Origin of the sequence: Pseudomonas canadensis (genome assembly GCF_000503215.1) — a bacterium.
GTDB classification, from domain to species: Bacteria; Pseudomonadota; Gammaproteobacteria; order Pseudomonadales; family Pseudomonadaceae; genus Aquipseudomonas; species Aquipseudomonas canadensis.
The window spans coordinates 833,752-887,229 of the sequence record NZ_KI628539.1; the positions used below are offsets into that span (position 1 = coordinate 833,752).

The 53,478-nt window shown below is 59.8% G+C and carries 62 protein-coding genes and 2 tRNA genes (1 of these 64 only partly in view); 30 read left to right on the top strand and 34 right to left on the bottom strand.

The genetic code is table 11. The features are described from left to right. Positions 1 to 14 precede the first annotated feature (14 nt). From U367_RS0126740 to U367_RS0126760, 5 genes are all read right to left on the bottom strand, one after another. A complete protein-coding gene (locus tag U367_RS0126740; protein WP_028619315.1) occupies positions 15 to 440 on the bottom strand; it encodes a low affinity iron permease family protein in 426 nt (141 codons plus the stop codon). An 82-nt stretch (positions 441 to 522) separates the two neighbouring features. Beyond that, positions 523 to 1,023, bottom strand: a complete 501-nt coding sequence (locus tag U367_RS0126745) for a methylated-DNA--[protein]-cysteine S-methyltransferase (RefSeq protein ID WP_028619316.1) — start codon at positions 1,021 to 1,023, stop codon at positions 523 to 525. A gap of 79 nt (positions 1,024 to 1,102) precedes the next feature. Next, the gene (locus U367_RS0126750; RefSeq protein ID WP_028619317.1) at positions 1,103 to 1,423 is read right to left on the bottom strand and encodes a hypothetical protein; all 321 of its coding nucleotides are present in this window, start codon (positions 1,421 to 1,423) and stop codon (positions 1,103 to 1,105) included. Positions 1,424 to 1,425: 2 nt separating this feature from the next. Beyond that, positions 1,426 to 1,836, bottom strand: coding sequence for a type II toxin-antitoxin system HicB family antitoxin (locus U367_RS0126755; protein ID WP_028619318.1), 411 nt, complete (start codon positions 1,834 to 1,836; stop codon positions 1,426 to 1,428). A gap of 136 nt (positions 1,837 to 1,972) precedes the next feature. After that, positions 1,973 to 2,857: a LysR family transcriptional regulator gene (locus tag U367_RS0126760; RefSeq protein WP_028619319.1), complete on the bottom strand. Its 885-nt coding sequence runs from the start codon at positions 2,855 to 2,857 to the stop codon at positions 1,973 to 1,975. Between the two features lie 95 nt (positions 2,858 to 2,952). Between U367_RS0126760 and U367_RS0126765 the strand changes: the two genes are divergently transcribed. Beyond that, a complete protein-coding gene (locus U367_RS0126765; RefSeq protein ID WP_028619320.1) occupies positions 2,953 to 4,116 on the top strand; it encodes an MFS transporter in 1,164 nt (387 codons plus the stop codon). Continuing rightward, entirely contained in the window at positions 4,113 to 5,279 is a 1,167-nt protein-coding gene (locus U367_RS0126770) for an MFS transporter (RefSeq protein ID WP_028619321.1), read from the top strand. Before U367_RS0126765 ends, U367_RS0126770 begins: the two co-directional genes overlap by 4 nt. Here the strand turns inward: U367_RS0126770 and U367_RS0126775 are convergent. Both U367_RS0126775 and U367_RS0126780 read right to left on the bottom strand, forming a co-directional pair. Beyond that, positions 5,272 to 5,580, bottom strand: coding sequence for an addiction module antidote protein (locus U367_RS0126775; protein ID WP_016975142.1), 309 nt, complete (start codon positions 5,578 to 5,580; stop codon positions 5,272 to 5,274). The two genes, U367_RS0126770 and U367_RS0126775, sit on opposite strands and share 8 nt — an antisense overlap. 2 nt (positions 5,581 to 5,582) lie before the next feature. Continuing rightward, positions 5,583 to 5,876: a type II toxin-antitoxin system RelE/ParE family toxin gene (locus U367_RS0126780; RefSeq protein ID WP_028619322.1), complete on the bottom strand. Its 294-nt coding sequence runs from the start codon at positions 5,874 to 5,876 to the stop codon at positions 5,583 to 5,585. A 465-nt stretch (positions 5,877 to 6,341) separates the two neighbouring features. Here U367_RS0126780 and U367_RS0126785 point away from each other — a divergent pair, with 465 nt between their 5' ends. After that, entirely contained in the window at positions 6,342 to 6,581 is a 240-nt protein-coding gene (locus U367_RS0126785) for a DUF6124 family protein (RefSeq protein ID WP_028619323.1), read from the top strand. A gap of 78 nt (positions 6,582 to 6,659) precedes the next feature. On the opposite strand, the gene U367_RS0126790 is transcribed toward U367_RS0126785, so the two are convergent. The 7 genes from U367_RS0126790 to U367_RS0126820 form a co-directional block, all read right to left on the bottom strand. Beyond that, entirely contained in the window at positions 6,660 to 6,965 is a 306-nt protein-coding gene (locus tag U367_RS0126790) for a DUF6482 family protein (RefSeq protein ID WP_028619324.1), read from the bottom strand. Positions 6,966 to 6,988: 23 nt separating this feature from the next. Then, a complete protein-coding gene (locus U367_RS0126795) occupies positions 6,989 to 7,513 on the bottom strand; it encodes a DUF3833 domain-containing protein (protein ID WP_028619325.1) in 525 nt (174 codons plus the stop codon). A gap of 185 nt (positions 7,514 to 7,698) precedes the next feature. Continuing rightward, positions 7,699 to 7,772 (bottom strand) — tRNA-Gly (locus U367_RS0126800). 167 nt (positions 7,773 to 7,939) lie between these two features. Next, a complete protein-coding gene (locus U367_RS0126805) occupies positions 7,940 to 8,824 on the bottom strand; it encodes an alpha/beta fold hydrolase (protein WP_028619326.1) in 885 nt (294 codons plus the stop codon). Between the two features lie 304 nt (positions 8,825 to 9,128). Next, a complete protein-coding gene (locus U367_RS0126810) occupies positions 9,129 to 9,821 on the bottom strand; it encodes a pseudouridine synthase (RefSeq protein WP_028619327.1) in 693 nt (230 codons plus the stop codon). Continuing rightward, positions 9,821 to 10,033: a cysteine-rich CWC family protein gene (locus U367_RS0126815; RefSeq protein ID WP_028619328.1), complete on the bottom strand. Its 213-nt coding sequence runs from the start codon at positions 10,031 to 10,033 to the stop codon at positions 9,821 to 9,823. The genes U367_RS0126810 and U367_RS0126815 overlap by 1 nt, the downstream gene beginning before the upstream one ends. Positions 10,034 to 10,101: 68 nt before the next feature. Beyond that, on the bottom strand, positions 10,102 to 11,724 hold the full coding sequence (locus U367_RS0126820; RefSeq protein WP_028619329.1) for a methyl-accepting chemotaxis protein: 1,623 nt from the start codon (positions 11,722 to 11,724) through the stop codon (positions 10,102 to 10,104). A gap of 262 nt (positions 11,725 to 11,986) precedes the next feature. On the opposite strand from U367_RS0126820, the gene U367_RS0126825 reads away from it, so the two are divergent. Beyond that, a complete protein-coding gene (locus tag U367_RS0126825) occupies positions 11,987 to 12,349 on the top strand; it encodes a hypothetical protein (RefSeq protein WP_028619330.1) in 363 nt (120 codons plus the stop codon). 48 nt (positions 12,350 to 12,397) lie between these two features. On the opposite strand, the gene U367_RS0126830 is transcribed toward U367_RS0126825, so the two are convergent. Beyond that, positions 12,398 to 13,510 (bottom strand): enoyl-CoA hydratase/isomerase family protein, encoded by a 1,113-nt coding sequence (locus tag U367_RS0126830; RefSeq protein WP_028619331.1) that lies wholly within the window; start codon positions 13,508 to 13,510, stop codon positions 12,398 to 12,400. A 136-nt stretch (positions 13,511 to 13,646) separates the two neighbouring features. Here U367_RS0126830 and ung point away from each other — a divergent pair, with 136 nt between their 5' ends. Beyond that, positions 13,647 to 14,339 carry a uracil-DNA glycosylase gene (gene ung / locus U367_RS0126835; protein WP_010212240.1) on the top strand — a complete coding sequence of 231 codons (693 nt, stop codon included), beginning with the start codon at positions 13,647 to 13,649 and terminating at the stop codon, positions 14,337 to 14,339. A 15-nt stretch (positions 14,340 to 14,354) separates the two neighbouring features. On the opposite strand, the gene U367_RS0126840 is transcribed toward ung, so the two are convergent. The 6 genes from U367_RS0126840 to U367_RS0126865 form a co-directional block, all read right to left on the bottom strand. Then, entirely contained in the window at positions 14,355 to 15,290 is a 936-nt protein-coding gene (locus U367_RS0126840) for a beta-propeller fold lactonase family protein (RefSeq protein WP_028619332.1), read from the bottom strand. A gap of 120 nt (positions 15,291 to 15,410) precedes the next feature. Next, positions 15,411 to 16,439: an AbrB family transcriptional regulator gene (locus tag U367_RS0126845; RefSeq protein WP_028619333.1), complete on the bottom strand. Its 1,029-nt coding sequence runs from the start codon at positions 16,437 to 16,439 to the stop codon at positions 15,411 to 15,413. Continuing rightward, positions 16,432 to 17,946, bottom strand: a complete 1,515-nt coding sequence (locus U367_RS0126850; RefSeq protein WP_012722750.1) for a tripartite tricarboxylate transporter permease — start codon at positions 17,944 to 17,946, stop codon at positions 16,432 to 16,434. The genes U367_RS0126845 and U367_RS0126850 overlap by 8 nt, the downstream gene beginning before the upstream one ends. Before the next feature lies 1 nt (position 17,947). Beyond that, positions 17,948 to 18,406, bottom strand: coding sequence for a tripartite tricarboxylate transporter TctB family protein (locus U367_RS0126855; protein ID WP_028619334.1), 459 nt, complete (start codon positions 18,404 to 18,406; stop codon positions 17,948 to 17,950). Positions 18,407 to 18,465: 59 nt separating this feature from the next. Next, complete coding sequence (locus tag U367_RS0126860; protein ID WP_016975161.1) at positions 18,466 to 19,449, bottom strand: Bug family tripartite tricarboxylate transporter substrate binding protein; 984 nt, start codon at positions 19,447 to 19,449, stop codon at positions 18,466 to 18,468. 33 nt (positions 19,450 to 19,482) lie between these two features. Then, positions 19,483 to 20,775 carry an OprD family porin gene (locus U367_RS0126865; protein ID WP_028619335.1) on the bottom strand — a complete coding sequence of 431 codons (1,293 nt, stop codon included), beginning with the start codon at positions 20,773 to 20,775 and terminating at the stop codon, positions 19,483 to 19,485. A gap of 234 nt (positions 20,776 to 21,009) precedes the next feature. Here U367_RS0126865 and U367_RS0126875 point away from each other — a divergent pair, with 234 nt between their 5' ends. Continuing rightward, positions 21,010 to 21,681: a response regulator gene (locus tag U367_RS0126875; RefSeq protein WP_010212220.1), complete on the top strand. Its 672-nt coding sequence runs from the start codon at positions 21,010 to 21,012 to the stop codon at positions 21,679 to 21,681. Next, a complete protein-coding gene (locus tag U367_RS0126880; protein ID WP_028619336.1) occupies positions 21,674 to 23,059 on the top strand; it encodes a sensor histidine kinase in 1,386 nt (461 codons plus the stop codon). The genes U367_RS0126875 and U367_RS0126880 overlap by 8 nt, the downstream gene beginning before the upstream one ends. Here the strand turns inward: U367_RS0126880 and U367_RS0126885 are convergent, their stop codons facing one another. Together U367_RS0126885 and ygfZ are read right to left on the bottom strand one after the other, a co-directional pair. Further along, a complete protein-coding gene (locus U367_RS0126885) occupies positions 23,060 to 23,881 on the bottom strand; it encodes an HDOD domain-containing protein (RefSeq protein ID WP_028619337.1) in 822 nt (273 codons plus the stop codon). It lies immediately after the preceding gene. A gap of 36 nt (positions 23,882 to 23,917) precedes the next feature. Next, positions 23,918 to 24,859: a CAF17-like 4Fe-4S cluster assembly/insertion protein YgfZ gene (ygfZ, locus tag U367_RS0126890; RefSeq protein WP_028619338.1), complete on the bottom strand. Its 942-nt coding sequence runs from the start codon at positions 24,857 to 24,859 to the stop codon at positions 23,918 to 23,920. Between the two features lie 140 nt (positions 24,860 to 24,999). Here ygfZ and U367_RS0126895 point away from each other — a divergent pair, with 140 nt between their 5' ends. Both U367_RS0126895 and U367_RS0126900 read left to right on the top strand, forming a co-directional pair. Then, positions 25,000 to 25,254, top strand: coding sequence for an FAD assembly factor SdhE (locus tag U367_RS0126895; RefSeq protein WP_014717362.1), 255 nt, complete (start codon positions 25,000 to 25,002; stop codon positions 25,252 to 25,254). Next, complete coding sequence (locus U367_RS0126900) at positions 25,238 to 25,684, top strand: protein YgfX (protein ID WP_028619339.1); 447 nt, start codon at positions 25,238 to 25,240, stop codon at positions 25,682 to 25,684. Before U367_RS0126895 ends, U367_RS0126900 begins: the two co-directional genes overlap by 17 nt. Here the strand turns inward: U367_RS0126900 and nadB are convergent. Beyond that, complete coding sequence (nadB, locus tag U367_RS0126905; RefSeq protein WP_028619340.1) at positions 25,653 to 27,269, bottom strand: L-aspartate oxidase; 1,617 nt, start codon at positions 27,267 to 27,269, stop codon at positions 25,653 to 25,655. The two genes, U367_RS0126900 and nadB, sit on opposite strands and share 32 nt — an antisense overlap. 463 nt (positions 27,270 to 27,732) lie before the next feature. On the opposite strand from nadB, the gene rpoE reads away from it, so the two are divergent. The 4 genes from rpoE to U367_RS0126925 all read left to right on the top strand — a co-directional run bounded on the left by rpoE (position 27,733) and on the right by U367_RS0126925 (position 31,586). Beyond that, on the top strand, positions 27,733 to 28,314 hold the full coding sequence (gene rpoE / locus U367_RS0126910; RefSeq protein ID WP_003172477.1) for an RNA polymerase sigma factor RpoE: 582 nt from the start codon (positions 27,733 to 27,735) through the stop codon (positions 28,312 to 28,314). A 32-nt stretch (positions 28,315 to 28,346) separates the two neighbouring features. Further along, a complete protein-coding gene (locus U367_RS0126915) occupies positions 28,347 to 28,934 on the top strand; it encodes a sigma-E factor negative regulatory protein (protein WP_003172479.1) in 588 nt (195 codons plus the stop codon). Positions 28,935 to 28,949: 15 nt separating this feature from the next. Beyond that, a complete protein-coding gene (locus U367_RS0126920) occupies positions 28,950 to 29,912 on the top strand; it encodes a MucB/RseB C-terminal domain-containing protein (protein WP_028619341.1) in 963 nt (320 codons plus the stop codon). A 234-nt stretch (positions 29,913 to 30,146) separates the two neighbouring features. Then, positions 30,147 to 31,586 carry a DegQ family serine endoprotease gene (locus U367_RS0126925; protein ID WP_028619342.1) on the top strand — a complete coding sequence of 480 codons (1,440 nt, stop codon included), beginning with the start codon at positions 30,147 to 30,149 and terminating at the stop codon, positions 31,584 to 31,586. Between the two features lie 65 nt (positions 31,587 to 31,651). Here U367_RS0126925 and U367_RS0126930 read toward each other — a convergent pair whose 3' ends face one another. Beyond that, on the bottom strand, positions 31,652 to 33,085 hold the full coding sequence (locus U367_RS0126930; RefSeq protein ID WP_028619343.1) for a M48 family metalloprotease: 1,434 nt from the start codon (positions 33,083 to 33,085) through the stop codon (positions 31,652 to 31,654). Positions 33,086 to 33,179: 94 nt separating this feature from the next. On the opposite strand from U367_RS0126930, the gene U367_RS0126935 reads away from it, so the two are divergent. Together U367_RS0126935 and U367_RS0126940 are read left to right on the top strand one after the other, a co-directional pair. After that, positions 33,180 to 33,419 (top strand): sulfurtransferase TusA family protein, encoded by a 240-nt coding sequence (locus U367_RS0126935; RefSeq protein ID WP_028619344.1) that lies wholly within the window; start codon positions 33,180 to 33,182, stop codon positions 33,417 to 33,419. A 31-nt stretch (positions 33,420 to 33,450) separates the two neighbouring features. Next, on the top strand, positions 33,451 to 34,521 hold the full coding sequence (locus tag U367_RS0126940) for an AI-2E family transporter (protein WP_028619345.1): 1,071 nt from the start codon (positions 33,451 to 33,453) through the stop codon (positions 34,519 to 34,521). 115 nt (positions 34,522 to 34,636) lie between these two features. Here the strand turns inward: U367_RS0126940 and U367_RS0126945 are convergent, their stop codons facing one another. Then, a complete protein-coding gene (locus tag U367_RS0126945; RefSeq protein WP_025855402.1) occupies positions 34,637 to 35,110 on the bottom strand; it encodes a peroxiredoxin in 474 nt (157 codons plus the stop codon). Positions 35,111 to 35,120: 10 nt separating this feature from the next. Continuing rightward, positions 35,121 to 35,681 (bottom strand): glycine cleavage system protein R, encoded by a 561-nt coding sequence (locus U367_RS0126950; RefSeq protein ID WP_003172487.1) that lies wholly within the window; start codon positions 35,679 to 35,681, stop codon positions 35,121 to 35,123. Between the two features lie 273 nt (positions 35,682 to 35,954). On the opposite strand from U367_RS0126950, the gene dapA reads away from it, so the two are divergent. The 7 genes from dapA to hepT all read left to right on the top strand — a co-directional run bounded on the left by dapA (position 35,955) and on the right by hepT (position 40,600). Further along, positions 35,955 to 36,833, top strand: coding sequence for a 4-hydroxy-tetrahydrodipicolinate synthase (gene dapA / locus U367_RS0126955; protein WP_016975174.1), 879 nt, complete (start codon positions 35,955 to 35,957; stop codon positions 36,831 to 36,833). Between the two features lie 17 nt (positions 36,834 to 36,850). Beyond that, on the top strand, positions 36,851 to 37,966 hold the full coding sequence (bamC, locus tag U367_RS0126960) for an outer membrane protein assembly factor BamC (RefSeq protein ID WP_028619346.1): 1,116 nt from the start codon (positions 36,851 to 36,853) through the stop codon (positions 37,964 to 37,966). 4 nt (positions 37,967 to 37,970) lie between these two features. Further along, entirely contained in the window at positions 37,971 to 38,729 is a 759-nt protein-coding gene (locus U367_RS0126965) for an MBL fold metallo-hydrolase (RefSeq protein ID WP_028619347.1), read from the top strand. Between the two features lie 27 nt (positions 38,730 to 38,756). Beyond that, on the top strand, positions 38,757 to 39,470 hold the full coding sequence (gene purC / locus U367_RS0126970; protein WP_028619348.1) for a phosphoribosylaminoimidazolesuccinocarboxamide synthase: 714 nt from the start codon (positions 38,757 to 38,759) through the stop codon (positions 39,468 to 39,470). Between the two features lie 84 nt (positions 39,471 to 39,554). Continuing rightward, a tRNA-Ser gene (locus U367_RS0126975) sits at positions 39,555 to 39,644 on the top strand. Between the two features lie 121 nt (positions 39,645 to 39,765). Then, the gene (mntA, locus tag U367_RS0126980) at positions 39,766 to 40,161 is read left to right on the top strand and encodes a type VII toxin-antitoxin system MntA family adenylyltransferase antitoxin (RefSeq protein WP_028619349.1); all 396 of its coding nucleotides are present in this window, start codon (positions 39,766 to 39,768) and stop codon (positions 40,159 to 40,161) included. After that, complete coding sequence (gene hepT / locus U367_RS0126985) at positions 40,151 to 40,600, top strand: type VII toxin-antitoxin system HepT family RNase toxin (RefSeq protein ID WP_028619350.1); 450 nt, start codon at positions 40,151 to 40,153, stop codon at positions 40,598 to 40,600. The genes mntA and hepT overlap by 11 nt, the downstream gene beginning before the upstream one ends. A 58-nt stretch (positions 40,601 to 40,658) precedes the next feature. On the opposite strand, the gene U367_RS0126990 is transcribed toward hepT, so the two are convergent. Continuing rightward, a complete protein-coding gene (locus U367_RS0126990) occupies positions 40,659 to 41,885 on the bottom strand; it encodes an MFS transporter (protein ID WP_028619351.1) in 1,227 nt (408 codons plus the stop codon). A gap of 282 nt (positions 41,886 to 42,167) precedes the next feature. On the opposite strand from U367_RS0126990, the gene U367_RS0126995 reads away from it, so the two are divergent. Next, positions 42,168 to 42,416 carry a hypothetical protein gene (locus tag U367_RS0126995; protein WP_028619352.1) on the top strand — a complete coding sequence of 83 codons (249 nt, stop codon included), beginning with the start codon at positions 42,168 to 42,170 and terminating at the stop codon, positions 42,414 to 42,416. Positions 42,417 to 42,483: 67 nt separating this feature from the next. On the opposite strand, the gene U367_RS0127000 is transcribed toward U367_RS0126995, so the two are convergent. Next, positions 42,484 to 43,422: a LysR family transcriptional regulator gene (locus U367_RS0127000; protein ID WP_028619353.1), complete on the bottom strand. Its 939-nt coding sequence runs from the start codon at positions 43,420 to 43,422 to the stop codon at positions 42,484 to 42,486. A 158-nt stretch (positions 43,423 to 43,580) separates the two neighbouring features. Between U367_RS0127000 and U367_RS0127005 the strand changes: the two genes are divergently transcribed. From U367_RS0127005 to U367_RS0127015, 3 genes are all read left to right on the top strand, one after another. Next, positions 43,581 to 44,900: an MFS transporter gene (locus U367_RS0127005; protein WP_028619354.1), complete on the top strand. Its 1,320-nt coding sequence runs from the start codon at positions 43,581 to 43,583 to the stop codon at positions 44,898 to 44,900. A 13-nt stretch (positions 44,901 to 44,913) separates the two neighbouring features. After that, positions 44,914 to 46,143: a Zn-dependent hydrolase gene (locus tag U367_RS0127010; protein ID WP_028619355.1), complete on the top strand. Its 1,230-nt coding sequence runs from the start codon at positions 44,914 to 44,916 to the stop codon at positions 46,141 to 46,143. Between the two features lie 87 nt (positions 46,144 to 46,230). Continuing rightward, the gene (locus U367_RS0127015; RefSeq protein WP_028619356.1) at positions 46,231 to 47,259 is read left to right on the top strand and encodes a histone deacetylase family protein; all 1,029 of its coding nucleotides are present in this window, start codon (positions 46,231 to 46,233) and stop codon (positions 47,257 to 47,259) included. A 44-nt stretch (positions 47,260 to 47,303) separates the two neighbouring features. Here the strand turns inward: U367_RS0127015 and U367_RS0127020 are convergent, their stop codons facing one another. The 3 genes from U367_RS0127020 to U367_RS0127030 are packed head-to-tail and all read right to left on the bottom strand — an operon-like array spanning position 47,304 to position 48,940. Continuing rightward, positions 47,304 to 48,197: an SMP-30/gluconolactonase/LRE family protein gene (locus U367_RS0127020; protein WP_236639992.1), complete on the bottom strand. Its 894-nt coding sequence runs from the start codon at positions 48,195 to 48,197 to the stop codon at positions 47,304 to 47,306. Between the two features lie 3 nt (positions 48,198 to 48,200). Further along, positions 48,201 to 48,539, bottom strand: a complete 339-nt coding sequence (locus tag U367_RS0127025) for a type II toxin-antitoxin system RelE/ParE family toxin (RefSeq protein WP_028619358.1) — start codon at positions 48,537 to 48,539, stop codon at positions 48,201 to 48,203. Further along, complete coding sequence (locus U367_RS0127030) at positions 48,536 to 48,940, bottom strand: type II toxin-antitoxin system ParD family antitoxin (RefSeq protein ID WP_084651071.1); 405 nt, start codon at positions 48,938 to 48,940, stop codon at positions 48,536 to 48,538. Before U367_RS0127030 ends, U367_RS0127025 begins: the two co-directional genes overlap by 4 nt. 205 nt (positions 48,941 to 49,145) lie before the next feature. On the opposite strand from U367_RS0127030, the gene U367_RS0127035 reads away from it, so the two are divergent. After that, the gene (locus U367_RS0127035) at positions 49,146 to 50,048 is read left to right on the top strand and encodes a LysR family transcriptional regulator (protein ID WP_028619360.1); all 903 of its coding nucleotides are present in this window, start codon (positions 49,146 to 49,148) and stop codon (positions 50,046 to 50,048) included. On the opposite strand, the gene U367_RS0127040 is transcribed toward U367_RS0127035, so the two are convergent. Together U367_RS0127040 and tcuC are read right to left on the bottom strand one after the other, a co-directional pair. Further along, complete coding sequence (locus U367_RS0127040) at positions 50,040 to 50,798, bottom strand: substrate-binding domain-containing protein (protein WP_028619361.1); 759 nt, start codon at positions 50,796 to 50,798, stop codon at positions 50,040 to 50,042. The genes U367_RS0127035 and U367_RS0127040 overlap by 9 nt on opposite strands. Next, positions 50,798 to 52,102 carry an MFS transporter gene (tcuC, locus tag U367_RS0127045; protein ID WP_028619362.1) on the bottom strand — a complete coding sequence of 435 codons (1,305 nt, stop codon included), beginning with the start codon at positions 52,100 to 52,102 and terminating at the stop codon, positions 50,798 to 50,800. Before tcuC ends, U367_RS0127040 begins: the two co-directional genes overlap by 1 nt. A 92-nt stretch (positions 52,103 to 52,194) precedes the next feature. On the opposite strand from tcuC, the gene U367_RS1000000131995 reads away from it, so the two are divergent. From U367_RS1000000131995 to U367_RS0127060, 3 genes are all read left to right on the top strand, one after another. Beyond that, positions 52,195 to 52,443, top strand: a complete 249-nt coding sequence (locus tag U367_RS1000000131995) for a hypothetical protein (protein ID WP_152537938.1) — start codon at positions 52,195 to 52,197, stop codon at positions 52,441 to 52,443. A 119-nt stretch (positions 52,444 to 52,562) separates the two neighbouring features. Then, positions 52,563 to 53,285 (top strand): GntR family transcriptional regulator, encoded by a 723-nt coding sequence (locus tag U367_RS0127055; RefSeq protein WP_028619363.1) that lies wholly within the window; start codon positions 52,563 to 52,565, stop codon positions 53,283 to 53,285. Beyond that, positions 53,282 to 53,478, top strand: the 5' portion of a protein-coding gene (locus tag U367_RS0127060; RefSeq protein WP_028619364.1) for an SDR family oxidoreductase. 592 nt of this gene lie beyond the right edge of the window; the window shows 197 of its 789 coding nt (coding positions 1-197); it begins with the start codon at positions 53,282 to 53,284; its stop codon lies off the right edge, out of view. Before U367_RS0127055 ends, U367_RS0127060 begins: the two co-directional genes overlap by 4 nt.

Sequence of the window (53,478 nt, forward strand, 5' to 3'; positions counted from 1 at the left end):
CCAACCGCCGTTTTTTATGCCTGGTTCAAATCGGTCTTGGTCGGTGCCGCATCGTCGGCAGCATGACCGCAACTGCTATTCAGGCTCACCGTGCCCGCGTTGCCGATGCTGCGGTATTCCTGGCGCAGTTTCTCCAGCTCTTTGCGGTCCAGGCCGTCCAGGCTGAGCACGGCATTTTGTGCATCCTTGGACACACGCAGCAGTTCATCGATCTTGATATGCAGGATGTCGTTGTCGCGGTTCTGCGTGTTCTGGATCAGGAACACCATCAGGAAGGTGATGATGGTGGTCGAGGTGTTGATGATCAGTTGCCACGTGTCGTTGTAGTGGAAATACGGCCCGCTCAGGCTCCACGCCAGGATCAACGCCACTGCCGCGTAGAACGTGCGCGGGCTGCCGGCCCAACGGGACAGGGATTGGGAGACTGCGGAGAATTTCATGACCGTTTTCCTTGGAAGGGGGTGATGAAATAATGGACCGCAGGGATTCTTTGAAATTTCTTTTTACATTTGCTGAGGGCTTTCAGAACGCCAATTCAGCCTGGCCTGTACCTTCCAGCGCCAGCAAATACTGTTTGGCCTCCAACCCTCCTGCAAAGCCGGTCAGCCCACCTGACGCACCAATCACCCGATGGCACGGCGCAATGATCGAGATGGGGTTACGCCCATTGGCGGCACCCACTGCGCGTACCGCTTTCGGGTTGCCGATCTGCTGGGCGATCTGGCTGTAGCTGCGGGTTTCGCCGAAGGGAATCGTTAGCAGCGCCTGCCAGACTTGTTTCTGGAAGTCAGTGCCGGCGAAATCCAGTTCCAGCTCGAAATGGTTGCGGGTGCCGGCGAAATACTCCTGCAACTGGCGTTGGGTTTCCACCAGCACCGGGCTTTCAGGCGCTTCGTACAATTCACCCAGGCGTACACGGTTGGCGCGCTCGGTTTCCCACAGGATGGCGCTGAGTTTGCCGTCGCGTGCCACCAGGGTAAGTTGGCCGACCGGGGAGGGCATGAGTTTGTATTCGTAGGTCATGAGCGGGCTCCTGAAGGTGGGTGCAGTGGGAGTCTAGAGTGGAGCGCTGATCGGCAAACTACGTTTCTTGCGATCAAATTCAGCGCCGCCAGTAGAGCCACTCCGAGAACGCCGGATAAGCGAACAACCACGCGATGTAACCGAGGGCCATCAACACCGAGGGGGTCGATAGCAACACCGTTGAGAGGATATTGAGCAATGTGACCAGCACAGCCGTCACCTTTAGCCCCGTACTGGCGTACCGAACCGCGAACCAGACGCCATAGGCTGAAGTCGCAAGGGCTAATAGCACACCCATTCCACCCAGCCTCATCAACGAGATCATCAGCGGCAGGATCAGTACCAGGCCGATCACCTTGTAGGTGGGGTGTCTGGAGTGGCTGGGCTTGAGTAGTAGCATCGTTACCCTTCCTGTTGCAGCACTTTAAGCGCCGCCGACGCCAGAAACCCCGAGCGGCTTTTTTCTTCCGGATGATGCAGTACATATTCATCGATGCGGTTCAGCAGGTAGCCCGGCAGCGTGATGTTGAGCTTCTGCGCCTTGCCCAGATATTTGGTGACATCAATGTCCACCACCGCCCAGGTGCAGCCTGCGTACTGAGGGTTGGCTGCATGCAGGGTGACCTTCTGCGCACTGGGAATCGGTGCACCGTCTTCCGCCAGTATCTCGAAGTGCCCTTCGATGGCTTCGCGAGCCATGGCCATGGCGTCGTCCAGGTCGTCACCGGCGGAGTAGCAACCGGGAATATCCGGCACCTCCACGCCCCAGGCGTGATCCTCGTCGCCGCTTGAAATTGCAATCGGGTAAAGCATCATTGAACCCTCAAAAGGGTACTTACTATAACCACCAAAGCTTTGTAATCAACGCGACCGCATCCATTCATATTGAACGAATTTTCCGAAAGGAACGTACGAGGGCTCTTTCAAAACCCTTGATACGCTATCTAGGCTATATCACTCTATTTATTACGTTCATAAAGGCTTGGATCAATAAGTTGTGTTCTTGTTTTCGGGTAAGAACTAACAGTTGCGCACACGCATCCACTTCCGCCAGCGGCCTGTACGTCACACCTTTATTCATCAAACTCTGCGTACATGCCGGCACCAACGCCACACCTTGCCCGGCGGCCACCAGCGCAATGATCGACGTGATCTGCCGCCCGGTCGGGCCCGGGCACAAAGGCTGGCCATGATGCCGATAAAGCTGCTCGATGGACTGGTTGAGCCCCGATCCATAATCCGCCGGAAACAGAATCAACGGGTACGCGCTGAGCTGCGCCAGGTTGACGCTTGCCTGGCGGGCCAAAGGGCTCTCACTGGACACGGCGGCCACCAGCCTTTCTTCGCCCAGGGACAGCGCTTGCACCGCTTCGCCTTGCGGCAACAGGCGACTCAAGCCGATATCCAGCCGCCCATCCGCCACCTGTGCGCCGAGGCTGCCGGAGGCGCATTCCACGAGGGTCAACTGGACATCGGGGAAGCGCAGGGAAAAGGCCTGGATCGCCTGGCTGAACAGGTCCGACAGCGCGATCGAACTCACATACCCCAGCGTCAGTTGCCCCGCAGTGCCCGCCGCCAGTTTGCCGGCGATCACTTGCGCCAACTCAACCTGCTCCAGCACACCACGGGCATAGGGCAGGAACGAGCGGCCTTGCGCGGTGAGGGTGACCGTACGGCTGGTGCGATCGAACAGCTTGAAGCCCAACTCGGTCTCCAGCGCCGAGATCTGGCGGGTCAGCGGCGGCTGCGCCAGGTGCAGGCGAATGGCCGCGCGGCCGAAGTGCAATTCTTCGGCGACCGTCAGAAAGTAACGCAGCTTGCGTAGGTCGAGCATCCTGGTCCTTGGGTATCGATCGGTCTGAAATCGGTATTGGTTTTAGACCTGCCGGCCATTCTATAAAGACCTCACAAAATAAAACGAGAGGTTTCATGAAACCGCGCCTGCATTGTGCCCGTCTTGCCCTGTTCCTGTGTGGCTGCGCGGCGTTTCTCAACCTGTATGCCACCCAGAGCATTCTCCAGACGTTCGCCGCGCAGTTTCACATCAGCGCCAAGGCGGCGGGGTGGAGCATCACCGTGACGACCCTGGCGGTGGCGATCACTGCGCCTTTCGTCAGCCGGCTGACCGGGTGCTTTGAGCAACGCACGGTGATCAGCGCTGCGGCGTTGTTGCTGGCGGTGCCTGCGTTGATGACAGCCTATGCCGACAGCTTTGCCGAGGTGCTGGTGTGGCGCTTTGTGGAGGGCATGCTGATTCCGGTGGTGTTTGCTACCAGCGTGGCGTACATCGGCGACCGCTGGCGTGGCGGCACGGTCACGGAGGTCACCAGCCTTTATGTCGCCGGGACGGTGTTGGGTGGGTTTGCCGGGCGCTTCGTCACGGGTGTGATGACGGAGTACGTGGGCTGGCGCGAAGCCTTTGAGTTGATGGCGGTGCTAAGCCTGATGGTGGGTGGGTTTATACAGTTCCTTTTGCCGGTCAGCCGTGCGCGATCCGTGAGGGATGAAACTGCGTTTTCGGCGGTTTTTCGCAAGCCTTTATTGGCCGCCTACGCGGTAGGTTTTTGTGTGCTGTTTTCCCAGGTGGCGGCGTTTACCTACGCAGGTTTGTATCTCGGATTACCGCCGTTCAGCCTGGGGCCTGCGGCGCTGGGCACGCTGTACATGGTGTTCCTGCTGGCGCTGATCGTGATCCCCATCGCCGGCCGTCTCAGCAAGGCCCGGCCACATGCTGAACTGCTGAGCGTGGCTGCGGTGCTGGGTATTGCCGGCTCCGCGCTGACGCTGTTGCCCTCTTTGTGGTGCATCGTTGCAGGCCTTGCACTCAGCTCGACTGGCGTGTTCCTGGCCCAGGCGGCGGCCAACGCATTCACCACCGCGACCGCAGGTGACAACAAAGCAGGCGCCGTGGGCGTGTACCTCACCTGTTACTACCTGGGCGGCAGTTGCGGTGCGATTGTCCCTGCGTTGATCTGGGAGCGTTGGGGCTGGGCCGGGTGTGTGATGCTGATTATCGCCTTCCAGGTGTTGACCTTGTTGATCGCGCTCACTGGCTGGAAGCCCGTTAAACCTCAACTGATCGCGACGCCATGAACGACACCTCAAACCGCCGCCGTACCTTGATCGCCGGCTGCAGCGCCCATGCCGTGCATGATGGCCTTACCGATGTCATCTACGTGCTATTGCCGATCTGGCAAGCGCAGTTCGCGCTGTCCTACGCCCAGATCGGGCTGTTACGCGGTGCCTATTCCGGGATGATGGCAGTGTTCCAACTCATGGCCAGCCGTGCCGCGAAACGCTGGGGCCGGGTATCGATGCTGGTGGGCGGCACAGCACTTGCCGGTGCGGCTTATCTAATGGTGGGCCAAGCCACTGGATGGGTGATGTTGCTGCTGGCACTTCTGTTCGGTGGATTGGGCGCCAGCACCCAACACCCGCTGGCCTCCTCGATGATCAGCGACGCCTACGAGGACGGAGGCGGAATCAAGCAGGCACTGTCCCAGTACAACTTTTCCGGCGATATTGGCAAAACGCTGATTCCGGGCTTGATTGGGTTGCTGCTCACCGTCATCAGCTGGCGTGCCAGCGCGACGTTGCTGGGGTTGCTCGGCTTGGCAGCGGCGGGGTTGCTGTGGTGGTTGGTTCCTGCAAAAGCATCCGAATCCACCTCTACAAAAAGCGCAAAGCCTTTCAGCGGAAGTGGCTCCGTCACCGGCCTGCGCGCCTTGATTCTCACAGGCACCCTCGACAGCGCCGTACGCATGGGCTTTCTCACCTTCCTGCCCTTTCTGCTGCAAGCGAAAGGCGCGGGCACTGCCGGTATTGGCCTGGCCCTGACGCTGCTGTTTATCGGTGGCGCATTCGGCAAATTGCTCTGCGGCTATCTAGGGGCGCGCATCGGCATGATGAAAACCGTGTGGCTGACGGAAACCAGCACTGCGTTGCTGATCGTTGCCGCGGTGTATGTGCCGCTGGCCGGGTTGATGGCGATGCTGCCGTTGCTGGGCCTGGTGCTCAACGGTACGTCTTCGGTGCTATACGGCGCCGTGCCGGATCTGGCGGGCGCGGGGAAGCGGGAGCAGGCTTTTGCGATGTTCTACACCGGCACCATTGGGGGTGGTGCGCTGGCACCGGTGGTGTTCGGCGGGGTTGGGGATGCGCTGGGTGTGTCGGTGGCGGTGATGGTATTGGCGGGGGTGTTGCTGGTGACGTTGCCGTTGGCGTGGGTGGTGCGGCGGGGCTTCGAGCTCAAATAATCGAGCGGTCGACCGGATGTCCAGCCCGCGCAAATAGATCGATACCGAGGGAGTGGAGTACTTTGAGTACAGTTTCGAAGCGAGGTTTTGCGCCAGGGGCGAATGCCTTATAAAGGCTCTCACGACCCATGCCCGCTTCGGCAGCGATCTTTGTCATTCCTCGGGCTTTAGCCACGTAGCCGATGGCGCGAAGAAATTCTTGATTGTCGCCGTCGGCCAGAACCTGAGAGAGGTATTCACTGATGGCCTCGTCGCTGTCGAGCAGTTCGGCCATATCAAATGTCGTCAGCGTTTGTTTCATGATCAAACCTCTTTTACCAATTTTTTTGCTCTACGGATATCAGTGTCCTGGGAAGACTTGTCACCGCCTACCAGCAAGATGACGATCACCTTACCTCGCAAAGTGAAATAAATTCGATAACCCGAACCAACGTCTATCCGCATTTCTGAGATGCCGTTACCTAGTGTCTTGATATCGCCCAGGTTACCCATGCTGGCTCTTTCGATACGTCGACCTATTGCGATCTTTGCTCGTAGGTCGCGTACTTCTGAACGCCAGTTAATGAAGGCTTGGGTTTGCTGGATCAAATAGCTCACAGGACCTCGCGTGGCCTAACTGTATCCAAGTGGATACTTGTTGGCAATAGGAATGGCAGCTGGCAAAGGCTGGGGAGGATGCGTGGGGAGCGCTTCGGTTTCAAACGTTCTTGAAGGTTTTCCTGTTGCCAAAATTTGCAGTGGCAGTTTGGGGAGAGAGGCTGTATTCGAACCTTGCGGCATTGCCTACACAACCATCAGAATCGTCCGAGTTGTGCGTCTTGGGCGACCTCTTTAAGGTTCGTCTGCCGCTGCCCATCAGCGGTCGGGTTTAGTAGCCCGATAAAAAATTTCCTCGGCGTATGGCTGTCCTTGCAGTCAGGCATTTCAGTGCCTGAATCTATTGGTAGCTGTGCGCAGGGCGTCTTCGGGCGCGCCGGTTTTCGAGGAAATTTCCGGTCTACTAACCTGCGTACAGCTGCCACCCTAACCCTTGGGGTGGTGGTCCTTATCGAGGATCAACAGATGTGTAATGACTCATGTAATCCATCCGTAAAACTGTTCAGCGTCCGTCCCGAAGCCAACACCGAAGCACTGCTCGCCAACGCCTACGAAACCATCGCCGGTGCGGGAGCCATGACCAATGAGTTCGCCGAAACCCTGCCTTCCCAACAGCGCTACCTGGCCCTTGCGATCCAGCAAATGATCGAGTTGGGGCTGATGCTGGTGGAAGCGGCGCAGGACCGCGTGGATCAAGCCGCCTAAGTCACTTGGCGCACCGCATAGGCTTGCCTTCCCAGGCCGCCCATACCAAGGGGGAGGGGAGCCAACAAATTCCAGATGCTACAGGGACGAGGCCAGCGTAAACGGAATGCGCAATGCGCCGATCGGTCCTTCCCGCACACCGCACATTTCATCGTGCACACAGTGCTGCACCAGCACGCAGGGAAAGGGCGGAACCCGTTGCAACAGGCTGCGCAAATGCGTGGTGGAGCCGATGCGCAGCGGCTGGGCGTCATCGCCCTGCAGTGTCATCTCCGCGTTATCCAGCCTGACGCGCGCGATATAGAAGCCACCCTCCAGCGACAGCAACTCCAGCTCGCGAACTTCACCGTTCATGGCCAACTCAGTCAGCATTTGCAGGTTCATGTTTCACCCTCACTGCGGGTCATTCATTGGCGACGAAAGAACAGCGTGACTTGGCCCCATTCGACGCCGAACTTGGTCATGCTGGAGCGGTTGATCAAGGTGTCCTCGTCCATCAGATACATCCAGTCATCAAAGCTCACCTCGTAGACCGAACCGTCCACTGGCAGGTTGAGCCTGTAGCGCCAACGCAGCGCGTTACCGGCCACTTCGCCGATCGCCTCGCCGACCACATCACCCGCCCGCCCCCTCCAGCGCCCTGGGCCATCCGGTGTCAGCGTCCATACACGTTGTTGACGCGTGCCGTCGCTGTACAGAAAACGCTCGTCGAGAATCAAGGCGTTGCCCTCGCGCCGGCTGGCGATATCCACTTCAAAGCGCTTGGTGACCTCACCGGAACGCTTCTGGAAAATGCCCCAGGCCTTGACGGGCTTGCTGAAGAAACGCTCCAGGTCCAGATGCGGCTGCTGATCAACGTAGCGCTCGACGCCTACGTTGGCGCAACTGCTCAAACTCAACATCAATAACAATGAAACCAGTAGACGTGTCATTGCTCGGCTCCGTGATTGTGCGTCAGCACGTTCGAAGGATACTTGTACAAGAATATAGATTTGTACAGGTATTCCCGACCGATGATTGATGCGTCAAATCGCGGCCATAAAAAAACCGGTCATCAAGGACCGGTTTTTTATGCATCCCCCGTCAAACGCAACTTGACGCGAAACGAGAATTTGAGTGGAGCGGGTAGAGGGAATCGAACCCTCGTCGGAAGCTTGGGAAGCTACTGTTCTACCATTAAACTATACCCGCTCAGAGCGGCTGACTTTGTACCAGAAGTTCGCGGGGATTTGAAGTTTTTCTTCAAAAATGTGTGGGTTATGTGCCTTTGTAGGAGCTGGCTTGCCTGCGATGGCATTGCCTCGGTTTACCTGATACCCCGAGAGCCATCGCAGGCAAGCCAGCTCCTACACAAGCATTCAAATGGCAAAGGCATGCTGCGCCTGGCCTTGGTGATAGCGCAACCGGCTGACCTGCCGCTCCGGCTTCAAGAAGCCCACCACTGCATCCCGGCTGTCCCGGCACGCCGCCTTGTGCTCCATGTCCAGGAAATGCCCCGTCGCCTGAATCGTACTGAAGCTGCTGTTGGCCACATGCTGACCAAACAGCTTGGCATCCTGGGCGCTGGTGTATTCGTCCCATTCACCGTTGAGAAACAACACCGGAATGTCGATCTGCTTGGCCGCCTTGAGGTAGCACAAGCGATCGCTGTTCAGCACGTGGCTGATGTGAAAATGCATCTGCCCATACTCATGCTCGGCCAGGCTGCTCACGTGCTTGTAGTTGAAGCGCTTGAACAGTGACGGCAGGTGTTTGCCGATGGTGCTGTTGACGAGGTGGCCGACGCGGTCGCGGTCGAGGTTGCCGAGGTAGTCGACGCCGCGTTCCAGGTAGTCGCGCATCGGGGCGTTGATCACCGGGGAGAACGAACTGATCACGGCCTTCTCCACGCAGCGCGGGCGATGGGCGAGGGCAACCAGGGTGGCGGCGCCGCCCCAGGAAAAGGACAGTACGTGTTCGGCGGCGAAGTGATCGATGAGTTCCAGCAGGAGCTGGCCTTCGACTTCCTTCGTCAGCATTTGCTCGTGGCGGTTGTGGATTTTGGAGCGGCCAGCGTAGGGCTGGTCGTACAAAACCACATTGAATTGCGGGTACAGGCTTTTCACGGTTTGGGCGAAGGATGCCGTGGTGGCCATGGAGCCGTTGACCAGGATGATGGTCTTTGCAGCAGCGTCCGCGCGATAGAACTCCGTGTAAACCCGATACTGACCCTGTATATCCAACACAGCGATTTCTGGCCTCATGTCGTAAGACTCCTGGCAAGCGGGTAGGGCGCGCAGATCACTCTGCACGAGCTTTATGACAGGTAGGCATACGCCTGGAAAAGGAGGCCCATGTCGATCCAATGACGGCTGGCCGACGGCTGTTGTTATGGCGGGCTGTTTGCCGGGAAGGCCCGTTGATCAAGCGCGGGCGGGGCAAGGTGTTTCTTGGAGGTTATAGGCGACTCGCCGGTCATATTTGAACGGGTGATCCTGATTCAAGCAGCAGCGGTGCGACCCTGCAAGGCGCTGAGGCGGTTTTTTGCCATCACCGGCTGAACGGTCGTCAGACCTGTCGGATTTCGTCGTCAGTCAGCGCCCGATACTGGCCCGGCGCGAGGGCCACATCCAGCACCAAAGGGCCCATCCGCTCGCGATGCAGGCCGATCACCTTGTTATCAAAGTGCCCGAACATGCGTTTCACTTGGTGGTAGCGGCCTTCGACGATGCTCAGCCGTGCGGTGGTCGGCCCCAGTAATTCCAACTCGGCGGGTTGGGTGGTGAGGTCTTCGAATGCGAAGTACAGGCCCTGGGCAAAGGTCATCGCATACTCAGGGCCGATAGCCTGCTCGGTCTCCACAAGGTAGACCTTGGGCAGCTTGGTCTGTGGCTGCGTCAGTCGCCGCGACCACTGGCCGTCATTGGTGATCAGCATCAGACCGGTGGTGTTGAAATCCAGACGACCGGCAATGTGCAGCTCACCTTTGTCCGGCTCATCCAGTAAATCCAGCACGGTTGGGTGCTGCGGGTCTGCGGTGGCGCTTACGCAACCCTGGGGCTTGTGCAGCATGAAGTAGCGCGCCGGTTTGCCGGCCTGCAGCACTTCATCGTCAACGCACACACGGCTGAATTCCCGGACCTCATGATGAGGATCGCTGACCGCAACGCCATCCACCGACACACGCCGCTCTGCCAGCAACAGGCGCACTTGCTTGCGGTTGAAGCGCGGCAGGTTACTGAGGAGACGATCAACCCGCATTACGTTGGCTCAGCCCCGCGCAATTGCTGATCCACCTGGGCGCAGCGTGGGCACAGACAAGCCTGGTTGCGCAGCTCCGAGGGCAGGGCCTCAAGCACCGCTGGATCGATGGTGACGCTGAAGCACCAGCAGGCTTGGTCGGCTGTGCGCGGGTCGGCCAGCGTGCAGTCGTTGCGCGCGCCACAGGCGGGGCAGAGTGTTGGCGTGGTCATGGGCGGGTTCGGGCTGGATCGGGCAAGGTATGCCGTGCACGATACAGGTCCGACCCGGCCCAAGCTACTTAGAGCTGGAACTTGCTGACCAGTACGTTGAACGAAGTGGCCAAACGCGATAGGTCCTGGCTAGACGCATTGGTCTGGTGAGCACCGGCGGCCGTTTGGGTAGACAGGTCCTGGATGTTCAGCAGGTTGCGGTCCACTTCGCGGGCCACCTGGGCCTGCTCTTCTGAGGCGGACGCGATGACCAGGTTGCGCTCATTAATCTTCGCCACGCTGGCGGTGATCCGTTGCAGCGCTTCGCCAGCGTTTTGCGCCAGGGTCTGGGTGTCGTTGGCCCAAGTCAGGCTCTTGTTCATCGCCGCGACCGCATCATCGGCGCCGGTCTGGACGTCGCCAATCATCTTTTCAATATCGACGGTCGAGGTTTGAGTACGGTGGGCCAGCGCCCGCACTTCATCGGCGACCACTGCGAAGCCACGACCTTGCTCACCCGCACGAGCCGCCTCAATGGCCGCATTCAGGGCCAGCAGGTTGGTCTGGTCGGCGATCCCACGGATCACATCGATCACCTTGCCGATTTCCCGTACTTGCCCGGCAAGATCTGCAACCGACTGAGTGGAATCGTTGATCTCGCCTACCATCGAGCGCATCCCAGACACGGCCTGTTCCACTTGTTGGCGGCCGTCTTCGGCCTCGGTAGTCGCTTGGCGCGAAGCTTCTGAAGTCGACACGGCGTTGCTTGCCACTTCGTCCACGGCAGCGGTCATCTGGTTGACGGCGGTGGCGGCTTGTTGAATTTCATCATTCTGACGGGTCAGACCACGGCTGCTTTCATCGGTGACAGCGCTCAGCTCTTCGGCGGCCGAAGCGAGCTGGTCGGAGGCGTTGGCGATTTCCACTAGGGTGCCTTTCAAACCGCCCTGCATGTCCGACAGCGCCATCAGCAGTTGCCCGGCTTCGTCGGTGCGTTCGGTGGTAATGGCCTGGGTCAGGTCGCCTTTAGCAATGCGTTGTGCACTCTCTACTGCCTGCGCGATGGGCCGAGTGATCAAGCGGGTGATCAATACACCCACAATGATCGCAATCATGAACGCTAGAACAATGCCGCTGATCATCCAGGTCAACGCGCTGGCACGCAGCTCATCGGCGGCGATGGCGCCTTGCTTGATCTGGCGGTTATTGGACTCGATCATCACACGGATCAGTTCGCGCGCCTGGCGGAACAGTTCATTGTTTGTGGTATTCAACTGAGTGCGGGCCTGATCGACCTGGCCGCCGTCAAGCAATGCCATGATTCGTTCGGAGCTGCTGACATAGGTGGGCCAAATCTGGTCGAGCTTGTCTCCGGCTGCCCGTTCGTCATCTTCCAGCGGCGTCGCGCGATAGGTCGCGTAGGCGCTCTGGCTGCGCTTGAGTTCCTGGGCGATATCCTGGCGCACGCGCTCGCGGTCTTGTTGGGCCACGTTGCCGTTGGCCGCATCCATTAACCGATACAACCCGCGATTATGGGCGACCAGGCCATTGAGGGTGGCGGCCGTATTACTCACGGAGACAAGGTTGTTGGAGAACGTCAGCTCCAGTGCCGAAGAGAGGCGCACGACCCCTTTGATCCCCAACAGGCCGACTCCAAAGGTGATCAACGCACACAGTAAAAATGAAAGCAGCAGCTTAGTTGAGATTTTCATGGCTCGAATCCGGCGATAGTAGCGAAGGGCGCACGCTAAAGCCTCCCTGGCATGGTGCGATGTCATAGTGACATCATCGCAATTGAGAAAGTTGCGAGCCAGATAAATTTACTGAATCGATAAAGCTTGAACAGATGTATCAAGTCGTTACGGAAACGCACCAGATTCAGTTTTTGATGTCAGATATTTCGTCATTCGGTGAAAGCCGAGTGCCGCTCTCCAGCGTCGCTGGAGGTGCTCTTCCGCGGTCCAGGAGGCCGCCATGTATCGACGACTGCTGCTCAGCGCTTTACTCGGTCTGACCCTTTCCGCTTGCGTGCCCTATTACGATGGCGGCCAGAGCTACTACCGTTCCGAGGTCTACACCTCACCGGCACCGGTGTATTACTACGGTGGCGGCACGGCGTATCAGTACCGCCGTGATTACTACCCCGCACCGCGCTACTACGCGCCACAACCGCGCTACTACTCGGCCCCGCGTTATTACCAGCCGGCCCCGCGCTACTACGGGCCGCGTGCCGGTTACCGGCCGTATCCGAACCAGGGCTGGGGCGGTGATCGTTGGGGAAATGGGGGGCATGGACGCGGTTCCGACCATGGAGGTGGCCGCGGCGGTCACCGTTGACAGGCCAGTAATGCAAGCGGCGCATGAAGCGCCGCTTTTTTGTGGGCGTTAGTAATCCGACAGGTCCGCCAACGGATGGCGGCCTTCCCACGCCTTGTTGAAATGCGCCTGCACCACCGCCTCCGGGATCGTATTGATATCCGGCCAATGCCAATGCGGCGTCTGGTCCTTGTCGATCAACCGCGCGCGCACCCCTTCACTGAATTCCGGATGGCGGCAGCAGTTGAGGCTCATTGTGTATTCCATCTGGAACACCTGCGCCAGGGACAGGTGCCGGGCACGCTGAATCTGTTCCCACACCAAGTGGGCGGTCAGCGGGCAGCCTTCGCTCAACGTCTTGCCGGCACGGCTGAACAGGGGATCGGCATGCTCACGCAGTGGGCTCAAATTACGCCAGGCACACCGCACATCGCCCACGTCCAGCCATTCGTCGATTTGTGCCCGGCGCGGCAGCCACTGCGCTTCGGGTTGCTGGTCGACGGCTTCCTGGGACAGCGCCTTGAGAAGGCTGTTGAGCTGCATTTCTGTCTGTTCCTGCCAGTTCAGTTGCAGCAAACCATCGAGCAACTCGTCTTGCTGATCATCGCGCAGGAAGCGGTCGGCCAGGCCGAGGTCCAAAGCGTCGCGGCCGTTGATATGGGCGCCGGTAAGGCCGAGAAACAACCCCAGCTTGCCCGGCAGGCGCGACAGGAACCAACTGGCGCCGACGTCCGGGTACAGCCCGATGCTGATCTCCGGCATGGCCAACCGGCTGCTTGGCGTGACGATGCGCACTGCGGCGCTTTGCAACAGGCCCATGCCGCCCCCCAGCACGTAGCCGTGCCCCCAGCAGATCACCGGTTTGGGGTAAGTGTGCAGGCGGTAATCAAGACGGTATTCCGCCGCAAAAAATTGCGCCGCCAGGGCTGGCACCACGCCAGGCTGTTCCCGACAGGCCTGCGCCAGGCTGCGTACTTCACCCCCGGCGCAAAACGCCTTGGGGCCGTTGCCGCGCAGCAGTACGCAGTGGATGTTCGGATCCTTGGCCCAGGCTTCAAGGCGTTCGCCCAGGGCGAGGATCATCGGCAGGGAAAGGGCATTGAGGGATTTTTCAGCGTCGAGGCTGGCGATGCCGATGCGGGCACCGTCGCTGCCGGTCAGCTCTTCGAAGTGCAGGTTCATCGTGACCTCAATCGAGAAGGTGAAGGATGAGTATGATCGCTTCGTAGGAAAGCGCCGTTGGTGTGTCAGATCAATTGACAAGCGGGGTCGGCTTTCCTAGGGTTCGCCTCATTCTTTTTTACAAGACTATTCAACCATGACCGAAGACGACCGTATCAAACTCGAACCCAGCTGGAAACACGCCCTGCGGGATCAGTTCGAGCAGCCGTACATGGCCCAGTTGCGCGAGTTCCTGCGCCAGGAACATGCCGCCGGCAAAGAGATCTACCCGCCCGGCCCGCTGATTTTCAACGCACTCAATTCCACACCGTTGGACAAGGTCAAGGTCGTGATCCTCGGCCAGGACCCCTACCACGGCCCCGGCCAGGCCCACGGCCTGTGCTTTTCGGTGCAACCGGGCGTGCCAGCGCCGCCGTCGCTGGTCAATATCTATAAAGAGCTCAAGCGCGACCTTAACATCGACATCCCTAATCACGGCTACCTGCAAAGCTGGGCCGACCAGGGCGTGCTGATGCTCAACACCACCATGACCGTCGAGCGCGCCAATGCCAACGCCCATGCGGGCAAGGGCTGGCAGTTCTTTACCGACCGCATTATCGAGGTGGTCAGCGAGCACCAGCCGCATCTGGTGTTCCTGCTGTGGGGCGCCCATGCCCAGGGTAAGCAGAAGCTGATCGACGCGACCAAGCACCTGGTGTTGACGTCGGTGCACCCGTCGCCATTGTCGGCGTATCGCGGGTTCTTGGGGTGTGGGCATTTCAGCCGGACCAACAAGTTTCTTGAGCAGAATGGCGAGACGCCGATCGAGTGGCGGTTGCCGCCGGTTTGATACCCTAGCCCTGCCTTACAGCCGGACTTCTGCCACTGTTGAATTGCCGATATTTGCGACATATGCAATTCGGCCGGTGGGGGCCACAGCGATTCCACGTGGCTTGTCGAAACCAGGGATTATGCCAGTCACGGTTTGGGTACGAGTATCGATAATGCTGACTCGGTTGCCATCGGTTTCGGTGAGATAGGCTCGCTCCAGCATGGTGTGAAAAGCTATCTGAAAAGGGCCGAGCAGGCCGCGGAGAATCGAGCTTGCCTGTGCAGTGGCAGTATCCCCGATATACACCTCGCCACGGTCTCGGTAGGTGATGTAGACGCGAGCGGCGAAGCGAGCATGAGCGATGCTGGTGGGTTCTCCAGCAACCGTATTGGTTTGGAACACGACCCGGTTGGTGCCTAGGTTGATACTGGTCCAATCATCGGCTGTTGATGCCACATGTGAGCGGGCGTTTCCGGGGGCTACACAAATGTCTTTGGCATAACGCACGGCGGTGGCGATGATTCGCTCGTAGTTGGTGGTGTTGATCGCAACGACTTCGCAAGCGCCGTGGTCGGCGATGTACAGGCGCGCACCGGTGGAGTTCAACGCCATGCCATTGACGGTGGTGAATCCGCCGATTTGATTGATAACGGTGTTGCTTGAGGTGTCGATCACCGTAATGGGGGTATCGCTCGCCTGGCTGTTATCGCTGGCATAGAGTCGATGGGCTGACGGGTGCATGGCGAGCCAGATGGGCGAACCCACCCCGACAATCGTTGTAAGGACGCTCATGTTTGTGGTGTCGATGACCGTGATGCCTTGTGGGGGTGTGGCGCTGGCGACATAAAGCCGGCTTCCATCTCTGTTAAGTACAAGGCGATTAGGTGATCCCTGCACGGGAGTCGTGTTGATGATCGCAGCGGGTTCATCATTCTCGTCGTCCGCGACGGTAGGGGGGAGGGGCGTCATGTTGTAATCCTCAAGGGTTCAGTAGCACGATTGAGGATCACGGCGATGAGCTTGCCTAGCTGTGAGAGTTGACAGTTCCGACAAATGGCAGCGATCCGAAGTGAACCACTGCCACCCGGGTCAAGATTGCCGGTTCCAGCGCCTGAACAACGGCTCCGCCAGAAACAGTACAAACAACAATCGCATCACTTGCATGGCCGTCACCAACGGCACCGACAGTTGCAGGGTCTCGGCTGTAAGACTCATCTCGGCGATCCCGCCGGGCATCATGCCCAGGGTCAGCGAGCGCAGGTCCAGATGGGTCAACACACTCAGCCCTACCGCCGCCAAGGTTGCCAGCGCCATGGTCAAGGCCGTACCAATCAGGGTGCGGCCCATGAACGAGGGCGCGCGACGAAAGAATTGACGATTGAAGTGGCAACCTAGGCCGCTGCCGATCAACCATTGGCCAATCTGGCTGCCGCCGTCTGGCAGGCCGATATGCAAATCCCAAACGACGCTGGCCGTCGCACTCACCAGCAGCGGCCCGAACAACCACGGGTTTGGCTGACGCAACCGCTGCCAACCCCAGGCCACCAGCGCGCCTATCGGAAATAGCGCCAACAGCCAAGGCCAACTCACCGGCGCCGGATGAAACTGCGGCGTGCCGCCTTCCAGCAGATATTTGAAGATCGCCGGCACACACAGCACCACTACCAGCACTCGTAGACTCTGCCCCGCCGCGACACGGCTGAGCACCGCGCCATTGCGTGCGCCGAGGTTGACCATCTCACCGGAGCCGCCCGGCATGCTGGAGAAAAACGCGGTGGCGCGGTCTTCACCGCTGCGGCGCATCAGCCACACCCCGACGACGCTCGATAGGCTAGTGACCAGCGCACCGACGAAGATCAGCCCGAAGTGGCTCATCACCTGCTCAATCACCACCGGGGTGAAGTGCAGGCCAATCCCGATCCCCACTACCCATTGGCCGCATTTGCGCCCGCCGGGAATCTCCGCCAACTGCCACGGCGTGAGGCAGCGCACCAGGATAATCGCCAGCAACGAGCCGACCATGTACGGCAAAGGCCAGCCGACGAGGCTGGCCAGGTAACCGCCGGCCAGGCCGACCAGCGGTGTTCCCCACCAATGTTTAAAGGTGACCTCAGACATCGGCCACGGCACGACGCTGCAGGGCACGTTTGCGGTAGATGCGGATCAGCGGGAAGGCCAGCATCAGCGCCGTCAGTACCCACACGCCAAAGGTGATCGGGCTCGACCAGAGAATCTGCAGGTCACCGTTGGAGATCGACAGCGCACGGCGCAGGTTCTGCTCCATCAAACCGCCGAGGATAAAGCCGAGCAGTACCGGCGACAGCGGGAAGTCGAGCTTGCGCAGGATGTAGCCGAAGATGCCGATACCGACCATCAGGAACAGGTCGAAGGTGGTGGCGTGCACGGCATAAACACCAATCGCCGTGATGATGGCAATCACCGGCACCAGCGCCCAGTTCGGCACGGCGAGGATACGCGTGAAGATGCGGATCATCGGGATGTTGAGGATCACCAGCATGATGTTGGCGATGAACAACGAGGCGATCAGGCCCCAGACGATGTCGGGTTGCTGTTGGAACAGCAGCGGACCCGGGGTGATGTTGTACAGCGACAGCGCGCCGATCATCACCGCCGTGGTGCCCGAACCGGGTACGCCGAGGGTCAGCATGGGCACCAGGGCGCCGCAGGCGGACGCGCCGATGGCGGTTTCTGGAGCAGCGAGGCCGCGCATGTCGCCCTGGCCGAACTTGCCGCTGGCACCGGCCAGGCGTTTTTCGGTCATGTAGGCAACGGCCGAGGCCAAGGTCGCACCGGCACCTGGCAACACGCCCATGATGAAACCCAGCAAACCGCAGCGGATGTTGACGACAAAGACCGCGCCCGCTTCCTTGAGGTTGAACATCATGCGGCCCGTGGCTTTCACGGCTTCCTGGCCACGGTGGGTTTTTTCCAGCAGCAACAGGATCTCACTGATAGAGAACAGGCCCAGCACCAACACCACAAACTGGATGCCGTCGGTGAGGTGGATGTTGTCGCCGGTAAAGCGGTACACGCCGCTGTTCGCGTCGATGCCGACAGCCGACAGGAACAAGCCTATCAGCGCTGCAACAAAGGTCTTCAAGGGTTTGTCACCGGCCATGCCGCCGAGACAGACAATCGCAAACACCATCAGTACGAAATATTCCGCCGGCCCGAAGGCAATCGCCCATTTGGCCAGCAACGGCGCAAACAGCACCATGCCGCAGGTAGCGATAAACGCGCCGATGAACGAACTCCACGCCGACAACGACAGCGCTACACCGGCCAGGCCTTTGCGGGCCATCGGGTAGCCGTCGAGGGTGGTCATCACGGTGGAGGCTTCGCCCGGGATGTTCAGCAGAATCGAGCTGATGCGCCCGCCGTATTCGCAGCCCAGGTACACGGCTGCCAGCAGGATCAGCGCCGATTCCGGCGGCAGGCCCAGGGCGAACGCGATGGGGATCAACAGTGCCACGCCGTTGATCGGGCCAAGGCCCGGCAACAGGCCGACCACGGTGCCGATCAGGGTGCCGCACAGTGCGGTCACCAGGTTGTAAGGGGACAGTGCAACGCCGAAGCCCTGGCCCAAGTAGCCGAAAGTATCCATATCAGTTCTCCAGAACGTCGAGCAGGCCGAGGGGCAGCGGCACATCCATGGCTTTATCGAACAGCAGGTAAAGACCAATCGCCATCAGGCTGACGATCACCACACTCGGCAACCAGCGGCCGCCATACAGGCGCGCCATCGGAATGCCGATCAGCATGCTGCTGAGGATGAAACCCAGGGGTTCGAAGGTGCCGGCGAATACGATCAACAGGCCGACGCAGATGCCGATCTTGATCAGGGTTTCGCGGTCCAGCGCGGGTTCTTCTTCGGTGTGTTTGGTCGGCTGTGGGCGGAACAGCATGTAGATCAGCGCCAGGCTCATCAGCCCGAGCATCAGCAGCGGGTAGGCGCGAGGTCCTACCGGCTCGTAGGAAAACGATGCCTGGTACGGCCAGGCCATCAGTGCCAGGGCGGCACAGGCCAGCAATAGCACGGAGGCGAAAATGCGTTGTAAGAGCATGTTGAACTCCTGGGCCACGCCGCGTGTGCAACGGGCGTGACCGGGCAAAAGAGGGGCGATTACTGGATCAGGCCGAACTCTTTGGCCAGCACTTTGTAGTCAGCCACCTGTTTCTTCACGTAGGTGTCCAGCTCCGGGCCGGTCATGGCGAACGGGAACAGCTCGCGCTGGTCGCGCAGCTTGGCGAACTCTTCCGAGGCCAGCAGTTTGTCGAACGCTTCTTTCCACCAGGCGTAGTCGGCATCGCTGACTTTTGGCCCGAGGTAGAAACCACGCACCACCGGCCAGACGATGTCGTAGCCTTGCTCTTTGGCGGTCGGAATATTCTTCATTTCCGGCTCGTCCAGGCGCTGCTCGGAGAACACGGCCAGCAGGCGCATGTCACCGCTCAGGATGTGCGGCATGGAGTCGGAGATGTCGGTACTGCCCACCTGGATATGGCCACCCAGCAGAGCAGTGGCGATTTCGCCGCCGCCTTCCAGCGCCACGTAACGCAGTTCGCGCGGGTTGATCCCGGCGGCCTTGGCGATCAGCGCGGTTTGCATCCAGTCCTGACTGCCGACGGTGCCGCCGGAACCGATCACTACGCTGCCCGGATCTTTTTTCAGCGCTTTGACCAAATCGTCCAAGGTCTTGTAGGGCGAGTCGGCTTTCACTGCGATGGCCCCGTAGCTGGTGCCGACCGCTGCCAACCAACGCACGGCGCTTTCATCGAAGCGACCAAACTTGCCCTGGGCCAGGTTCAACAGCGAACCGCTGGACCAGGCTACCAGGGTGCCGGCATCGGCTGGACGCTGGGCGACCACGGCGTTGTAGGCCACTGCGCCGACGCCGCCTGGCATGTAGGTCACGCGCATCGGCTTGCTCAGCAGCTTCTCGTTGACCAGCGCGCTTTGCGCCAGTTTGCAGGTCAGGTCAAAACCACCGCCAGGCGAGGCCGGGGCGATGCATTCCGGACGCTTGGGCTCGTCGGCAGCCAGCAGTTGGCCGGCGAACAGCATGCAGCCGGCGGCGAGGGCCAATTTACGCAGTGAAGGGGTCATGGTTATCTCCATCTTTGTTGTTATGAGGGGGTACTACCAAAGTGCGACGCTATAGCTGACCAGCAAGCGCATTTCATCCGCATCACGGGCTGAGTAGTTGGAACGGTACGTGGCGTTACGCAGGCGCACGGCTACATCCTTGAACGTGCCGGTCTGCACTACGTACTTGATCTCGCTGTTGCGTTCCCACTCCTTGCCGGTCTCGCCGTTCTTGAGCTTGATGTTGTCACCCGACAGGTAACGGCTCATGAAGCTCAGGCCGGGAATCCCCAGCTTGGCGAAGTCGAAGTCGTAGCGCGCCTGCCAGGAACGCTCTTCGGCGCCGGCAAAGTCGTTGATCTGCACGAAGTTGACCAGGTACGGATCGCTGCCATCCACATACGGGAAGGCGCTGTCGCCGGACATGTGCTGGTAGCCGGCGCTGAGCTTGTGGCCATTGAGGGCATAGCTGAACAGGCCGTTGAGGGATTTATTGTCGATCTTGCCGCCGCGCGCGCTGCCGGTGTCATCGCTGATGGCCAGGCGCAGGTCGGTGCCGAAGGTGCCGGGGCCCATCGGGCGCGCAGCCACCAGGCCGAGGAAGTGCTGGCGGTACACGTCGTCGAGTTGGGCGAAGTGGTAGCTGCCGGTGATCTTGTCGGCGAATTTGTAGTCGGCGCCGCCAAAGTTGAAGTGCTTGCCGGTGGCGCCGCTGACGAAGCGGCTGTTCTTGTTGTTGAGGGCGATGTCTTCGTAGTTGGTGTCGTCGCGGTCCTTGGCTTTGTCCAGGCGGCCGCCGGTGAACACCAGGTTCTTGAATTCCTTGGACGTGATCAGGCCGCCATTGAAAGTCTGCGGCAGGATGCGGCCGTCATTGGGCTTGAGGATCGGCAGTTCAGGGATCAGCGAGCCGATCTTCAGCTCGGTGGCCGAGATCTTCACTTTGCCGGTCAGGCCCAGCTTGGAGTACTCGTCGGCGGCGCGGCCATCGTCATGCGTGGGCAGCAGGCCGGTGCCGGTGCGGTCAGGGCTGGAGTCGAGCTTGACCCCAAGCATGCCCAGCGCATCCACGCCAAAGCCGACGGTGCCGTCGGTGTAGCCCGACTGCAGGTTGAGCATGAAGCCCTGGGCCCACTCGTCGCGCTTGGATTGCTGGGCGCTGGTGCCATCGCGAAAGTCGCGGTTGAAGTACATGTTGCGGGTTTCCAGGGTCGCGCTACTGTCTTCGAAGAAGGCAGCCTGGCTAAGCGGCGAAAAGCCGGCAAGGGTAGCAGCACTGGCGAGGGCGGTCTGGGTCAGGCGAGAAAAACGAACAGGCGAGGGGGCCTGGGGCTGTGTCGACAGCATCGTTGTGTACTCCGTTATTGTTCTTATTTTGGCGAAAACGCTTCGAGGCGTTTTTCGGGCGCGGCGCTGAAGCCGCTCGGCGGGCATAGACCACCGTAGCTGGATGCTAAAGGGCGAAGCTTTCACTAACCTTTCAGTTGGCTTTCAATGTTTTCGGGCTTCACAGAGCAGGCGGCGCCTGTAAACTGCCCAGCAAAGCGTGGCGCCGACCACCCCTGAATGAGGTAGAAATCCATGCGTGTCCTGCTGGTTGAAGACCATCTGCAACTCGCCGAAAGTGTCGCGCAAGCGCTCAAGAGCACGGGTCTGACCGTCGACGTGCTGCACGATGGCGTGGCGGCGGACCTGGCCCTGAGCAGCGAGGAATACGCGGCGGCGATCCTCGATGTGGGGCTGCCGCGCATGGACGGTTTCGAGGTGCTTGCACGCCTACGCGCCCGTGGGAAAAATCTGCCAGTGCTGATGTTGACGGCGCGCAGTGATGTGAAAGACCGTGTGCACGGTCTTAACCTGGGGGCCGACGACTACCTCGCCAAGCCTTTCGAGCTCACCGAGTTGGAAGCGCGGGTCAAGGCTTTGTTGCGGCGCAGTGTGCTGGGTGGCGAGCGTCAACAGGCCTGCGGCGTGTTGGTCTATGACCTCGACACGCGACGTTTCACCGTGGGCGGCGAGCTGATGACGCTCACCTCCCGTGAACAAGCGGTGCTTGAGGCGCTGATTGCTCGGCCAGGCCGGGTGATGAGCAAGGAACAACTGGCTTCCCAGGTGTTCGGCCTGGACGAAGAGGCCAGCCCCGATGCCATCGAAATCTACGTGCATCGCCTGCGCAAGAAACTCGACGGCCAGCCCATCGCTATCGTGACCTTTCGCGGCCTCGGCTACTTGCTGGAAGCCCGCGATGCATAAGCCCAGCAGCCTGCGTTGGCGCCTGCTGTGGAACCTGGCGTTGTTGCTGGTGCTGTTGATGCTCGCCAGTGGCATGAGCGCCTACTGGAATGGTCGCGAAGCCGCTGACACCGCCTACGATCGCACGTTGCTGGCCTCGGCGCGCACCATCGCCGCCGGCTTGACCCAGGTGGATGGCACCTTGAGTGCGAACGTGCCGTATGTGGCGCTGGATACGTTCGCCTACGACAGCGCCGGACGCATTTATTACCAGGTCAACGACATCGACCAGAAGCTCATCTCTGGCTATGAAAACCTGCCCGGCCCACCGCCAGGCACGCCGCGTACCGATGACTATCCCGCACTGGCACGCTTCTATGACGCCGTGTATCAAGGCCAGGAAGTGCGCGTGGTGAGTTTGCTCAAGGCCGTTTCCGAACCGAACATGAACGGTATGGCGGAAATCCGCGTGGCCGAAACCGATGAAGCGCGTGTGAGCATGGCGCGCAGCTTGATGGCCGACACTTTGCTGCGTTTAGGCATGCTCGCCATCGGTGCGTTGTTGCTGGTGTGGTTTGCCGTGAGTGCAGCGTTGCGCCCGCTGGAGCGCCTGCGCACGGCGGTCGAAGAGCGTCAGCCTGACGACTTGCGTCCATTGCCATTGGTGGAAGTGCAGCATGAGTTCGGGCCGCTGGTGCGCTCGCTCAACCACTTTACCGAACGCCTGCGCGGACAGTTCGAACGACAGGCGCAGTTCATCGCCGATGCAGCCCATGAATTACGCACGCCACTGGCCGCGCTCAAGGCGCGACTGGAACTGGGCTTGCGCGCCGAAGACCCCGCCACGTGGCGCACCACTCTGGAAACCGCAGCTCAGGGCACTGACCGCCTGACCCATCTGGCCAATCAATTGCTGTCTCTGGCACGTATCGAAAACGGTGCCCGCGCCATTGCCGAGGGCGGCGCACAGTTACTTGACCTCAGCCAGTTGGCCCGGGAACTGGGCATGGCCATGGCGCCGCTGGCCCACGCACGCGGCGTGGCGTTGGCGTTGGAGGCCGACGAACCGGTGTGGTTGCGCGGTGAGCCGACCCTGTTGAATGAGTTGCTGAGCAACCTGGTGGACAACGCCCTGGCTCACACACCGCCGGGCGGCAACGTGATTCTGCGGGTGACGGCGCCGGCGGTGCTGGAAGTGGAGGACGATGGCCCAGGTATCCCGCTGGATGAGCGGGATCGCGTGTTCGAGCGTTTCTACCGTCGCAGTCAGCAGGGCATGGGCTCAGGCCTGGGGTTGGCGATTGTCGGTGAGATTTGTCGGGCGCACCTGGCACAGATCAGCTTGCATGATGGCGAACTGGCCGGGTTGAAAGTGCGGGTGAGTTTTATCGCGGGCTGATCAATAGAACATCGAGCGGGCTTCGTCCAACTCGGAGCGCAAGTCTTCGCTGTACGGGTCGAACCGCAGTTTCTTGATCGCAGGCAAGGTCGAGACCGGTACGCTGGCCAAGGGGTGATCGGTGCCGCGATGGCAATACAACACGGCCACCTGCACCAGGTCGACGTAGTCGAGGCTGGCTGAATCACGCTCCAGGTTGAGGTATTGGCCGGGCAGTTTGGCGAGCATTTCCGGAAAGTCCCAGCCGCTCAGCAGTTTGTCACCGAGCAACGGGTGGATGCTCTCGATGACGTGATTGAGGCTGACCGGGTCCGAAAGCAACTCGTAGTGGTCTTCGGCGTACGTCAGGATAGGCAGCACGCCGATCTGGTGTACCAGGCCGCCGAGAGCGGCCTGGTCTGGCTTGAGCTGGCTGTGGCTGCGACACAAGGCATAGCTGACGCCCGCCACTTCCAGGCTGCGGCGCCATACATCACGCATCTTCTGTTCGACCACGTCGGAGCGGGCGTGGAAGATTTGCTCCATCACCAGGCCGATCGCCAGGTTGCTGCTGTAGTTGGTGCCCAGTCGGGTGATAGCGGTGTGCAGGTCGGTGACTTCCTGGGTCGCGCGCAACAACGGGCTGTTGACCACTTTGATCAGACGCGCCGACAGCGCGGTGTCGCGACCGATGACTTTGCTCAAGTGGCTGATGCTGATCTCCGGGTCTTCAGCGGCCTGACGAATATTCAGGGCCACTTCCGGCAATGTCGGCAGAACCAGGTCATCGTTGTCGATGGCCGTCACTAAAGCCTGTTGGACTTTTTCCGCCAGCTTGTTCATTCATGCTCTCTAGGGTGTTGCAAAAAGGTACGGCGACTAGCGTTGGATCTCTCGATTACGGTCGAGCGTGTAAGGCAGGTCGAGCAACTGCAAGCCTGGACCTTCCAATGTGCCTACGTGCACATCGCCACTATCGGCAGCTTCGGCTTGCAACACGGCCAGAAGTTCAATGGTCTGGCCGGCTTTTGCAGCAAGCACCACCTCGCCGATTGCGCTGTTGTGGCTGGGTGAAAAGAGTGGCGTGCCTGGCTCGGGCATTTCAGGCGCATCGAGGCTCAAACGGTACAGGCGACGCTTGAGTTTGCCCAGGTACTGCATGCGCGCAACGATTTCCTGGCCGGTGTAGCAGCCTTTCTTGAAGCTTACGCCGCCAACGGCCTGCAGGTTGAGCATCTGCGGGATAAACAGCTCGCGGGTTTGCTGCATGACCTGGCCGATGCCTGCGCGGATTTGCCCCAGCAGCCATTCATTCAGATCGGCTTGTTCAAGGGTTGCAGCCAATTGACTGCGTATGGCGTCGCCTTGCTCGGCAGGCACCCAGAGTTCAGCGCGATCTGGGGAGATACGGATGGCGATCAACGTATCGTTGCGGGCGACGCTGTCGGTATCGGCGGGTAGTTCAAGGCCAAGGCTGGCCAGGGCCAGGTCCGCATTCACCAGGCCAAAGCGCACCCAGGCGGCGCTTTCGTCGGTGAGCTTGGACTTGGAGAATACGGCGTACTTCTTCAGGTCGGCCAGCTGCGGTTCCAGCAGCGCGGTGGCCATGGCCAGCAACACGCCGTCACCTTGCAGCAGGATGCGGAAGCTCGACTGCATGCGCCCTTTTTGCGTGCAGCGCGCGCCGAGGCTGGCCTGGGTATCGCTCAGGTAATTGAGGTTGCAGGTCAGTTGGCCCTGAAGGAATTTGGCGGCATCAGAGCCGCGGACGGCGAGAACGCCTTCGTGGGACAGGGGGCAGAAGAAAGCAGAGTCAGCCATGGGTCATCGCAGGTCAAAAAGTCATGGGTGCATCATAGAGGGGCGCCCGGCAAATGGATAGTTTCCGTATGGGGCGACCAAAGCCGACTGTTCCGGTGCCGTCGGGCCTGTATACTTGCCGCCTATTTGAGGAGCGCTCCATGGTCGAAGATGTAGAAATCAATCGTCTCTACTGGCACAGCCGTCGTGGCATGCTGGAGTTGGATGTGTTGCTGGTGCCTTTCACCAAAGAGGTCTATGCAACGCTCAATCAGGTGGATCGCGACCTCTACGTCAGGCTGCTGACTTGTGAAGACCAGGACATGTTCGGCTGGTTCATGGAGCGCGCCGAATCCGAAGACCCAGAGCTGCAGCGCATGGTTCGGATGATCCTGGACCGTGTCCAGCCCAAGTAATACCTTTGAATGCCGCTGGCAGGCCTCACGGCTGTTGCTGGCGGCGTATCTCCTTGCCCAGCTGTTTGCACTGGGTACGCTTTTGTTTCTTGATCTGTCCTATTCAAGCCTTGGCTTGCTGGTGTGTCTGGCGCACGCGGCCTGGGTTTTGCCGCGCTCTGTCCTGCTGACTCACCGTTCGTCGATTCGTGGCCTGCGTCGCGACGCCGACGGCTGGCAGTTGCTCAATGCGGAGCAGGGCTGGCACAGCGTGCAATTACGTCCCGACAGCCTCGCTTTGCCATTGATCGTCGTTTTGCGTTACCGGGTGCCAGGCGAATGGCGGATACGTTCTGTGTGTGTGCCCAGGGATTCGCAGGTCGCCGATGTGCATCGGCGCCTGCGGGTTCGTCTGAAGTTCAGCCGCCGTAGGTGGCTGGCACCAGGATAGTGTCGCGGGCTTCGGGCAGCATCTGTGGGTAGTCGAGGGTGTAATGCAGGCCGCGGCTTTCCTTGCGTTCCATCGCCGAGCGGATCATCAGTTCCGCCACCTGGGCCAGGTTGCGCAGTTCGATAAGGTCGCGGCTGACCTTGTAGTTGCTATAGAACTCGTCGATTTCATCCAGCAGCAAGCGCACGCGATGCTGCGCGCGTTGCAGGCGCTTGTTGGTGCGCACGATCCCCACGTAGTCCCACATGAAACGGCGCAGCTCGTCCCAGTTGTGGGCGATGATCACATCTTCGTCCGAGTCGGTGACCTGGCTGGCGTCCCAGCGGGGCAGGGCGGCCGGCACCGGAATGCGCGGCAGTTGTTCAAGGATGTCCGCCGCCGCCGAGCGCGCATAGACGAAACATTCGAGCAGCGAGTTGCTGGCCATGCGGTTGGCGCCGTGCAGGCCGGTGAAGCTGGTTTCGCCAATTGCATACAGGCCTGGGACGTCGGTGCGACCGTGCTGGTCGACCATCACGCCACCACAGGTGTAGTGCGCGGCCGGAACTACGGGGATCGGGCCTTGGGTGATGTCGATGTTGAACGCCAGGCAACGCTCATAGACGGTGGGGAAGTGGGTCTTGATGAAGGCTTCGGGTTTGTGGCTGACGTCCAGGTAGACGCAGTCGATGCCCAGGCGTTTCATTTCATGGTCGATGGCGCGGGCGACGATATCGCGCGGGGCCAATTCGGCGCGTGGGTCGAAGCGCTGCATGAAACGTTCGCCGTTGGGCAGTTTCAGGTGGGCGCCTTCGCCACGCAGGGCTTCGGTAATCAGGAAGCTCTTGGCTTGCGGGTGATACAGGCAAGTGGGGTGGAACTGGTTGAATTCCAGATTGGCCACCCGGCAGCCCGAGCGCCAGGCCATGGCAATCCCGTCGCCACAGGCGCCGTCGGGGTTGCTGGTATAGAGGTAGACCTTGGCCGCGCCGCCGGAGGCAAGAATGGTGAAGCGCGCACCGTACGTGTCGACTTCGCCGCTGGTGCGGTTGAGTACGTAGGCGCCGAGGCAGCGTTCGCCGTCCAGGCCCAGGCGTTTTTCGGTGATCAGGTCGACCGCGACGCGTTGTTCCAGCAATTCTATATTGGGGCGCTGGCGAGCCTGGTCGAGCAGTGTCTTGAAAATAGCGGCGCCAGTGGCGTCTGCCGCATGGATGATGCGGCGGTGGCTGTGGCCGCCTTCTCGGGTCAGGTGGAACTCAAAACCGCCGTCGTCGCTGCCCGCGTGTTCGTCGCGGGTAAAGGGGACGCCTTGATCGATCAGCCATTGGATGGCTTCACGGCTGTGCTCGACGGTGAAACGCACCGCTTCTTCATTGCACAGGCCGCCACCGGCATTAAGGGTGTCTTCGACGTGGGATTGCACCGTGTCGGTGTCATCCAGCACCGCGGCGACACCACCCTGGGCCCAGAATGTCGAGCCGTTGGCCAGGTCACCTTTGCTCAGTACCGCAATGCGCAGGTGGCTGGGGAGAGTCAGCGCAAGGCTCAAACCGGCCGCGCCGCTGCCGATCACCAGGACATCGTGTTGAAACTGTTGGCTCATTGGAGGGATTCCGCAAAAAGCGATCCGAAGAGGTGGCGCAAACAGGACGCCTGGATCGGCGAATCAAAGGGTCACACGGGCTACTAGTATATAGAGGGGTGGAGCGGCACAATAGCCGGGCATTCGTGGCAATGTGAGATTACGGTGCACGGCTAGGGTAAAATCGCCAGGTTATTGAGGTGGGAACTTTTTGCATAAGCCCCGACTCAATAGCAGGTTGCCCGAAAGCTGGGAAAACGTTGAGTTTATTGGCCCGTCGGGAGCATTGGACGCGTCAGAAAACCGGCGACAAGATTATTCGCGCAGTCGGCCATGCCCGTACTGCGTTTTTCGTGTGTGCCAAATCAGTGCGTGCCGGAAACTTGCTTGAAGGGGGAGAACTTTTGCGAAAAGACCGAGTCTATGTTTGCAAGCCTGATCGTTTAGTTATGCAAGCCTCCTTCAAGTACAACGAGGAGTGTTCATGCTAACCCAGGAAGAGGATCAGCAGCTGGTCGAGCGCGTTCAACGCGGCGACAAGCGAGCTTTTGATCTGCTAGTGCTGAAATACCAGCACAAAATTCTCGGGTTGATCGTGCGGTTTGTGCACGACACCCATGAAGCGCAGGACGTTGCACAGGAAGCCTTTATCAAGGCTTACCGTGCACTTGGTAACTTTCGCGGTGATAGTGCGTTTTACACGTGGCTATATCGAATCGCCATCAACACGGCGAAAAACTATCTGGTGTCTCGCGGACGCCGGCCACCGGATAGCGATGTAAGTTCAGAAGATGCGGAATTTTACGATGGTGATCACGGCCTCAAGGATCTCGAGTCGCCGGAGCGTGCATTGCTGCGCGACGAGATCGAAGGCACCGTTCATCGCACTATTCAGCAACTGCCAGAAGATTTGCGTACGGCGTTAACTTTACGTGAATTTGATGGTCTGAGTTACGAAGACATTGCGAGCGTCATGCAGTGTCCGGTGGGGACTGTAAGGTCACGGATTTTCCGGGCCCGGGAAGCCATCGATAAAGCCTTGCAACCGTTGTTGCAAGAGAACTAAAGACAGCGGCGACAGCCAAGAGAGGAACCGCCATGAGTCGTGATGCCCTGCAGGAATCGCTGTCCGCAGTGATGGATAACGAAGCGGATGAACTGGAACTTCGTCGAGTGCTCAACGCATTTGATGATGCCGAAACCCGTGATACCTGGTCTCGTTACCAAGTCGCTCGGGCGGTGATGCACAAGGATCTTCTAATCCCTCGTCTGGATATTGCTGCGGCCGTTTCTGCCGCGCTGGCTGATGAAGCCGTTCCGGCAAAAGCTGCTCGTGGTCCATGGCGTAGCCTGGGTCGCCTGGCAGTAGCTGCCTCGGTGACTGTTGCCGTGTTGGCCGGTGTTCGCCTGTACAATCAGGACGAAATCGCCGGTGCCGAACTGGCCCAGCAGACTCAGCAGCCAGTGATGGCCGGACCTCAAGTCAAAGGCCCAGCTGTACTCGCCGGCTACAAGGAAAGCTCTGACACCACCGGCCCGATGGCTAACGGTGTACTGCAAGGGCAATCCGGTTGGCAAGACCAGCGTCTTCCAGGCTACCTGCGCCAGCACGCACAGGAATCGGCTCTGAAGGGCACTGAAAGCGCTCTGCCATATGCTCGCGCAGCAAGCCTGGAAAACCGCTAATCCGTAAGGAGCTCTATGCGAGCCATACCGCTCCTTACGCTTTTGCTCAGTGGTTGGTTTGCACTCCCCGCCCACGCCGATGAAGCCCAAGACTGGCTGACTCGACTTGGGCGTGCAGAGCAGCAGCAAAGCTTTCAAGGTACGTTCGTCTACGAGCGTAACGGTAGTTTTTCAACTCATGACATCTGGCATCGTGTCCAGAATGGTCAGGTCCGTGAGCGGCTTTTGCAGCTTGATGGTTCTGCTCAGGAAGTTGTGCGACTGGATGGCCGGACCCAATGTGTCAGCGGCACCCTTGTCGCAGGCCTCGGCAACTCGCGTGATGCGCCATCCCGTGCGCTGGATCCGCAAAAACTCAATCAATTCTACGAACTGGCCGTCATCGGGAAATCCCGCGTGGCCGGTCGGCATGCGGTGATCGTGTCGATCACGCCGCGTGATCAGTACCGCTACGGTTTTGAACTGCACCTGGATCGCGAGACTGCGCTGCCGCTCAAGTCCCTCTTGCTAAATGATCAAGGGCAGTTGCTGGAGCGCTTCCAGTTCACGCGACTGAACACGTCGGCATTGCCGGATGACCGCGAATTGCAGCCCAGCAACGAATGCACACCCATATCCGTCGCCAATGAAAAAGCACCCGAGGTGCAGTCTACTCAAGCGTGGCATTTGGAGTGGCTACCGCCGGGCTTTCAGTTGACCAATACCAGCGCCCGCAAAGATACCCAGACCAAGGCAACAGTCGACAGCCTGATGTATGAGGACGGGCTGGCGCGTTTCTCCGTGTTCCTGGAGCCGATCAGTGATGCGAGTATCACGGAAACCCGCACTCAACTCGGCCCAACGGTGGCTGTGTCCCGTCGCCTCAATACGGTAGATGGCGAAATGATGGTAACGGTGGTGGGCGAAATCCCCATCGGCACCGCAGAGCGTATCGCGTTGTCGGTACGCGGTGAAAAAAAGCCAGTCGCCCAGCCGTGAGCCGTTAATCCTATGTTCATCCTGACGTTTCAATGTATTTGCATGCCAGGTTGGCTGTCGAGAGCATGAAATGTCTGGATCAGCATTTTCACTTGCAAAAATCTCTTATGTTTTTTATAGGTCAGGGCTTGTCGGCGCTGGCCTTGTTTTGTTCGCGGAACAAAGACGTCGGTCGCAGTTTCCGGCGTTTCTTGAACCCTGTCGCTCAACCCTGCTCGTCGTAACGGGAGCTGTATGTCGATACCACGTTTGAAGTCTTACCTATCCATAGTCGCCACGGTATTGGTGCTGGGTCAGGCCGTGTCCGCGCAAGCGGCCGAGCTGCCTGACTTCACCCAATTGGTTGAGCAGGCCTCGCCGGCCGTGGTGAACATCAGTACCACGCAAAAACTGCCGGATCGCAAAGTCTCCAACCAGCAGATGCCGGACCTGGAAGGCCTGCCGCCCATGTTGCGCGAGTTTTTCGAGCGTGGCATGCCGCAACCGCGCGCGCCCCGTGGTGGCGGTGGTGGCCAGCGTGAGGCTCAGTCCCTGGGTTCGGGCTTCATTATCTCGCCTGATGGCTACATTCTCACCAACAACCACGTGATTGCCGATGCCGACGAGATTCTCGTGCGCCTGGCGGATCGCAGTGAACTGAAAGCCAAACTGGTGGGCACCGATCCACGCTCCGATGTGGCCCTGTTGAAGATCGAAGGCAAGGACTTGCCGGTGCTGAAACTGGGTAAATCCCAGGACCTGAAGGCTGGGCAGTGGGTCGTCGCCATCGGCTCGCCGTTTGGTTTTGACCACACCGTGACCCAAGGTATCGTCAGCGCCATCGGCCGCAGCTTGCCGAACGAGAACTACGTGCCGTTCATCCAGACTGACGTGCCGATCAATCCGGGCAACTCCGGTGGTCCGCTGTTCAACCTGGCGGGCGAAGTGGTAGGCATCAACTCGCAGATCTACACCCGCTCCGGTGGCTTCATGGGGGTGTCGTTCGCTATCCCGATCGACGTCGCCATGGATGTTTCCAACCAATTGAAAAGCGGCGGCAAGGTCAGCCGTGGCTGGTTGGGCGTGGTGATCCAGGAAGTGAACAAAGACCTGGCTGAATCCTTCGGTCTCGACAAGCCGGCCGGTGCCCTGGTCGCGCAGATCCAGGACGACGGCCCGGCTGCCAAAGGTGGCCTGCAAGTGGGTGACGTAATTCTGAGCATGAATGGCCAGCCGATCGTCATGTCGGCCGACCTGCCGCATCTGGTGGGTGCACTTAAGGCTGGCAGCAAGGCCAAGCTGGAAGTGATCCGCGAAGGCAAGCGTCAGACCGTTGAACTGACGGTGGGTGCCATCCCTGAAGAGGGTGCAACCCTGGATGCCCTGGGCAACGCGAAGCCAGGTGCTGAGCGCAGCAGCAACCGCCTGGGCATTGCCGTGGCCGAGCTGACCGATGAGCAGAAGAAATCCTTCGACCTCAAGAGCGGTGTGGTGATCAAGGAAGTGCAGGACGGTCCTGCCTCCCTGATCGGTCTGCAGCCGGGTGACGTCATCACCCACCTGAACAACCAGGCCATCGACAGCACCAAGCAATTCACCGATATCGCCAAGGCGTTGCCGAAGAATCGTTCGGTGTCGATGCGCGTGCTGCGTCAAGGGCGCGCAAGCTTCATTACCTTCAAGCTCGCCGAATAAGTCGGTAGAAACAAAAAGCCCCGCCTTCGTTAAACGAGGGCGGGGCTTTTTTGTGGGCGAGAGGTTTAGCTCATCATCCCTTTGACCAGGCGTTCTTGCTCGATCAGCTCGCGTTGACGGGCGTCGATGCGCGACGACAGTGGGAAGTTGTTGCCGGCGCGACGTTTGGCAAAGTCCAACTGCTGGATGGCCTGCTGGAAGTCACCCACCAGCGCGAAGTATTCGGCGCGGGCCTGGTGCAGGCCGATAATATTGCCGGACAAGCCGCGTGTCTCTGCAACCTGATACCAGACGTCCGGATCATCCGGACGAGATTTGAGCAAGCTGTCCAACGCCTTTTCCGCATCCGCGGTACGGTTCTGTTTGAGAAGAAGATCCACGCGTAGCTGATTCAGTGGGTAGTTGCCCGGATACTGAGTCAGCATTCGATCAGTACGTTGCTGGGCATCAGGCAGATGGTTGTTGTCTATCTCAAGTTGGATCAGCGCCAGGTTGTAGGTGATGTCGTTCGGCGCCTTGGCCAGTAACGTTGTCAGGTTTTCACGCGCTTGCTTGAACTGAGAACCCTTGATCTGGGCGATAGCCAGGCCATAACGCGCCACATCGTTTTTCGGGTTTTCGTCCAACTGCGCCTGGAAGCGCTTGGCGGCGAGTCCTGAGGTGTCTTCGTATTGCAGCTGTACCCGTGCGCGAATCAGTTGATAGCGCAGGCTGTCTTCCTTGCCGCCGGCTTTGGCCTGCTCGGCGCGGTTGCGGGTGTCGGCGATCCGCGATTCGGTCACTGGGTGCGTGAGCAGGAATTCCGGTGGCTTGGCGTCGAAGCGGTATTGGCGCATCAAGCGTTCGAACATGGTCGGCATGGAGCGCGGGTCGTAACCGGCTTTTTCCAGGTTGAGGATGCCGATACGGTCGGCCTCTTGTTCGTTCTGACGGGAGAACCGGCGTTGTTCCTGGATAGCAGCGGCCTGGGTGCCGGCAATGGCGGCAATACCCGCGTCACCCGCGCCGGCTGCTGCGGCAATGATGCCGCCCAGCAGCGCGGCCATCATCGGGATCTGCATGCGCTGCTGCGCTTCCACGCCACGGGCGAAGTGGCGTTGGGATAAATGCGCCAATTCGTGAGCCAGTACCGAGGCGTATTCCCCTTCGGTCTGGGCGTTGAGGAACAGGCCGCCGTTGACGCCGACGATGCCGCCAGGCGCGGCGAAGGCGTTCAATTGCGGGCTGTTGATCAGGATGAACTCCAGGCGCCGGTCATTGACCTGGCTGGTCTCTACCAATTTGTACACGCTGGTTTCGACGTAATCCTTGAGCTGCGGATCGTTGAGTTGCGAGACTTGGCCCCGAAGGTAAGCCAGCCAGGCGCGGCCCAACTGGTATTCCTGTTGTGGCGAGACAATGGCAGAACTGGCGTCGCCGAGTGACGGCAGGTCGTCAGCGAAGCCTGGGGAGGCCAGCAGGCAAGCCAGCGTCAGCAGGGTAGGGCGCAAAAAAGTCATGCACAAAGCCTTTCGACAAAGAGCTTACTGTAGCCGGACACTGAGCTTCGGACCAGATATTCTAAGCATCCCCGACGCTTGCCTGGAGTAAATCATGACCGACGCTGTAGCCTTTGATGCCGAACTCGATGCCAGCGGTCTCAATTGCCCGTTGCCTTTGCTCAAGGCCAAGCTGGAGCTCAATCGATTGGCCAGTGGAGCAGTGCTTAAGGTGATCGCCACGGACGCGGGCTCCCAGCGTGATTTTCGCACCTTTGCCAAGCTGGCCGGCCACACGCTGTTGCATGAAGACGACGCCGCCGGTGTGTACCGTTACTGGTTGCGCAAGGCCTGAACCGTTTGCCCCCACCCGCCGAGGTTGATTGATGTTCAAAGTGTTACGAGACTGGATCCAGCGCTACTTCTCCGATGAGGAGGCCGTGGTGTTGGCGGTCCTGCTGTTTCTGGCCTTTACGGCCGTGCTCACCTTGGGCGGCATGCTGGCGCCGGTATTGGCAGGGATGGTGTTGGCGTATCTGATGCAAGGCTTGGTCACCACACTGGAGCGCTTGCGCTTGCCAGGCGGAGCCGCCGTGGGCCTGGTGTTCGCTTTGTTCATGGGGCTGCTGGTGCTGTTTGTCGTGGTAGTACTGCCGCTGCTGTGGCATCAGTTGATCACGTTGTTCAACGAACTGCCGGGCATGCTCGCCAAATGGCAGTCACTGTTGCTGCTGTTGCCGGAGCGCTATCCGCATCTGGTCTCGGACGAACAGGTGTTGCAGGCCATCGAAGCGGCACGCGGCGAGATCGGAAAATTCGGGCAATGGGCACTGACCTTTTCCCTGTCCAGCCTGCCGTTGCTGGTCAACATCATGATCTACCTGGTACTGGTGCCGATCCTGGTGTTCTTCTTCCTCAAGGACCGCGCCATGATCGGCCGCTGGGTGCGTGGCTACCTACCGCGCGAACGTGCGTTGATTACCAGGGTGGCCGAGGAAATGAACCGGCAGATTGCCAACTACATTCGCGGCAAGGTCATCGAGATCATTATCTGCGGCGGCGTGACTTATATCGCCTTTATTGCCCTGGACCTGAACTATGCGGCCTTGCTGGCGTTGCTGGTGGGGATTTCGGTGGTGGTGCCGTATGTCGGCGCCGTGGTGGTGACGGTGCCGGTAGCCTTGATCGCGTTGTTCCAGTGGGGCTGGAGCGACCAGTTCATCTACCTGATGGCGGTGTACGGAATCATCCAGACCCTGGATGGCAACGTGCTGGTGCCGCTGCTGTTCTCGGAGGCCGTCAACCTGCACCCGGTAGCGATCATTTGTGCGGTACTGTTGTTCGGTGGGCTGTGGGGGTTCTGGGGCGTGTTCTTTGCAATCCCGCTGGCGACGCTGTTCAAGGCGGTGCTGGATGCGTGGCCACGGCAAGAGCCGGTGGTGGCGCCGTTGCTTTGAATGTTGCGGGGGGATCGAAGACGCTATCGCCGGCAAGCCAGCTCCTACATATGATTTTGTTACAAATGTAGGAGCCGGCTTGCCGGCGATGACAATCCAAAGGACGCCGCAGCGATCAAGCCTTGTTCAGCGCCTGCGCCGCCGCCAAAACGGCATCCACGTGGCCTGGCACTTTCACACCACGCCATTCCTGGCGCAGCACACCTTCGCTGTCGATCAGGAAGGTGCTGCGATCCACACCCAGGTATTCCTTGCCATACAGCTTCTTCAACTTGATCACATCAAACAGCTGGCAGACCGCTTCATCCTTGTCGCTGATCAGCTCGAAGGGGAATTCCTGCTTGCCCTTGAAGTTCTCGTGGGACTTCACGCTGTCCCGCGACACCCCAAACACTTCGGTGTTGGCCGCTTTGAATGCCGCGTACTGGTCACGGAAACCCTGGCCTTCAGTGGTGCAGCCCGGGGTGCTGTCCTTCGGATAGAAGTAGATCACCACTTGCTTGCCCTTGAGGGCTGCAAGGCTGAAGGTCTGGCCGCTGGTGGCCTGTGCTTCGAAATCGGCTACGGGTTTGTCGATGACTACCGCCATGAAAACTTCCTTACATTGGGTTCTGTGGGCGCCATGGCTCGATCAGTGCGTCGAGGTTCAGGGCATCGGCGAAATCCAGGAACTGGTCGCGCAGCCAACTGATCTGCACGCCGGCCGGCAAGGTCACGGTGAACGTGGCATTCAACATGGTGCCGCCGGTTTGTGGAGCCTGGTAGGTGTCGCAGGTCAGGTTCTCCAGCTCGACGTTGTGGTCGATGAAGAACTGGCACAGTTCGTTGACGATGTCCGAACGATAGGCCGAACTGACATACGCCACATAAGGCAGGGCCTGGGGACGATTCTCCAGGGCGGCACTGCGCACCACATTGACCGTGAAGTCATGCTTCTTGGCCAGGCCCGGCAGGCCGGTTTCCAGGCGCGCCAAGGCGTCCCAGGTGCCGGAGATCTGCAGGACCAGCGCGCTGCACTCGCCGTGGCGGGTCAGGCGGGAAGTCACGACGGCGCAGCGGTTTTCATGGCTGGCGCGGCACAGGACGTTGGTCAGCTCCATGGGGTTGGCGCCGAGGGCACTGATAACAAGGAATTGTTCGCGAACTGTGGGGGTGGACATGCAGCCTTCCTAAAACGATGAGCGGTCGATACTGTGCGGGCTGTATCGATCAAAGGATGAAGGGTAGCGAAAACCGTCGCCAAGGGATAGGAGGTGGCCTTTTCATTGCGTAATCGGCTCGATTTTACCGTGCTCCTGGGCAGGCTTTGGCCCAATGATGGCATTGCCCGTCGTTTAGTTGCGCCATAACGCATCCTCAGGCGGTACTTCGCTTGTGCAAGCATCTTGGCGCCAGTACCATTACGGCTCTCTTTTTCCGGCAGGAGCGGTTGCATGATTGCGGGCAGTATGGTGGCACTGGTCACACCCATGGATGCACAAGGTCATCTCGACTGGGACAGCCTGGGCAAACTGGTGGACTTCCACCTGCAAGAAGGCACCAACGCCATCGTGGCGGTCGGCACCACCGGTGAATCGGCCACCCTCGATGTGGAAGAACACATCCAGGTCATCGAATTCGTGGTCAAGCGCGTCGCGGGTCGTATTGCCGTGATCGCCGGTACGGGCGCCAACTCGACGCGTGAAGCGATCGAGCTGACCAAGAACGCCAAGAAGGCCGGCGCCGATGCGTGCCTGCTGGTGACACCGTACTACAACAAGCCGACCCAGGAAGGCCTGTACCAGCACTTCCGCGCCATCGCCGAAGCGGTCGATATCCCGCAGATCCTTTACAACGTGCCAGGCCGCACCGCGTGCGACATGAAGGCCGAGACCGTGATCCGCCTGTCCACCGTGCCGAACATCATCGGTATCAAGGAAGCCACCGGCGACCTGCAGCGTGCCAAGGACATCCTGGCCGGCGTGAGCAGCGATTTCCTGGTGTATTCCGGTGACGATGCCACCGCCGTAGAGCTGATCCTGCTGGGCGGCAAGGGCAACATCTCCGTGACCGCCAACGTCGCCCCGCGCGCCATGAGCGAAATGTGCGCCGCCGCCATTGCAGGCGACGCCGTGACCGCCCGCGCGATCCACGAGAAGTTGATGCCGCTCAACAAGACACTGTTTATCGAATCCAACCCTATTCCCGTGAAGTGGGCGCTGACTGAAATGGGCATGATGCCGGACGGTATCCGTCTGCCGCTCACCCGTCTCAGCGAAGCCTGTCACGAACCGCTGCGACAGGCCCTGCGCCAGTCCGGCGTCCTGGTTTAATTGAGGAAGCACTACGCATGAAGCGATTGGCCGGACTTTCCGCACTTGCCTTGATTATCTCCAGCACCAGTGGCTGCGGTTGGATCTGGGGCCCGGAAGGCTACTTCCGTGACCGCGGCAGCGATTACCTGGAAGCACAACCCACCAAACCGATGGAATTGCCGCCAGGCGTCAACGTCGCCAAGCGTCTTGACCCGTTGCTGCCGATCCCGCGCAACGTTGCCGATGACACCACCAAGGGTGAGTACGTGGTGCCGCGTCCGCAGCCGATCTCGGCCGTGGCGGATGCCAGCGACTACAGCCTGCAGAAGAGCGGTGATTCCCGCTGGATCGTGGCTCAGCGCCCACCTGCCGAAGTCTGGCCAGTGGCCGTACAGTTCTTCCAGGACAATGGTTTCCGCATCGACGAGCAGCGCCCGCAGACCGGTGAATTCACCACCGCATGGCAGCAGGGCAGCGAGCTGTCCGCCACCATGGCCAAGCGCCTGCAGGCCGGTGGTGTAGCCGCCGACAGCGAAGCCCGTGTGCGTGTGCGCATCGAGCCAGGCGTGCAGCGTAATACCAGTGAAGTCTATGTGGTCAGCGCCGAGCGTCCGGCCGGCAGCACGGCCAATGTTGATTTCACCAACCGCTCGGTCAATACAGGCGTCGACTCGGCACTGGTCGACGAGATGCTGGCCAGCATGAGCCGTATCTCCGAGAAGGGCGGTTCGGTTTCCCTGCTCGCCGCACGTGATTACGACACCCCGAGCCGCGTCAGCCTCACCGAAGACGGCAGCGGCAACGTGGTGCTGAACCTGGGTGAAGACCTCGACCGTGCCTGGGCCAGTGTTGGCCGTGCATTGGAGCAGGGCCCTTGGCGGGTAGAGGACATTAACCGCAGCCTGGGTCTGTACTACATCAACGTGGCTGAAAAGGCCGAGCGTAAAGATGAAGAGCCAGGTTTCTTCAGCAAACTGTTTGGCAGCCAGCCGACCAAGGAAGAAATCGAGACCCGTGCCGAGCGTTACCAGGTTCGTTTGAGCAAGGTTGGCGAAAGCGTGCAAGTCACCGTCGAGAAGAACATCAATACCGTTGCGCCCGCTGAAACAGCGCGCAAAGTATTGGGCGTGATTCAGGACAACTTGGGCTGATTCGATGCGTTTTGCCGTTCTCGGCAGCGGTAGCCAAGGGAACGGCACGCTGGTCGCACATGACGACACGTATGTGCTGGTGGATTGTGGTTTCTCGTTAAAAGAAACCGAGCGGCGCCTGCTGCGCCTGGGGGTACACCCCGCGCAGCTGAGCGCGATTCTGGTGACCCACGAACATGCCGACCACGTGCATGGCGTGGGTTTGCTGTCTCGGCGCTACAATCTTCCGGTGTACCTCAGTCGCGGCACCTTGCGCGGGATGCGCAAACCCATTGAACCCGCAGGTTTCCTGGCCGGTGGCGAGCAGCTGCAAATCGGTGCCTTGAGCATCCAGGTGATTGCCGTGGCGCACGACGCCCAGGAACCGACGCAATATGTCTTCAGTGATGGTGAGCGGCGCTTCGGCGTACTCACCGACCTGGGTTCCTACTGCGCCAAGGTGCTGGACGGTTACCGGAACCTCGATGCCTTGATGATCGAGTCCAACCACTGCCGAGACCTGCTGGCTCGCGGTCACTACCCCTACTTCCTAAAGCAGCGGGTGGGCGGCGAACTGGGACATTTGAACAACCACCAGGCGGCGTACCTGGTGTATGAGTTGGGCTGGCAAGACTTGCAACACCTGGTCCTGGCCCACCTGAGCAGCAAGAACAACCTGCCGCAGCTGGCCCGGCAATGTTTTGTCGACACCCTTGGGTGCGACCCGGACTGGCTGCAACTGGCCGATCAAGATTCAGGGCTCGACTGGCGACACATCGCCTAGCCCACCATTTAGCAAGCGGAGCCCATCATGGAAAAACGTGAAGAACTCTACCGCGGCAAAGCCAAGTCGGTGTACAAGACCGACGACGCCAACCGCCTGATCCTGCTGTTTCGCAACGACACGTCGGCGTTCGATGGCAAGCGCATTGAACAACTTGACCGCAAAGGCATGGTGAACAACAAGTTCAACGCCTTCATCATGCAAAAACTCGAAGAGGCCGGCATTCCGACCCAATTCGACAAACTGCTGGGCGACAACGAGTGCCTGGTCAAGAAGCTCGACATGATCCCGGTTGAGTGCGTCGTGCGTAACTACGCCGCCGGCAGCCTGGTCAAGCGTCTGGGCGTGGAAGAGGGGCTCAAGCTCAACCCTTACACCTTCGAGCTGTTCCTGAAGGACGACGCCAAGGGCGACCCGTTCATCAACGAATCCCACGTCGTGGCGTTCGGCTGGGGCACCGCTGAGCAACTGGCGCGCATGAAAGAGTTGTCCCTCAAGGTCAACGAAGTCCTGAGCAAACTGTTCGACGACGCAGGCCTGCTGCTGGTGGACTTCAAACTGGAATTCGGCGTGTTCCACGACGGCTCCATCGTCCTAGGCGACGAATTCAGCCCGGACGGCTGCCGCCTGTGGGACAAAGACACCAAGAAGAAGATGGACAAAGACCGCTTCCGCCAAGGCCTCGGTGATGTCATCGAAGCCTACGAAGAAGTCGCCAACCGTCTGGGCGTACCGCTTTAATCGACGCAAGCATCTGATAGCACGGAAAAAAATCTCGTTTCGAGCTTTGCTTTCCTGAGTCACACTGTTATGATGCGCGCCGTTGGAGAGATGCCAGAGTGGCCGAATGGGACGGATTCGAAATCCGTTGTACCTTCACCGGTACCTAGGGTTCGAATCCCTATCTCTCCGCCATTATTGAATAATGAAAAACCCCCGATAACCTAAAGGTTGTCGGGGGTTTTTTGTTTTGGGGCAGAAATTTGAAGATGAATTCTGCTACGGTCATTCATCGGATGGCACCATGAGTCGCAACATGAACGTTGAAGCAGTGTTGGCGCAGTTATTGGCGAGTGTCCCTGATCTGATGGCTGTCTATGTGTTTGGCAGTCAAGCGACGGGTGGGGCGAATGCCGACAGCGATCTCGACCTGGCAGTGCTTGCTGCCGGCACAGTGGACCCGCTACTGCTGTGGCAGACAGCGGGGGAGCTTGCTGACATCGTGGCGGTGCCCGTCGATCTGCTGGACCTGCGCGCGGCCTCCACGGTTATGCAATATCAGGTAATAACAACCGGGCGTCGGCTCTGGAACAAGGACAGTCAGGCAGGTATTTTCGAGAGCTATATCCTCAGTGAAAAAACCGCGCTGGACACTGCAAGGGCAGCGCTGTTGGCCGATATTCAGAAGGAAGGAAAAGTGCATGGTCGATGATGTGCTCATCAACAAGGCTTCGAGCATTGAGCGCTGTGTGGCTCGCGCTCGCGAGGAGTACGACAAGGACCCTGACAGTTTCGCGACTGACTTCACCCGACAGGATGCGGCGATTCTCAACATTCAGCGTGCCTGCGAAGCTGCACTGGATATGGGGCAGCATTTGATCCGTCGTGAGCGGCTAGGCGTCCCCCAGGGGGCACGCGACGTGTTTCAATTGCTATCCCAAGGTGGGTGGGTGAGCCCGTCCTTGTTGACCAACCTGAAGAACATGGTCGGTTTTCGCAACATCGCCGTTCATGAGTATCAAGCCCTTCAATTGCCGATCACAGTTGCGATCATCACTCAGCATCTAGGGGATTTTCTGGCGTTTAGCTCATTTATCCTGACTAAGGATGCAAGTCAGTCAGGTGCCACCACAGATACTCATCCCAATTAAACGAAAAAAGCCTGCTGAGCTCAACACTCAGCAGGCTTTTTAGTCAGTACTGGTTAGGTCAGGCAGTCTGCGCCGCCAAGCTATTGCTGACATTACGGCCCAACACCAGCACCGTCACAAACCCCACGCCCACCAACGCCGTCGCCAGGCTCAACAGCACCGCGCTGCCCATCTGGTCGACGATACGCCCGCCAAAGAACGACCCCAGCGCAATGATCACCTGGAACAACGCGACAAACAGCGGCATACCACGTTCCACATCCTTGGGCGCTACGACAAACATCCAGATACTGGCGCAAGCCGGGAAGGCGCCGAAGGCGAAGCCCCAGAGTGCGATCAGCATGGCGGCGCCGGTCAGGCCGGTGGCGAAGTAGGGGAACAGGGCGGTGCTGGTGCCGATCATCAGTGCGACCAGCAGCAGGGTGTAACGCACACTGCGGTTGGCGGCGAAGCCAGCGAAGACGTTACCTGCCACACCTGCAATGCCAAACATCAGCAGCAGTGAGCCAATAGTCGGGCCATCGAAGCCGGAGCTGTTCTTGAAGAAGGGGGCGACGTAGGTGTACGCGGCAAAGTGCGCCAGGCCGATCAGCAATACCGCGATCAAGCCGACCCGTGCCCGTGGGTTGATGAACAACGCCGGCAGGTCGCTGACGAGAATGGCTTTTTCCGGTTTGAGCGTTGGCAGCAGGAGAACTTGCGCCAACAGCACCGGCAGGCCCACCAGCGCGGTGACCAGGAAGGTCATGCGCCAGCCCATCAGGCCGCTGAGCCAAGTGCCGACGGGCACGCCGAGTACGGTGGCCAGTGTCACGCCCATCATGATGATCGAAGTGGCCTTCGCGACGTCCACGCCCCTGGGGGCCAGGCGGCCGCTGAGGGCGATGGCTGTCGCCCAGAAACCGCCGATGCTGATACCCAGCAATACGCGACCGAATAGCAGCAGGCTGAAATCACTGGCGAAGGCCACGACCATGTTGGCCACGATCATGATCAACGTCAGGCCGATCAGCAGGTAACGGCGATCCATAGCGCCAATGATCACTGACAGCAAAGGGGCCGCCAGCGCGGCCATGATGCCGGGCAGAGTGACCATCAGGCCTGCGTGGCCAGCAGTGATGCCCAGGTCCGCAGCGACATCGTTGAGTACGCCCACCGGTAGGAACTCGCTGGTCACCAGGGCAAAGGCGCCCACCGCGACCGAGAGGATCGCCAACCACTGCTGTTTGACGCTCTGTTGATTATGTTCGGGAAGGCCGCGGGGGGCCTGGCTGGCACTTGGCATAGTGTTGGGTTCCAGGATGAACGTCGCCTGAAGCCAGGCGAGGGGGAGGGAGTTAGGACGCGATTATAGGAATCAGTGCTGAAAATCGAGCAGGCGCTCGTTTCGATAGTAATCATCAGTGCTATCGATGCGACGCTCTAGCACGCACTACGTAAGCCATACACCTTTCATACAGACGTCCCCAACGTTGCCTACAGGCAGCGCATTGCAGTGGCTCCGGCAACTGATTACTTTGTGGTAGCGCACTCGATCAGGCGCTTCCCACTGCAAAGGAGTTGCAGCATGAGCAAAAACACCAAGAAAACCTCGGGCAAGATCGCGACATTGGCAGCGGATACGCTCAACAGTCCAACCTCATCAGCCACTGCCAGAAGTCTTGCCGCTTCAGCGCTAGCCCAGAAAAGCACCGACAAGCAGACCAGCGCAGAGATGGAGGAGACGGCTGGCAAAGTGCTGGGCAGCGATAAATACAACGAAGACACGAAGGCGCTTGCGGCGTCGGTGCTTTCTCAGGCCAATAAAGCGCGTTGACGCGGAGTCGATTCGATTAGGTAGGGAAAGCCCCCGTGGTCTCATCGAGCACGGGGGCCAGGTTCGCTCATCGCGCGAGTTTTTCAGAAAGGCTTTCGATAAATACCGTTTCCGCCCGGCTCATCTTCTGTTCCCGGTTCCACAGCAGATGGATATCCACGTCCGTAATGCCCTCGTCCGGCGGTAGCCGCCATAGCAGCCCGTTCTTCACATCCTCCGCCACCACATGGATCGGCAGGCAGCCCAGGCCGAAGCCGGCAATCACCAATCGCCGCACTTCTTCCAGGCTTGAAGACGACGCCACGATCCGACCGCTGAACCCTTGCTGATCCCGGAAAATCGTCAACGGCGAGAGCATCCCGCCAATCTGGTCGCTGGTAAAACTGACGAAGTTCTCAGATTGCAGGTCCCCCTCTGCCAAACCGATGCGCCCGAACAATGGATGGTGTCGCCCACAAAAAAACGCATAACGCTGGCGCAGGAACAGGTGTTGTTCCAGGCGTGGCTGCGGCCGACGGTTGAGGCTCAGACCCAGGGTCGCGGTTTTTTCCAGGAGCGCGGCGACGATATCCGAGCTGCGCATTACCTCGACTTCCAGGTCGACCCGAGGATGTTCACGATGAAACTCCGCCAGAAATTCATCGAAGGTGTCCGAGTTGATCCGGCTGATCATCAGCAATCGCACTTTACCGATCACCTCATCGCCCGGTTTTTGCAGGGCATTGCTCATCTGGGACACCTGGCCGTACATCTCGCCAGCGATGGCGAAGATCTGCTCACCGGCCTCCGTCAACACAAAGCGCGGACCACGACGGACGATGAGCTGGCAGTCGAGTTGTTCTTCCAGTCGCTTGAGCGCTTGGCTGATTGCTGGCTGGGTCAAGTGCAGGCGGGCGGCGGCGCGGCTGATGCTCAGCTCTTGGCCAATCACACGGAAGGTGCGCAGCAGGTTCCAGTCCAGGCGGTCGTTGAGCAAGGGATGAATGTCGCGGCGGGCTTCGGGCATGGCACGGCTCGATAATAAGCAGGATTTATAATTGGAATAATAAATAGAAAATTGACTAATCATAGCCCCGAGACGATAAATCACCCTCAACAAGCGCCATCAGAGCGCACGCGTTCGACCTTTCTCCTGCCAAAAAAATAACCAAAGGAGCCAGCCCCATGAAGCCTTCCGCTTCGCCCCAGCCTCGCCGTGCTGCGGCCGCCGCTTTTATCGGCACCATGATCGAGTGGTACGACTTTTACATCTACGCCACTGCCGCAGCGCTGGTGTTTGGCCAGCTGTTTTTCCCCTCCGAAGACAAACTCTTCAGCACCATGGCGGCGTTCGGCACCTTTGCCGTGGGTTTCTTCGCACGGCCGTTGGGCGGCATTGTGTTCGGGCACATCGGCGACCGGATCGGCCGCAAGAAATCCCTGGTGATCACCCTGGTGATGATGGGCGTGGTGACCGTGTGTATCGGTCTGCTACCAACCTATGCGCAGATCGGTGCCGCTGCGCCGGTGCTGCTGATCCTTCTGCGCGTGGTGCAGGGTATCGCCGTTGGCGGCGAGTGGGGCGGTGCGGTGTTGATGGCGGGCGAGCATGCGCCGAAAGGTCGGCGCAACTTCTTTGCTTCCTTCGCGCAATTGGGCAGCCCGGCTGGGCTGATCCTGTCGCTGCTCGCGTTCAGTGCGGTCACCCGTCTACCGGAAGAAGAGTTATTGAGTTGGGGCTGGCGCGTGCCGTTCCTGGCCAGTGCGTTGCTGTTGGTGGTCGGCCTGGCGATTCGCCTGGGCGTGAATGAGTCGCCGGAATTTCTTGAAGACAAAGCCTTGGCGGAAAAAGCGCGGGCGATCAAGAAAGACCAGGCGCCTGTCATAGAGGTGCTACGAACCGCCTGGCGCCCACTGCTGCTGTGCATCGGGGCCAACACCCTGGGCATTGCCGGCGTGTATTTCACCAACACCTTCATGATTGCCTACAGCACTCAGCAACTGGGCCTACCGCGCTCGCTGATTCTGGAGTGCCTTTTCTTTGTCGCCATCATCCAGTTCTGCGTCCAGCCGCTAGCCGCCTGGGTAGCGGAGAAGGTCGGCGCCACGCGTTTCCTGTGCGCAATGACGGTGCTGGCCATGGCCTCGCCTTATCCGATGTTCGTATTGGTCAGCAGCGGCCAGGCGCCGTTGATCATCCTCGGTATTGCCCTGGCGGTGGTGTGCATGGCGTCGTTTTATGCGGTGATCGCCGGCTTCGTCAGTGGCCTGTTTGAAACCCGCGTGCGCTATACCGCGATCTCCCTGGCCTACCAGGTGTGTGGCGCGCTTGCGGGTGGTCTTACGCCGTTGATCGGCACCTGGCTGGCCCACGAATACCAAGGCCAATGGTGGCCGATGGCAGTGTTCTACAGCTTGATCGCGGCGGTCTCGCTGGTGTGTGTACTGGCGTTGTCGCGTCGGCATGCCACCGCCCACCGTCGTGAAATGGCCCATAGTGTTTGATGGAGTGTCTGTAATGTTGAAGATCAATGGCGAGCGACTGTGGGCCAGCCTGATGGCCATGGCCGAGATTGGTGCCACGGCACGCGGTGGCAGTTGCCGCCTGGCTTTGAGCGCCGAAGACCAAGCCGGTCGCGAACTGTTCAGCCACTGGTGTACGGCCGCCGGGCTGACCCTGAGCGTGGATGCCATCGGCAATCTGTTTGCCCGTCGTGCCGGTACGGACAAGGATGCGTCGCCAGTGATGATGGGTAGCCACCTCGACACTCAGCCCGAAGGTGGGCGTTTTGACGGTGTCTACGGTGTACTGGCGGGGCTGGAGGTGATCCGTAGCCTTGACGATCACGGGATCCAGACACGCAAGCCGCTGGAAATTGCGGTATGGACCAATGAGGAGGGCGCCCGTTTTACGCCAGCCATGCTCGGCTCGGCGGTATTCACCGGCACCCTGGCACTGGATAAGGCCCTGGCCACTGCCGATGTCGATGGCATCAGTGTGGCCGAGGCTTTGCGTGCTACTGGCTACGACGGCTCACGCCCGTTGGGCGGTGCGGTAGATGCGTATTTCGAAGCGCATATCGAGCAGGGCCCTATTCTTGAGGACAACGCCAAAAGCATCGGTGTGGTCACCGGCGGGCAGGCGATTCGCTGGCTGGATGTGCGCGTCGAAGGCATGGCTGCCCACGCCGGCACTACGCCGATGCTGCTGCGTAAAGACGCCTTGTATGGCGCCGCGCAAATGATCCAGGCCCTGGAGAAACTGGCGGCGGATTTTGCCCCCGAAGGCCTGACCACCGTGGGTGAACTGAGCATCGCCAAATCGTCGCGCAACACTATTCCTGGCCTATTGAATTTCACCGTCGACCTGCGGCATCACCGCGACGTCGATATCGACGCCATGGAACAGCAAGTGCGCCAACAACTGCAGGCTATCGCCGAGCAACGCGGGCTGTCCGTGACCGTCAGTCCACACTGGATCAGCCCGGCCACACCGTTCGACGCCGACTGCGTCGCCTGCGTGCAAGCCGCTGTGGATGCCCTGGGTTACAGCCAGCAACGCATCGTCAGCGGCGCCGGTCACGACGCCATCCACCTGGCGCGCTATTGCCCGACTGCGATGATCTTCATCCCTTGCGTCGGCGGCCTTAGTCACAACGAAGCCGAAGACGTGTTGCCCGAGGACGTGCGCCAGGGCACCGACGTATTGCTCAACGCCGTGTTGACGCGCGCCGGCCAAGCGACCTGATCACTCATATTTCAAGCCTGACCGGATTCAAATGTGGGCGCAGGCAGGGCAACTCCCACAGGTTCCGTGTTCACCCAGGAGCATCTCATGCGTACATTTTTTCATCCCGAGCAACTTTTGCATCATCCGCGCAGCTACTACTCCCGTGGTCAGATGCGCACGCCGCAGGAGGTTCCCGAGCGTGCCCGCAACCTGCTGTTGGCCGCGCAAACCTTGGGTTTCGACATCCAGCAGCCGCAGGACTACGGCCTCGGTCCATTGCTGGCCGTACATGGTGCGCCTTACCTGGCTTTCCTGCAGGAGGCCCACCAACGCTGGAAGGAAATCCCCGAAGACTGGGGTGACGAAGTCATGTCCAACATCTTCGTGCGCGAACCCAACGCCCTGCGCGGCATCCTTGCCCAGGCTGCGCGCTACCTGGCGGATGGCAGTTGCCCGATCGGCGAGCTGACCTGGCGCTCGGCCTACTGGTCGGCCCAGAGCGCCGTTGCTGCCGCCAAGGACATTCTTGATGGCGCTCCGGCCGCCTACGCCCTTTGTCGCCCACCGGGCCATCATGCTCGCTACGATGCGGCAGGAGGATTCTGTTACATCAACAATGCTGCTGTAGCAGCGCAGGCATTGCGTCAAGGTTTCCAGCGCGTTGCCGTGCTCGACACCGACATGCACCACGGCCAAGGTATCCAGGAGATTTTCTACGACCGCGACGACGTGCTTTACGTCTCGATTCACGGTGACCCCACCAACTTCTACCCCGGCGTTGCCGGCTTCGCCGAAGAGCGCGGTAGTGCAGCAGGTGAAGGCTTCAACCTCAACCTGCCAATGCCCCACGGTGCCAGCGAGGCGGTGTTTTTCGAAAAGGTGGAACTGGCGTTGGCGGCGGTGAAGAACTTCTCGGCAGATGTGCTGGTGCTGTCACTGGGTTTCGATATCTACGAGTTGGACCCGCAGAGCAAAGTCGCCGTTACGCGGGAAGGATTTGCGCTGTTGGGTGAGTGCATTCGTGGATTGGGCTTGCCGTGTGTGATCGTGCAGGAGGGTGGGTATCACCTGGAGACGCTGGATAGCAATGCGCAGGCGTTTTTTAATGGCCCGCAGGTTTGGGAGCTGCTTTGACCTGCGCACCGCCTCAACGTATGGATGAAGCGGTGGTGCGGTGTTTACGGTAAGGATTTACGTGTGTCGGGTACCAGTTCCAACACCCGGTCCCTGCCACCCTCGGCCAGCAGATAGGTCCCTCGACTGGTTGGCACAATCGACTGCGGCGCCTTCAGGAACGACAAGATCGTCTGTTGGTGCCCCTGCTTGTCTATCAGCAACAACCTCGCTCGGTGCGTGGAGTCCTCATTGACCCACAACCCGCGCTCATCGCACATCAAAAACGTCGGTTTGTTCAGGCCGGCCAGCACGTCGGGATCGCTGCCGTCTTCTGTCAGCTCACGTACCACACCCTTTTTCTTCTCGGTGTAGAGCATGCGCCCGTCGGTGCAACGGACGACGGACTCGCCTTCCTGAATCTGGTCACGCAATACGGTCAGGGTCTGGTCGCTCCAGCGATAACGCAACAGTCGCCCGACAGGCTTGCGGTCCTCGATGGCATAGAGGTAGTCACCGTCATCCCACAGGCCCTGCACGTTCTCACCTCTGAACAGTTCGCTGACGACGCCATCCTTGAGAAAGCTCACGGGCAAATTAGCGGACTCCTGGCTGAACACCCAACCACCGCGTGTGGCGAACAGGCCGTCGGGTTTGGAGAGCTTGTTCACCATCACATCACGCGTTCCATCCTTGAGGATGCGCACGATGCTGCCCTTGGCGTCATCGAGTTCCTGACTGACCATCAATGAACCATCCACCAGAGGCATCAGCGAGGCGGCCTTGGGCACATCGCGGTGCAGCACCTGCACACTCCAGCCGCTGGCTGCGCTGACAGGGTAGTAGCTTTGCCAGGCAAAGAACCCCAGGGTGGCGACGCACAGCAGTCCGATGATCCAGAGCCCTGGCTTCAGCGCCCGGCGCGGGGCACTGTTCACTCTTCCAACCGTCTTGTTCATTGATCACTCTTTATTGGTCAGGGACGACTCCCCATCGCCCTGCAACAATGCCGCGTAGTCCTGCCCACCGTAAAACACTCCGAGGATCGACACTGTTTCGGTCGCGGGGTCCGCCGTGAACGCAATGGCGGTGGTGCGTCGATAGTGCGTGATGCGTAAGTGGGTCAGCAGGTCGTCACGTCGAACTCCGCGCAAGGGAAACAGGCAAAGGTTTTCGCAGTAGGGGATGAGGTTGTCGATAAAGCGTGCCGCTACAACGGGGGAACCGGCATCGCTGATGTAGTCTTCAAGGGCGTCGAGTTGCGTCAATGCTTCAGGCGAAAAGGCTACCGTGTAACTCACGCTTTCCCGGTGCCTTGTCGTTGACGCTTGGCTGCCATGTGTTCTCGAACCTGTTCGACGGACAGCGCACGCTCGGGCTCGGCCTTGAGGGCTGCCGCAGCTGGGATCACTTCGTCCCGCAGCCAGTCTTCCATAGCGCGATCACGGGCCAGCAAGACCCTCAGGCCGTCGCGGATCACTTCACTTTCGGATGCATATTCACCGGCTGCGACTTTGGCTTTGACCAAGGCTGCCATTTCGATTGGCAAGGTAATGCTCATTTGCTGGGTTGAGCGCATGTGGAAGTCCGCCGAAGGAGAGTAGGATTCAATCCTACTTGACCATTGGCGTGATGCAAGAAGCAACTGATCGATGCCGATATCCGGCGCTTCGTCGTCTGTCCAGAAGTGATAGGTTTCCATGCGTGCTACATCTCCGGTTGTTTAGGTCAGGTCGCAAGTATTGACCCATTTAGAAAACTGCGTGGCCGCATAAACCCAATAACCCACTGATATGTATGACTTCATATTTGTAGCAGGGTTATTACAACAACCCGGTCCCGGCATGCATGGCGCGCCATCGGCTCCCATACGATAATGCTGACACCTCGACCACATTGGCCTTCCCGTGATCATCAACTTCGACCTCAACGACCTCCAAGCCTTCCGCGCCGTGGTAGACAAGGGCAGTTTTCGCGGTGCCGCCGAGGCTATCCGTATCTCGCAGCCGGCCCTCAGCCGGCGTATCGAAAAGCTCGAGACCGCCCTGGATGTGAAGCTGTTCGAACGCACCACGCGGCGCGTCAGCCTGACCATGGTCGGCCGCGCTTTCCTGCCTCAGGTCGAGCGCATGCTCGATGACCTCGACGTGGCGCTCATGGGCATCAGTAATGTCGCGTCCACCCGCATGGGTAATGTCACCATCGCCTGCGTGCCGTCCACCGCGTACTATTTCATGCCCCATGTGATCTCCGAATTCCACAAGTTGTATCCCAAAATTCGCCTGCGGGTGCTGGATGCCAGTGCCGGTGAAGTGTGCAATGCGGTGGGAAGTGGCGAGGCGGATTTCGGCGTGAGTTTCAGCGGCAGTCTGGCCGATGAAGTGGAGTTCGAACTGCTGCTGCAGGAGCGCTATGTGCTGGCCTGTCGCCGCGATCACCCCTTGGCCCAGCGTGACAGCGTGAGCTGGTCGGAGGCCTACGAACACGACTACATCACCGTGGACAAGACCTCTGGTAACCGCTTCCTGCTCGACCAGGCGTTGCGTGGCGTGCGGGTGAAAAAGCCGAGTATCTGCGAGACGCACCACGTAACGACAATGATCGGGCTGGTGGAGGCGGGATTGGGGGTGGCGATGGTGCCCTCGATTGCCATGCCGGCGGGCGAGCACCCGATCCTGGTGAGTGTGCCGCTGGTGGAACCGCAGGTGATGCGCAATGTGGGCTTGATAAAACGCCGCGGGCGGACCTTGCCGCCAGCGGCGCTGGAGTTGGAGCGATTGGTGCGGGAGATGCCGTTTCGGTCAGCGTGACACCGAGTCCAGGCCGGTGGCTTGCACCACCGGTTGCGCCTGGGGCGACGCCAGGTACTGCAACAAGGCCTTGGCCTGTTCAGGGTGTTCGGCATTCACCGGGATACCGGCGGCGAACCGCGTCACCGATTGCACGTCTTCCGGGATCTTGCCGACGTAGGTCACACCCGGCACTGGCAGCAATTCCGCGACCTGCTGCAGGCCCACTTCGTAGTCACCCTTGGCGACCTGTTCTGCCACCGGCAGGCGTTCGATCATGGTGCCCTTGCTCGGCATGCCGAGCTTCTTGAACAACTCCTTCTCGACATACACACCGCTGGCGCTGTCCGAGTAAGCCACGGATTTGGCCTTGCTCAGCACGGCTTTCAGTTCGGCATCAGTACCGATTGCAGGTTTGACCGCTCCGGCCTTCACCACCAGGCCGATGCGCGAGTCCGCCAGTTCCACGCGGGAGGCCGGGTCGACCTTGCCTTGTTTGATCAGGTCATCCAGTGCGTAGCCGACCATGATCACCACGTCGGCGTGTTCGCCACGGGCGAGACGGTTGGGAATCGCTTCCGGCGCCTTGCCCATGGACGGACCCAGAATGGTGTCGAGGCTGTCACCGCTTTGCTTGGCGTACTGCGGGCCAAGCAGTTTATACGCGGCGGTGAAGCCACCCGATGTCATCACCTTGAGCTGTTCGGCCTGGGCCGACAGCGCCAGGGCGCCGAGGGCCAGGGCCGTCAGGGTCTTGAGCAACGGCTTCATCATGCCGCCTCCTGCATGACCTGGCCACGGGTGTTGGCGCGACGGTACAGCGCGAGGGTCGAGCACAGCGCGCAGGCTGCGGCGAACATCATCCAGTAGGCTGGCGAGGCTTTGTCTTCGGTGATGTGGATGAACCAGGTGGAAATCGCCGGGGTAAACCCACCGAAAATCGCGGTCGCCAGGCTGTAGGCCAGGGAGAAACCCGCCACACGCACTTCCACCGGCATGATTTCGGTCAGGGCCGGGATCATGGCGCCGTTGTACATGCCGTAGAGGAAGGAGAACCACAGCAGGGTTTCCAGCATGTGGGCGAAGCTTGGGGCATTCACCACGTAGGACAGCGCTGGATAAGCGGTCAGAACCGTCAGTACGGTCATGGCGATCAGCACCGGCTTGCGGCCAAACCGGTCGCTCAGCGTGCCGCCGATCGGCAACCAGACAAAGTTCGACACCGCCACCAGCAGGGTCACCAGCAGGGCGTCGGAGGTGCTCAATTGCAGCACAGTCTTGCCGAAGGTCGGCGCGTACACGGTGATCAGGTAGAACGCGGTAGTGGTCATGGCCACCATCAGCATGCCGCCGATGACCACGGTCCAGTTCTTCACCAGGGTCGCCATCACTTCGCGCATGGTCGGGCGATGCTTGCGGTTGGCGAACTCTTCGGTTTCCTGCAGGTTGCGCCGCAGGATAAAGATGAACGGGATGATCACGCAGCCGATGGCGAACGGAATGCGCCAGCCCCAATCGGCTACCACGGCCGGTTCCATCCACACGTTCAGGCCATAACCCAGCGCGGCAGCGACCACGATGGAGATCTGTTGGCTGCCCGATTGCCAGCTGGTGTAGAAGCCTTTGCGGCCGGGGGTGGCCATTTCGGACAGGTACACCGACACACCGCCCAATTCCGCGCCGGCCGAGAAGCCCTGCAACAGGCGGCCCAGCAGCACCAGCAAAGGTGCCCAGAGGCCAATGGTGTGATAACCGGGCACCAGCACAATCAGCAGCGTGCCGCTGGCCATGATCGACAGGGTCACGATCAGCCCTTTGCGGCGACCGACGTCATCGATATAGGCACCCAGGATGATCGCGCCCAATGGACGCATCAGGAAGCCCGCGCCGAACACGGCGAAGGTCATCATTAATGACGCAAACTCATTAGTGGCAGGGAAGAACGCGGCAGCGATGTAGGTGGCATAAAAACCGAACAGGAAGAAGTCGAACTGTTCGAGGAAATTGCCCGAAGTCACGCGGAAAACCGCGCCCACTTTCGAGCGGGCAGAGTCGGGTCGGGTAGGGCTAGTCATGGTTTTGTGTCTCCAGCGTTCTTTTTAAAGTGCTTGTTTCGCCTAAGACCCAGAATAGTGGCTGACACATTTAGAAATGATAAGTGACAAATTTGGATGCATTGATGTGCATTGGCTATCAATCGGTAGCTCGGTCAAAAATGCGTTCGCTGTTCTATGCTGAAGGTGTGACCAATTCTTACGGATGGGAGGTGGCGATGACTGACCCACAGAAACGGCGGGACGAGCGGGAGCTTGAGCAACCCCGGCAGCGTGAGGAAGAAAAACCCCAGACCTGGAAGCATCCCGATGATGGGACGGAGCTTTCCGAGCGGGATCAGGAACGTCCGCTAAAACCGTAATATCAGGCTAAACGCGGTCAAAATGTGGGAGCGGGCTTTCATAAACGGGAAACTATTTGACATATTTGATTTGTGATCACATATTGAGGCCATAAGAACGACAACACAGGTTTTGCCTCATGACAGATGGTCCGCTCCTCCTGCCCACCCTGCGCCAGGTGTCCCGCGATACCTTGCAAGACCAGGTCTACCGCCAGATCCGCGAAGCCCTGATGAGTGGCCGTTTCCAACCTGGCCAGAAACTCACCATCCGCGGCCTCGCCGAAGCCCTCGGTTCCAGCCCGATGCCGGTGCGTGAAGCCCTGCAACGTCTCAGCGCTGAAAACGCCTTTGAAGTCACCGAAACCTCCCGTCTGCGTGTGCGCCTGATGACGGTCGACCGCCTGCGTGAAATCCGTGATGCGCGGGTCGCCCTTGAAGGCTTGCTCGCCGAAAAGGCGGTGCTGCTCCTGCAGAAAACCGACCTCGATGAAATCACCGATCTCTGCCAGCAGATGCAACACGCAGCCGACGAAGTCGACGTGTCCCGCTACCTCTGGACCAACTTCGCGTTTCACCGGCGCATTTACGCCGTGGCACAGGCCGAGTTGACCATGGCCGCCGTGGAAAACTTCTGGCTGCACATGGGCCCGTGCTTTGCGCTGGTCGCCCCGGATAAAGCTCACCTGCAACGCTCGATGGAAGCGCACACGCGCATCGTCGAAGCGCTGGCTGCCCGCGACGGCGCCGGCGCACGCGCAGCGGTGACCGATGACATCATGCAGGCCGCCGACTCCCTGGCGCGTCTGCTCGTCAAGAACGACCGTGCGCGGTCGTCTGTTTCAGGAGGTAAACGTGCATGAGTGTCCTACAACGGCTGCAGCCTTATCCTGGGTTACGCGTGTTGATTTCCGGCGGGGCTGCCGGCATTGGTGAAGTGCTGGCGGCGGCGTATCTGGAAGCCGGTGCCCAAGTGCATGTGTGTGATGTGAGCGAGCCGGCCCTGGCCGCGTTCCGCGACAAATACCCACGCACCGTCGCCACCCGCGCGGATGT

Excerpts from the sequence above, each read along its gene's own strand:
- U367_RS0126755 (WP_028619318.1), bottom strand. The coding sequence starts at position 1,836 with ATGCTTTACCCGATTGCAATTTCAAGCGGCGACGAGGATCACGCCTGG.
- U367_RS0126925 (WP_028619342.1), top strand. The coding sequence starts at position 30,147 with ATGTCGATACCACGTTTGAAGTCTTACCTATCCATAGTCGCCACGGTA.
- bamC (WP_028619346.1), top strand. The coding sequence starts at position 36,851 with ATGAAGCGATTGGCCGGACTTTCCGCACTTGCCTTGATTATCTCCAGC.
- U367_RS0126815 (WP_028619328.1), bottom strand. The coding sequence starts at position 10,033 with ATGACCACGCCAACACTCTGCCCCGCCTGTGGCGCGCGCAACGACTGC.
- U367_RS0126915 (WP_003172479.1), top strand. The coding sequence starts at position 28,347 with ATGAGTCGTGATGCCCTGCAGGAATCGCTGTCCGCAGTGATGGATAAC.
- U367_RS0126760 (WP_028619319.1), bottom strand. The coding sequence starts at position 2,857 with ATGCTCGACCTACGCAAGCTGCGTTACTTTCTGACGGTCGCCGAAGAA.
- U367_RS0126880 (WP_028619336.1), top strand. The coding sequence starts at position 21,674 with ATGCATAAGCCCAGCAGCCTGCGTTGGCGCCTGCTGTGGAACCTGGCG.
- U367_RS0126965 (WP_028619347.1), top strand. The coding sequence starts at position 37,971 with ATGCGTTTTGCCGTTCTCGGCAGCGGTAGCCAAGGGAACGGCACGCTG.
- U367_RS0126805 (WP_028619326.1), bottom strand. The coding sequence starts at position 8,824 with ATGAGGCCAGAAATCGCTGTGTTGGATATACAGGGTCAGTATCGGGTT.
- U367_RS0127030 (WP_084651071.1), bottom strand. The coding sequence starts at position 48,940 with ATGGAAACCTATCACTTCTGGACAGACGACGAAGCGCCGGATATCGGC.
- U367_RS0127015 (WP_028619356.1), top strand. The coding sequence starts at position 46,231 with ATGCGTACATTTTTTCATCCCGAGCAACTTTTGCATCATCCGCGCAGC.
- U367_RS0126930 (WP_028619343.1), bottom strand. The coding sequence starts at position 33,085 with ATGACTTTTTTGCGCCCTACCCTGCTGACGCTGGCTTGCCTGCTGGCC.
- U367_RS0127005 (WP_028619354.1), top strand. The coding sequence starts at position 43,581 with ATGAAGCCTTCCGCTTCGCCCCAGCCTCGCCGTGCTGCGGCCGCCGCT.
- tcuC (WP_028619362.1), bottom strand. The coding sequence starts at position 52,102 with ATGACTAGCCCTACCCGACCCGACTCTGCCCGCTCGAAAGTGGGCGCG.
- U367_RS0126840 (WP_028619332.1), bottom strand. The coding sequence starts at position 15,290 with ATGACGCCCCTCCCCCCTACCGTCGCGGACGACGAGAATGATGAACCC.
- U367_RS0127010 (WP_028619355.1), top strand. The coding sequence starts at position 44,914 with ATGTTGAAGATCAATGGCGAGCGACTGTGGGCCAGCCTGATGGCCATG.
- U367_RS0127040 (WP_028619361.1), bottom strand. The coding sequence starts at position 50,798 with ATGAAGCCGTTGCTCAAGACCCTGACGGCCCTGGCCCTCGGCGCCCTG.
- U367_RS0127055 (WP_028619363.1), top strand. The coding sequence starts at position 52,563 with ATGACAGATGGTCCGCTCCTCCTGCCCACCCTGCGCCAGGTGTCCCGC.
- U367_RS0126810 (WP_028619327.1), bottom strand. The coding sequence starts at position 9,821 with ATGCGGGTTGATCGTCTCCTCAGTAACCTGCCGCGCTTCAACCGCAAG.
- U367_RS0126935 (WP_028619344.1), top strand. The coding sequence starts at position 33,180 with ATGACCGACGCTGTAGCCTTTGATGCCGAACTCGATGCCAGCGGTCTC.
- U367_RS0126945 (WP_025855402.1), bottom strand. The coding sequence starts at position 35,110 with ATGGCGGTAGTCATCGACAAACCCGTAGCCGATTTCGAAGCACAGGCC.
- U367_RS0126790 (WP_028619324.1), bottom strand. The coding sequence starts at position 6,965 with ATGAACCTGCAAATGCTGACTGAGTTGGCCATGAACGGTGAAGTTCGC.
- U367_RS0126775 (WP_016975142.1), bottom strand. The coding sequence starts at position 5,580 with ATGAAACAAACGCTGACGACATTTGATATGGCCGAACTGCTCGACAGC.
- mntA (WP_028619349.1), top strand. The coding sequence starts at position 39,766 with ATGAACGTTGAAGCAGTGTTGGCGCAGTTATTGGCGAGTGTCCCTGAT.
- nadB (WP_028619340.1), bottom strand. The coding sequence starts at position 27,269 with ATGAGCCAACAGTTTCAACACGATGTCCTGGTGATCGGCAGCGGCGCG.
- U367_RS0126825 (WP_028619330.1), top strand. The coding sequence starts at position 11,987 with ATGTATCGACGACTGCTGCTCAGCGCTTTACTCGGTCTGACCCTTTCC.
- U367_RS0126855 (WP_028619334.1), bottom strand. The coding sequence starts at position 18,406 with ATGCTCTTACAACGCATTTTCGCCTCCGTGCTATTGCTGGCCTGTGCC.
- rpoE (WP_003172477.1), top strand. The coding sequence starts at position 27,733 with ATGCTAACCCAGGAAGAGGATCAGCAGCTGGTCGAGCGCGTTCAACGC.
- U367_RS0126895 (WP_014717362.1), top strand. The coding sequence starts at position 25,000 with ATGGTCGAAGATGTAGAAATCAATCGTCTCTACTGGCACAGCCGTCGT.
- U367_RS0126820 (WP_028619329.1), bottom strand. The coding sequence starts at position 11,724 with ATGAAAATCTCAACTAAGCTGCTGCTTTCATTTTTACTGTGTGCGTTG.
- purC (WP_028619348.1), top strand. The coding sequence starts at position 38,757 with ATGGAAAAACGTGAAGAACTCTACCGCGGCAAAGCCAAGTCGGTGTAC.
- U367_RS0126750 (WP_028619317.1), bottom strand. The coding sequence starts at position 1,423 with ATGCTACTACTCAAGCCCAGCCACTCCAGACACCCCACCTACAAGGTG.
- U367_RS0126860 (WP_016975161.1), bottom strand. The coding sequence starts at position 19,449 with ATGACCCCTTCACTGCGTAAATTGGCCCTCGCCGCCGGCTGCATGCTG.
- ygfZ (WP_028619338.1), bottom strand. The coding sequence starts at position 24,859 with ATGGCTGACTCTGCTTTCTTCTGCCCCCTGTCCCACGAAGGCGTTCTC.
- U367_RS0127000 (WP_028619353.1), bottom strand. The coding sequence starts at position 43,422 with ATGCCCGAAGCCCGCCGCGACATTCATCCCTTGCTCAACGACCGCCTG.
- U367_RS0126950 (WP_003172487.1), bottom strand. The coding sequence starts at position 35,681 with ATGTCCACCCCCACAGTTCGCGAACAATTCCTTGTTATCAGTGCCCTC.
- U367_RS0126885 (WP_028619337.1), bottom strand. The coding sequence starts at position 23,881 with ATGAACAAGCTGGCGGAAAAAGTCCAACAGGCTTTAGTGACGGCCATC.
- U367_RS0126745 (WP_028619316.1), bottom strand. The coding sequence starts at position 1,023 with ATGACCTACGAATACAAACTCATGCCCTCCCCGGTCGGCCAACTTACC.
- U367_RS0126770 (WP_028619321.1), top strand. The coding sequence starts at position 4,113 with ATGAACGACACCTCAAACCGCCGCCGTACCTTGATCGCCGGCTGCAGC.
- U367_RS0126850 (WP_012722750.1), bottom strand. The coding sequence starts at position 17,946 with ATGGATACTTTCGGCTACTTGGGCCAGGGCTTCGGCGTTGCACTGTCC.
- U367_RS0126865 (WP_028619335.1), bottom strand. The coding sequence starts at position 20,775 with ATGCTGTCGACACAGCCCCAGGCCCCCTCGCCTGTTCGTTTTTCTCGC.
- U367_RS0126785 (WP_028619323.1), top strand. The coding sequence starts at position 6,342 with ATGTGTAATGACTCATGTAATCCATCCGTAAAACTGTTCAGCGTCCGT.
- U367_RS0126990 (WP_028619351.1), bottom strand. The coding sequence starts at position 41,885 with ATGCCAAGTGCCAGCCAGGCCCCCCGCGGCCTTCCCGAACATAATCAA.
- dapA (WP_016975174.1), top strand. The coding sequence starts at position 35,955 with ATGATTGCGGGCAGTATGGTGGCACTGGTCACACCCATGGATGCACAA.
- hepT (WP_028619350.1), top strand. The coding sequence starts at position 40,151 with ATGGTCGATGATGTGCTCATCAACAAGGCTTCGAGCATTGAGCGCTGT.
- U367_RS0126995 (WP_028619352.1), top strand. The coding sequence starts at position 42,168 with ATGAGCAAAAACACCAAGAAAACCTCGGGCAAGATCGCGACATTGGCA.
- U367_RS0126740 (WP_028619315.1), bottom strand. The coding sequence starts at position 440 with ATGAAATTCTCCGCAGTCTCCCAATCCCTGTCCCGTTGGGCCGGCAGC.
- ung (WP_010212240.1), top strand. The coding sequence starts at position 13,647 with ATGACCGAAGACGACCGTATCAAACTCGAACCCAGCTGGAAACACGCC.
- U367_RS0126920 (WP_028619341.1), top strand. The coding sequence starts at position 28,950 with ATGCGAGCCATACCGCTCCTTACGCTTTTGCTCAGTGGTTGGTTTGCA.
- U367_RS0126875 (WP_010212220.1), top strand. The coding sequence starts at position 21,010 with ATGCGTGTCCTGCTGGTTGAAGACCATCTGCAACTCGCCGAAAGTGTC.
- U367_RS0126795 (WP_028619325.1), bottom strand. The coding sequence starts at position 7,513 with ATGACACGTCTACTGGTTTCATTGTTATTGATGTTGAGTTTGAGCAGT.
- U367_RS0126830 (WP_028619331.1), bottom strand. The coding sequence starts at position 13,510 with ATGAACCTGCACTTCGAAGAGCTGACCGGCAGCGACGGTGCCCGCATC.
- U367_RS0126940 (WP_028619345.1), top strand. The coding sequence starts at position 33,451 with ATGTTCAAAGTGTTACGAGACTGGATCCAGCGCTACTTCTCCGATGAG.
- U367_RS0127020 (WP_236639992.1), bottom strand. The coding sequence starts at position 48,197 with ATGAACAAGACGGTTGGAAGAGTGAACAGTGCCCCGCGCCGGGCGCTG.
- U367_RS0126765 (WP_028619320.1), top strand. The coding sequence starts at position 2,953 with ATGAAACCGCGCCTGCATTGTGCCCGTCTTGCCCTGTTCCTGTGTGGC.
- U367_RS0126845 (WP_028619333.1), bottom strand. The coding sequence starts at position 16,439 with ATGTCTGAGGTCACCTTTAAACATTGGTGGGGAACACCGCTGGTCGGC.